This is a genomic window from Mesorhizobium sp. M0808 (genome assembly GCF_040320025.1).
In the GTDB taxonomy this organism is placed as follows: Bacteria; Pseudomonadota; Alphaproteobacteria; order Rhizobiales; family Rhizobiaceae; genus Mesorhizobium.
The window spans coordinates 1-55,945 of the sequence record NZ_JAMYOX010000023.1 but is presented as its reverse complement, the minus strand read 5'-3'; the positions used below and the strand labels follow the sequence as shown (position 1 = coordinate 55,945).

General features: G+C 62.6%; 55 protein-coding genes, 1 tRNA gene, 1 other RNA gene and 2 pseudogenes. 18 read left to right on the top strand and 41 right to left on the bottom strand.

Features of this window, described 5'->3' with window-relative positions; translation table 11 throughout:
- Window positions 1-106 precede the first annotated feature (106 nt).
- A non-coding RNA gene (gene ssrS / locus NKI25_RS23345) (6S RNA) lies at window positions 107-262 on the bottom strand.
- A gap of 176 nt (window positions 263-438) precedes the next feature.
- On the opposite strand from ssrS, the gene NKI25_RS23340 reads away from it, so the two are divergent.
- From NKI25_RS23340 to msrB, 5 genes are all read left to right on the top strand, one after another.
- A complete protein-coding gene (locus NKI25_RS23340) occupies window positions 439-1,278 on the top strand; it encodes an AAA family ATPase (RefSeq protein ID WP_352999537.1) in 840 nt (279 codons plus the stop codon).
- A gap of 116 nt (window positions 1,279-1,394) precedes the next feature.
- Window positions 1,395-1,841: a GNAT family N-acetyltransferase gene (locus NKI25_RS23335; protein WP_352590018.1), complete on the top strand. Its 447-nt coding sequence runs from the start codon at window positions 1,395-1,397 to the stop codon at window positions 1,839-1,841.
- Between the two features lie 8 nt (window positions 1,842-1,849).
- Window positions 1,850-3,040: a vWA domain-containing protein gene (locus NKI25_RS23330; protein ID WP_352783077.1), complete on the top strand. Its 1,191-nt coding sequence runs from the start codon at window positions 1,850-1,852 to the stop codon at window positions 3,038-3,040.
- Entirely contained in the window at window positions 3,041-3,862 is an 822-nt protein-coding gene (locus NKI25_RS23325; RefSeq protein ID WP_352999535.1) for an MBL fold metallo-hydrolase, read from the top strand.
- Window positions 3,863-3,971: 109 nt separating this feature from the next.
- A complete protein-coding gene (msrB, locus tag NKI25_RS23320) occupies window positions 3,972-4,376 on the top strand; it encodes a peptide-methionine (R)-S-oxide reductase MsrB (protein ID WP_352569565.1) in 405 nt (134 codons plus the stop codon).
- Window positions 4,377-4,379: 3 nt separating this feature from the next.
- Here the strand turns inward: msrB and NKI25_RS23315 are convergent, their stop codons facing one another.
- From NKI25_RS23315 to NKI25_RS23255, 13 genes and pseudogenes are all read right to left on the bottom strand, one after another.
- Complete coding sequence (locus NKI25_RS23315; RefSeq protein WP_023678043.1) at window positions 4,380-4,694, bottom strand: hypothetical protein; 315 nt, start codon at window positions 4,692-4,694, stop codon at window positions 4,380-4,382.
- A 66-nt stretch (window positions 4,695-4,760) separates the two neighbouring features.
- Window positions 4,761-5,201 (bottom strand): hypothetical protein, encoded by a 441-nt coding sequence (locus tag NKI25_RS23310; RefSeq protein WP_352569564.1) that lies wholly within the window; start codon window positions 5,199-5,201, stop codon window positions 4,761-4,763.
- 61 nt (window positions 5,202-5,262) lie between these two features.
- Window positions 5,263-5,523 carry a DUF2312 domain-containing protein gene (locus NKI25_RS23305; RefSeq protein ID WP_023678045.1) on the bottom strand — a complete coding sequence of 87 codons (261 nt, stop codon included), beginning with the start codon at window positions 5,521-5,523 and terminating at the stop codon, window positions 5,263-5,265.
- 161 nt (window positions 5,524-5,684) lie between these two features.
- Complete coding sequence (gene pyc, locus NKI25_RS23300) at window positions 5,685-9,143, bottom strand: pyruvate carboxylase (protein WP_352590034.1); 3,459 nt, start codon at window positions 9,141-9,143, stop codon at window positions 5,685-5,687.
- A 231-nt stretch (window positions 9,144-9,374) separates the two neighbouring features.
- Entirely contained in the window at window positions 9,375-10,505 is a 1,131-nt protein-coding gene (locus NKI25_RS23295; protein ID WP_023678047.1) for a branched-chain amino acid ABC transporter substrate-binding protein, read from the bottom strand.
- 138 nt (window positions 10,506-10,643) lie between these two features.
- Entirely contained in the window at window positions 10,644-10,991 is a 348-nt protein-coding gene (locus NKI25_RS23290) for a DUF6867 family protein (RefSeq protein ID WP_352999533.1), read from the bottom strand.
- A 19-nt stretch (window positions 10,992-11,010) separates the two neighbouring features.
- Entirely contained in the window at window positions 11,011-11,739 is a 729-nt protein-coding gene (locus NKI25_RS23285; RefSeq protein WP_023678049.1) for an ABC transporter ATP-binding protein, read from the bottom strand.
- An 8-nt stretch (window positions 11,740-11,747) separates the two neighbouring features.
- Window positions 11,748-12,908: pseudogene (locus tag NKI25_RS23280) on the bottom strand (ABC transporter ATP-binding protein); the annotation flags it as partial.
- Entirely contained in the window at window positions 12,908-14,536 is a 1,629-nt protein-coding gene (livM, locus tag NKI25_RS23275; RefSeq protein WP_023678051.1) for a high-affinity branched-chain amino acid ABC transporter permease LivM, read from the bottom strand. The pseudogene NKI25_RS23280 and the gene livM, both read right to left, overlap by 1 nt.
- A gap of 4 nt (window positions 14,537-14,540) precedes the next feature.
- Window positions 14,541-15,443 (bottom strand): branched-chain amino acid ABC transporter permease, encoded by a 903-nt coding sequence (locus NKI25_RS23270; protein ID WP_023678052.1) that lies wholly within the window; start codon window positions 15,441-15,443, stop codon window positions 14,541-14,543.
- A gap of 333 nt (window positions 15,444-15,776) precedes the next feature.
- Window positions 15,777-16,778, bottom strand: a complete 1,002-nt coding sequence (locus NKI25_RS23265) for a 4-hydroxyproline epimerase (protein ID WP_352999531.1) — start codon at window positions 16,776-16,778, stop codon at window positions 15,777-15,779.
- Window positions 16,779-16,806: 28 nt separating this feature from the next.
- On the bottom strand, window positions 16,807-18,057 hold the full coding sequence (locus NKI25_RS23260; RefSeq protein ID WP_352999529.1) for an NAD(P)/FAD-dependent oxidoreductase: 1,251 nt from the start codon (window positions 18,055-18,057) through the stop codon (window positions 16,807-16,809).
- Between the two features lie 48 nt (window positions 18,058-18,105).
- Complete coding sequence (locus NKI25_RS23255) at window positions 18,106-18,999, bottom strand: dihydrodipicolinate synthase family protein (RefSeq protein WP_352590039.1); 894 nt, start codon at window positions 18,997-18,999, stop codon at window positions 18,106-18,108.
- Window positions 19,000-19,165: 166 nt separating this feature from the next.
- Between NKI25_RS23255 and NKI25_RS23250 the strand changes: the two genes are divergently transcribed.
- Complete coding sequence (locus NKI25_RS23250; RefSeq protein WP_502895519.1) at window positions 19,166-19,756, top strand: GntR family transcriptional regulator; 591 nt, start codon at window positions 19,166-19,168, stop codon at window positions 19,754-19,756.
- 13 nt (window positions 19,757-19,769) lie between these two features.
- Here NKI25_RS23250 and NKI25_RS23245 read toward each other — a convergent pair whose 3' ends face one another.
- The 3 genes from NKI25_RS23245 to NKI25_RS23235 form a co-directional block, all read right to left on the bottom strand.
- Window positions 19,770-20,084: a hypothetical protein gene (locus NKI25_RS23245; protein WP_352569558.1), complete on the bottom strand. Its 315-nt coding sequence runs from the start codon at window positions 20,082-20,084 to the stop codon at window positions 19,770-19,772.
- A 303-nt stretch (window positions 20,085-20,387) separates the two neighbouring features.
- Window positions 20,388-20,684 (bottom strand): hypothetical protein, encoded by a 297-nt coding sequence (locus NKI25_RS23240; RefSeq protein ID WP_352574655.1) that lies wholly within the window; start codon window positions 20,682-20,684, stop codon window positions 20,388-20,390.
- Between the two features lie 208 nt (window positions 20,685-20,892).
- A complete protein-coding gene (locus NKI25_RS23235; protein ID WP_023678059.1) occupies window positions 20,893-22,389 on the bottom strand; it encodes a CoA-acylating methylmalonate-semialdehyde dehydrogenase in 1,497 nt (498 codons plus the stop codon).
- 378 nt (window positions 22,390-22,767) lie between these two features.
- Between NKI25_RS23235 and NKI25_RS23230 the strand changes: the two genes are divergently transcribed.
- Window positions 22,768-23,649 carry a LysR family transcriptional regulator gene (locus tag NKI25_RS23230; protein WP_023678060.1) on the top strand — a complete coding sequence of 294 codons (882 nt, stop codon included), beginning with the start codon at window positions 22,768-22,770 and terminating at the stop codon, window positions 23,647-23,649.
- Window positions 23,650-23,687: 38 nt separating this feature from the next.
- Here NKI25_RS23230 and NKI25_RS23225 read toward each other — a convergent pair whose 3' ends face one another.
- From NKI25_RS23225 to rsfS, 8 genes are all read right to left on the bottom strand, one after another.
- Window positions 23,688-24,944 (bottom strand): D-amino acid dehydrogenase, encoded by a 1,257-nt coding sequence (locus NKI25_RS23225; protein ID WP_502897415.1) that lies wholly within the window; start codon window positions 24,942-24,944, stop codon window positions 23,688-23,690.
- 138 nt (window positions 24,945-25,082) lie between these two features.
- Window positions 25,083-26,234 (bottom strand): alanine racemase, encoded by a 1,152-nt coding sequence (gene alr, locus NKI25_RS23220; protein ID WP_352999527.1) that lies wholly within the window; start codon window positions 26,232-26,234, stop codon window positions 25,083-25,085.
- 29 nt (window positions 26,235-26,263) lie between these two features.
- Window positions 26,264-26,785: an RNA pyrophosphohydrolase gene (locus NKI25_RS23215; RefSeq protein WP_352574652.1), complete on the bottom strand. Its 522-nt coding sequence runs from the start codon at window positions 26,783-26,785 to the stop codon at window positions 26,264-26,266.
- A 1-nt stretch (window position 26,786) separates the two neighbouring features.
- Entirely contained in the window at window positions 26,787-27,983 is a 1,197-nt protein-coding gene (locus NKI25_RS23210) for a divergent polysaccharide deacetylase family protein (RefSeq protein WP_023678064.1), read from the bottom strand.
- A gap of 203 nt (window positions 27,984-28,186) precedes the next feature.
- Window positions 28,187-29,512, bottom strand: a complete 1,326-nt coding sequence (locus NKI25_RS23205) for a S41 family peptidase (RefSeq protein ID WP_023678065.1) — start codon at window positions 29,510-29,512, stop codon at window positions 28,187-28,189.
- Window positions 29,513-30,856: a murein hydrolase activator EnvC family protein gene (locus NKI25_RS23200; protein ID WP_352644596.1), complete on the bottom strand. Its 1,344-nt coding sequence runs from the start codon at window positions 30,854-30,856 to the stop codon at window positions 29,513-29,515.
- A gap of 151 nt (window positions 30,857-31,007) precedes the next feature.
- Window positions 31,008-31,490 carry a 23S rRNA (pseudouridine(1915)-N(3))-methyltransferase RlmH gene (gene rlmH, locus NKI25_RS23195; protein ID WP_023678067.1) on the bottom strand — a complete coding sequence of 161 codons (483 nt, stop codon included), beginning with the start codon at window positions 31,488-31,490 and terminating at the stop codon, window positions 31,008-31,010.
- 61 nt (window positions 31,491-31,551) lie between these two features.
- The gene (gene rsfS / locus NKI25_RS23190) at window positions 31,552-31,929 is read right to left on the bottom strand and encodes a ribosome silencing factor (RefSeq protein ID WP_023678068.1); all 378 of its coding nucleotides are present in this window, start codon (window positions 31,927-31,929) and stop codon (window positions 31,552-31,554) included.
- Between the two features lie 239 nt (window positions 31,930-32,168).
- On the opposite strand from rsfS, the gene NKI25_RS23185 reads away from it, so the two are divergent.
- Window positions 32,169-33,026, top strand: coding sequence for a mechanosensitive ion channel family protein (locus NKI25_RS23185; RefSeq protein ID WP_023678069.1), 858 nt, complete (start codon window positions 32,169-32,171; stop codon window positions 33,024-33,026).
- 29 nt (window positions 33,027-33,055) lie between these two features.
- Here NKI25_RS23185 and NKI25_RS23180 read toward each other — a convergent pair whose 3' ends face one another.
- From NKI25_RS23180 to obgE, 5 genes are all read right to left on the bottom strand, one after another.
- Complete coding sequence (locus NKI25_RS23180; protein ID WP_023678070.1) at window positions 33,056-34,345, bottom strand: MFS transporter; 1,290 nt, start codon at window positions 34,343-34,345, stop codon at window positions 33,056-33,058.
- Window positions 34,346-34,419: 74 nt separating this feature from the next.
- Window positions 34,420-35,007, bottom strand: a complete 588-nt coding sequence (locus NKI25_RS23175) for a nicotinate-nucleotide adenylyltransferase (protein ID WP_031212055.1) — start codon at window positions 35,005-35,007, stop codon at window positions 34,420-34,422.
- 250 nt (window positions 35,008-35,257) lie between these two features.
- The gene (locus tag NKI25_RS23170) at window positions 35,258-36,544 is read right to left on the bottom strand and encodes a glutamate-5-semialdehyde dehydrogenase (RefSeq protein WP_023678072.1); all 1,287 of its coding nucleotides are present in this window, start codon (window positions 36,542-36,544) and stop codon (window positions 35,258-35,260) included.
- Between the two features lie 13 nt (window positions 36,545-36,557).
- On the bottom strand, window positions 36,558-37,712 hold the full coding sequence (proB, locus tag NKI25_RS23165) for a glutamate 5-kinase (protein WP_023678073.1): 1,155 nt from the start codon (window positions 37,710-37,712) through the stop codon (window positions 36,558-36,560).
- A gap of 2 nt (window positions 37,713-37,714) precedes the next feature.
- Entirely contained in the window at window positions 37,715-38,746 is a 1,032-nt protein-coding gene (obgE, locus tag NKI25_RS23160; RefSeq protein WP_352450880.1) for a GTPase ObgE, read from the bottom strand.
- A 172-nt stretch (window positions 38,747-38,918) separates the two neighbouring features.
- Here obgE and NKI25_RS23155 point away from each other — a divergent pair, with 172 nt between their 5' ends.
- The gene (locus NKI25_RS23155) at window positions 38,919-39,788 is read left to right on the top strand and encodes an endonuclease/exonuclease/phosphatase family protein (RefSeq protein WP_023678075.1); all 870 of its coding nucleotides are present in this window, start codon (window positions 38,919-38,921) and stop codon (window positions 39,786-39,788) included.
- Between the two features lie 10 nt (window positions 39,789-39,798).
- Here NKI25_RS23155 and NKI25_RS23150 read toward each other — a convergent pair whose 3' ends face one another.
- From NKI25_RS23150 to NKI25_RS23140, 3 genes are all read right to left on the bottom strand, one after another.
- On the bottom strand, window positions 39,799-40,386 hold the full coding sequence (locus NKI25_RS23150; RefSeq protein ID WP_023678076.1) for a GNAT family N-acetyltransferase: 588 nt from the start codon (window positions 40,384-40,386) through the stop codon (window positions 39,799-39,801).
- A gap of 120 nt (window positions 40,387-40,506) precedes the next feature.
- The gene (gene rpmA, locus NKI25_RS23145; protein ID WP_023678077.1) at window positions 40,507-40,776 is read right to left on the bottom strand and encodes a 50S ribosomal protein L27; all 270 of its coding nucleotides are present in this window, start codon (window positions 40,774-40,776) and stop codon (window positions 40,507-40,509) included.
- Between the two features lie 98 nt (window positions 40,777-40,874).
- Window positions 40,875-41,582, bottom strand: coding sequence for a 50S ribosomal protein L21 (locus NKI25_RS23140; RefSeq protein ID WP_023678078.1), 708 nt, complete (start codon window positions 41,580-41,582; stop codon window positions 40,875-40,877).
- Between the two features lie 338 nt (window positions 41,583-41,920).
- On the opposite strand from NKI25_RS23140, the gene NKI25_RS23135 reads away from it, so the two are divergent.
- A tRNA-Ser gene (locus NKI25_RS23135) sits at window positions 41,921-42,010 on the top strand.
- Between the two features lie 212 nt (window positions 42,011-42,222).
- Here the strand turns inward: NKI25_RS23135 and NKI25_RS23130 are convergent.
- The 4 genes from NKI25_RS23130 to NKI25_RS23115 all read right to left on the bottom strand — a co-directional run bounded on the left by NKI25_RS23130 (window position 42,223) and on the right by NKI25_RS23115 (window position 45,629).
- Window positions 42,223-42,555: a hypothetical protein gene (locus NKI25_RS23130; RefSeq protein WP_352634284.1), complete on the bottom strand. Its 333-nt coding sequence runs from the start codon at window positions 42,553-42,555 to the stop codon at window positions 42,223-42,225.
- Between the two features lie 284 nt (window positions 42,556-42,839).
- Window positions 42,840-43,700 carry a hypothetical protein gene (locus NKI25_RS23125; RefSeq protein ID WP_502897414.1) on the bottom strand — a complete coding sequence of 287 codons (861 nt, stop codon included), beginning with the start codon at window positions 43,698-43,700 and terminating at the stop codon, window positions 42,840-42,842.
- Between the two features lie 53 nt (window positions 43,701-43,753).
- Window positions 43,754-45,040 carry a DEAD/DEAH box helicase family protein gene (locus tag NKI25_RS23120; protein WP_352999523.1) on the bottom strand — a complete coding sequence of 429 codons (1,287 nt, stop codon included), beginning with the start codon at window positions 45,038-45,040 and terminating at the stop codon, window positions 43,754-43,756.
- 436 nt (window positions 45,041-45,476) lie between these two features.
- Complete coding sequence (locus tag NKI25_RS23115) at window positions 45,477-45,629, bottom strand: hypothetical protein (protein WP_352590059.1); 153 nt, start codon at window positions 45,627-45,629, stop codon at window positions 45,477-45,479.
- A 515-nt stretch (window positions 45,630-46,144) separates the two neighbouring features.
- Here NKI25_RS23115 and NKI25_RS23110 point away from each other — a divergent pair.
- From NKI25_RS23110 to NKI25_RS23090, 5 genes are read left to right on the top strand one after another with little or no spacing between them, the layout of a single operon-like run.
- Window positions 46,145-47,158: an ABC transporter substrate-binding protein gene (locus NKI25_RS23110; RefSeq protein ID WP_352595960.1), complete on the top strand. Its 1,014-nt coding sequence runs from the start codon at window positions 46,145-46,147 to the stop codon at window positions 47,156-47,158.
- Between the two features lie 29 nt (window positions 47,159-47,187).
- Window positions 47,188-48,237, top strand: a complete 1,050-nt coding sequence (locus NKI25_RS23105; protein WP_352595957.1) for an ABC transporter substrate-binding protein — start codon at window positions 47,188-47,190, stop codon at window positions 48,235-48,237.
- Between the two features lie 46 nt (window positions 48,238-48,283).
- The gene (locus NKI25_RS23100; protein ID WP_352595954.1) at window positions 48,284-49,294 is read left to right on the top strand and encodes an ABC transporter substrate-binding protein; all 1,011 of its coding nucleotides are present in this window, start codon (window positions 48,284-48,286) and stop codon (window positions 49,292-49,294) included.
- 42 nt (window positions 49,295-49,336) lie between these two features.
- On the top strand, window positions 49,337-50,344 hold the full coding sequence (locus NKI25_RS23095) for an ABC transporter substrate-binding protein (protein ID WP_352595952.1): 1,008 nt from the start codon (window positions 49,337-49,339) through the stop codon (window positions 50,342-50,344).
- Window positions 50,341-50,925: an SCO family protein gene (locus NKI25_RS23090; protein ID WP_352595949.1), complete on the top strand. Its 585-nt coding sequence runs from the start codon at window positions 50,341-50,343 to the stop codon at window positions 50,923-50,925. Before NKI25_RS23095 ends, NKI25_RS23090 begins: the two co-directional genes overlap by 4 nt.
- Here the strand turns inward: NKI25_RS23090 and NKI25_RS23085 are convergent.
- Window positions 50,900-51,289, bottom strand: coding sequence for a hypothetical protein (locus NKI25_RS23085; RefSeq protein WP_352644604.1), 390 nt, complete (start codon window positions 51,287-51,289; stop codon window positions 50,900-50,902). The two genes, NKI25_RS23090 and NKI25_RS23085, sit on opposite strands and share 26 nt — an antisense overlap.
- Before the next feature lie 144 nt (window positions 51,290-51,433).
- Between NKI25_RS23085 and NKI25_RS23080 the strand changes: the two genes are divergently transcribed.
- Genes NKI25_RS23080 through NKI25_RS23070 form a run of 3 tightly spaced genes read left to right on the top strand, consistent with a single transcriptional unit; the run spans window position 51,434 to window position 55,069 of the window.
- A complete protein-coding gene (locus NKI25_RS23080; RefSeq protein WP_352644606.1) occupies window positions 51,434-53,545 on the top strand; it encodes a GAF domain-containing protein in 2,112 nt (703 codons plus the stop codon).
- Window positions 53,546-53,559: 14 nt separating this feature from the next.
- A complete protein-coding gene (locus NKI25_RS23075; protein WP_246501742.1) occupies window positions 53,560-53,907 on the top strand; it encodes a response regulator in 348 nt (115 codons plus the stop codon).
- The gene (locus NKI25_RS23070) at window positions 53,825-55,069 is read left to right on the top strand and encodes an adenylate/guanylate cyclase domain-containing protein (protein ID WP_352691721.1); all 1,245 of its coding nucleotides are present in this window, start codon (window positions 53,825-53,827) and stop codon (window positions 55,067-55,069) included. The genes NKI25_RS23075 and NKI25_RS23070 overlap by 83 nt, the downstream gene beginning before the upstream one ends.
- Here the strand turns inward: NKI25_RS23070 and NKI25_RS23065 are convergent.
- The 3 genes and pseudogenes from NKI25_RS23065 to NKI25_RS23055 all read right to left on the bottom strand — a co-directional run.
- Window positions 55,066-55,515, bottom strand: coding sequence for a DUF4062 domain-containing protein (locus NKI25_RS23065; protein WP_352595940.1), 450 nt, complete (start codon window positions 55,513-55,515; stop codon window positions 55,066-55,068). The genes NKI25_RS23070 and NKI25_RS23065 overlap by 4 nt on opposite strands.
- Window positions 55,481-55,552, bottom strand: a pseudogene (locus NKI25_RS23060) (hypothetical protein); the annotation flags it as partial. The gene NKI25_RS23065 and the pseudogene NKI25_RS23060, both read right to left, overlap by 35 nt.
- Before the next feature lie 223 nt (window positions 55,553-55,775).
- The coding region (locus NKI25_RS23055; RefSeq protein ID WP_352999566.1) for a helix-turn-helix domain-containing protein at window positions 55,776-55,945 on the bottom strand (170 nt) is incomplete at its 5' end.

The window sequence follows — 55,945 nt, the reverse complement described above, 5'->3', positions numbered from 1 at the left end:
TTTTACGAGCGACGTTTTGGAGGAGCGGGGCGAACTTTTCGTTCGTGAGAGCACCGCACAAAGCGGCGCGACCACAAGATCCGCCAGACATGGCCTTTTCGATAGGTGACGATCCACACAACCGGTGGAGAGAGCGATCCCGGGAACCTACAAAGTAGGTGGGCGCCGTATGAGAAAACCCACGGGTCTTCCCAGGGACAGCTCCCTAGGGATCATTAAGGCCCCGGGGAAAATGTTCTCCTGCCGGGAAGCGCAGACCGTCTCCGCCAATATAGGCAGACGGCAGACCAAGCGCCAGAGAGACGACATGTTTCGAGTCTTAAATCGACGCAGAACCGCTCGACGAGGGTCGCGCCGGCAAGATCCCCGCTTTGCCAGCAGCGCCTTGCACAGCGAAGGCCGCGTCCTTAGGGTCGCACGATGAACCCGGGAGCAAAAATGCGTTTCGAAGGCACGGCAGCCTATGTTGCCGACAAGGATCTGATGGTGGCGGTCAACGCGGCGATCGCGCTGGAGCGGCCGTTGCTGATCAAGGGCGAGCCCGGTACCGGCAAGACCGAACTTGCCCGCCAGGTGGCAGCGGCGCTCGGCCTGGATCTGATCGAATGGCACGTCAAATCGACCACGCGGGCGCAGCAGGGCCTCTATGAATATGATGCCGTCTCGCGGCTGCGCGACAGCCAGCTCGGCGACGAGCGCTTCAACGACATCCGCAATTACATCAAGCGCGGCAAGCTGTGGGACGCCTTTGCTGCCGGCAAGAAAGTCGTGCTTCTGATCGACGAGATCGACAAGGCCGATATCGAGTTCCCCAACGATCTGTTGCAGGAACTGGATCGGATGGAGTTCTTCGTCTACGAGACCGGCGAGACCATCCGTGCCACCGTCCGGCCGATCGTCATCATCACCTCCAACAACGAAAAAGAGCTGCCGGACGCCTTCCTGCGCCGCTGCTTCTTCCACTACATCCGTTTTCCCGACGTCGAGACGCTGCACAAAATCGTCGACGTGCACTATCCCGGCATCAAGCAGAACCTGGTGCGCGCCGCACTCACGCAATTCTATGAAATCCGTGACGTGCCGGGCCTCAAGAAGAAGCCGTCGACCTCCGAGGCACTCGACTGGATCCGCCTGCTGGTCGCCGACGACATCGCGCCCGAGGACCTGCGCGCCGAGCCGAAGAACGCGCTGCCCAAGCTGCACGGCGCCTTGCTGAAGAACGAACAGGACGTGCATCTGTTCGAGCGCCTGGCCTTCATGGCGAGACGGCAGGGGTGAGGGGCGGTCGGCCGGAAGCCCACGAAGTCACCGGACAGCGCTTTCCCGGTGCTGGACCGTTGCCTCTAGCCGGGCACGGAGGCAGCTTCGGGTTGCCGACTTCAGAGGGAAACGAAATGACCGAGATCACCGTCCGCCCATTGGCGCAATCCGACCATGCCGATTGGCGGCGTCTGTGGACCGCCTATCTCACCTTTTACGAAACCAAGCTGCCGGAAGCGGTTTATGCCGTCACCTGGAAGCGGCTGTTCACGGCGGGCGAGTTCGAGCCGAAAGGTTTCATCGCCACCCTCGACGGCAAGGCCGTCGGCCTGACGCACTATCTCTACCATCGCTCCTGCTGGTCAGAGATAAACAACTGTTATCTGCAGGACCTGTTCGCCGACCCCGATGTGCGCGGCAAGGGCGTCGGCGCCGCCCTGATCGAAGCGGTCAAACAGGAAGCCGGCAAGATCGGTGTCAAGAACGTCTACTGGATGACCCACGAGACCAACACCACCGCACGCAAGCTCTACGACCACGTGGCGCGCAGGACCGGCTTCATCGAGTACGATCTGCTGTAGACGGTGAGATGTTCATCCCCTTCTTCCTCGAACTGAAGGCAGCGCGGGTTCCGGTCTCGCTCCGCGAATATCTGTCGCTGCTGGAGGGGCTGGAAGCCGGGCTGGTCGACTATGATGTCGAGGGCTTTTACTATCTCGCCCGCGCCGCTCTGGTGAAGGACGAGCGCCACATCGACCGCTTCGACCAGGTCTTTTCGCACATCTTCAAAGGTGTCGAGGCGCAGGCTGGCAAAAACCCGGTCGATGTCGCAAACATCCCGGAGGAATGGCTGCGGAGGCTCGCCGAAAAGCACCTGACCGATGAGGAGAAGAAGCTGATCGAGGCGCTGGGCGGCTTCGAAAAGCTGATGGAGACGCTGAAGAAGCGGCTGGAGGAGCAGAAGGGCCGACATCAGGGTGGTTCGAAATGGATCGGCACCGGCGGCACCTCGCCCTTCGGCGCCTATGGCTACAATCCCGAAGGCGTGCGCATCGGCCAGCACGAGAGCCGCAACCGCCGCGCGGTAAAAATCTGGGACAGGCGCGAGTTCAGGAATTTCGACGATGCCGTCGAACTCGGCACCCGCAACATCAAGGTCGCGCTGAAGCGCTTGCGCCGCTGGATGCGCGAAGGCGCCGAAGAGGAGTTCGACCTGCCCGGCACCATCCACGCCACCGCCGAGCACGGTTATCTTGACGTTAAGACACAACCCGAACGTCGCAATGCCGTGAAGCTGCTGATGTTCTTCGATGTCGGCGGCTCGATGGACGACCATGTCAGGAGCGTCGAGGAGCTGTTTTCGGCCGCCCGCGCCGAGTTCCGCCAGCTCGAATATTTCTATTTCCACAACTGCCTCTACGAAGGCGTGTGGAAGGACAATCGCCGCCGCCATGCCGAGGTGATTCCGACCTTCGATCTCCTCCATAAATATGGCCCCGACTACAAGGTGATCGTCGTCGGCGACGCCTCGATGAGCCCCTATGAGATCGCCCAACCCGGCGGCTCGGTCGAGCATTGGAACAAGGAGGCCGGTGCCGTCTGGCTCGACAGGCTGCTGCAGCAATGGCCGAACGCCATTTGGCTCAATCCGGAAGACGCGAAGAACTGGGGCTATACCCATTCGATTGCCATGATCCGCGATATCTTTGGCGGCCGCATGTTTCCGCTGACGCTCGCCGGCCTCGAAGCCGCGACGAAGCAACTTTCAAGGAAGCACTGAATGGATCCACGCAAAACAGGACGGTCGACCTGTTTCCTTTGCCTGCAATGCGGTGTCCAGTTCGCGGCGACAGCGACGCCGCCGCGACATTGCCCGATCTGCGAGGACGAGCGGCAATATGTGCGCTGGGAGGGCCAGGCCTGGACCACGCCGGAAGAGCTCGCCGCCGGGCATCGGCTCGTGATCAAGGATGATGCCGGCGTGCTCGCCTTCGGCATCGAGCCGCGCTTCGCCATCGGCCAGCGCGCATTGCTGGCGCAAACGCCGCACGGCAATGTGTTGTGGGACTGCATCTCGATGGTCAGCGACGAGGCGGTGGCGGAGATCAACCGCCGGGGCGGCCTGGCCGCCATCGCCATTTCGCACTGCCATTATTATTCGGCAATGGTCGAATGGAGCGCGGCGTTTGGCGGCGTGCCGATTTATCTGCACGCCGATGATCGTCAGTGGATCATGCGGCCGCATCCGGCAATCATCAGTTGGGAGGGCGAGATGCGCGCCATAAACCCGTCGCTGACGCTCATCCGCTGCGGCGGCCACTTTGCCGGTGGCCAGGTGCTGCACTGGAAGCGCGATGCCGGCAATGCCATCCTGGCCGGCGACACCCTGCAGGTGACGCCGACCCGCCGTCATGTCAGCTTCATGTACAGCTATCCGAACTATATCCCGCTCAACGCGACGAAGGTGCACGGCATCAAGGCCGCGCTGGAGCCTTTCGCGTTCGACCATATCTACGGCGCATGGTGGAACCAGAACGTCATCGGAGATGCAAAGGCGGCATTTTCAGCATCGGTTGCGCGCTATCTCGCGGCCATCGCCTGAGGAATTCTTTGCAACGGGATAGGAAATACGGGCAAACGCCGTAACAAATGCCTATTTCAGGCGAAGTTGGGAAGGCAACCCAAATAGCGAGATAAGCTAAGAGGAAAAAATGGACAGCCACACCTACCCCGTTACCCGCACCGATGCCGAATGGCGCGCCCGGCTGACGCCCGAGCAATATGCGGTGATGCGCAACCACGGCACCGAGCGGCCGGGAAGCTGCGCCCTGCTGCACGAGAAGCGCGCCGGCACCTTCTCCTGCGTCGGCTGCGACCAGCCCTTGTTTGAATCCAAGCTGAAATTCGAGAGCGGCACCGGTTGGCCGAGCTTCAACGACCCAGTGCCGGGTTCGCTCGAGACCACCGTCGACCGCAGCTATGGCATGGTCCGCACCGAGTGCCATTGCGCCCGCTGCGGCAGCCATCTCGGCCATGTCTTCGACGACGGCCCGCCGCCGACCGGTCTGCGCTATTGCATCAACGGCGTGGCGCTCAAATTCGATCCGGCCGCCTGATCGTCAGGCCACAACCACCAGGATCAGCCACAACGTGGCGCCAAGCGTCATCAGCGAGGCCATGACGCCACTCGATTTTCCGGCAGTTCGCCAAACGGCAAAGGTCAGGAAGATATTGTAGGGCACCGGCGCGAAATGCACCGCCAGGACTAGCGCAAGCGGCAGCTTCAGCCCGAGCAGAATGAGTGCCGCCACCGACGACGCGACGTTGATCGCTGTGCCGACAACGACCAGGTCGCGCCAGAACAGCCGATCGAGCGGCACGCCGCCGAACCAGCGTGAGCGGAAGAAGGCGGCAACGCGCGACATGATCGTCATCGATCGACCGGCTCCCTCGCTCTGCTCACCAGAGCGATTCTAAGGATTGCGTCTGGAAACCCTGCTTTATTCCTGACCCAGAACTTCGGCAATCGCGCGCTCGAAACGCGAGGCTTCCGTCACCAGCCAGTCGGTCATCGCCGGCCAATTGTCTTCGGCAAGACAATTCACCCGCCACATCGAATTGATGCCGAGGCCGTCGCAACTTTGTTCTGGCCTGAGCTTCAGCCTGTCTTCGATGGCCGGCTGGAACGGCTTCAACCGCGACCAGGCTTGCGTGGCACCGAACTTCTCGTTGCGGCCGAAGAAGACGCCGACATGATTCTGCGCAGGCGCGACGTACATGGAAAGGACCAATGCGAAATCGGGCAGCCCACGCTGCCAGAACCACGGTCCGCGCCTCGCCAGCAGAGCCCTTTCATCCGGATGCCGTTCCGCGAACAGCGTCCAGAAGCTGCGTTGGCGGAATTCAGAGGCGCGGCGGGCGCCAAAATCGAATTCGCTCATGGCTGGAATCCATGGTCAGAACCGCTTCTCCCGCGATCGTCTCCGGCGCCGAGGCCGGCCTTTACACCATGCCGAGCGCAGCCTTGTACAGATCGAGGATGGATTCCTCTTCCTGCCGCTCGGCCTGGTCCTTCTTGCGCAGCCGGATAATCGACCGCATCGCCTTGGTGTCGAAGCCGGTGCCCTTGGCCTCTGCGAACACTTCCTTGATGTCGTCGGCAATCGTCTTTTTCTCTTCCTCGAGCCGCTCGATGCGTTCGATGAAGGCGCGCAGCTGGCCGGCGGCAACAGTCTGGCTGGTCTCGATGATGTCGTCGGCCATAGTCTTCTCTCCGCGTCGTTTTCTCACCGCGACTCGGGGTGACCCGAGCGGCGAATTGCAGCGGTTCGATGCCCGACCGGGCGCGGCGGGTCAAGGTGCTATCGATGCGGCATGAAGGGTTGCTGCCAGGCGCCGACAAGGCTGTCTGATGCCGGCCTATTTCACCCGAACGCGATCAGCAGATCCTTGGCATCGATCTGGTCGCCGGCCTTGACCAGCACCTCGGCTATGGTGCCGTCGCGTTCGGCATGCAGCGCCGTTTCCATCTTCATCGCTTCGATCGACAGCAGCACGTCACCCGCCTTCACCGGCTGGCCGGCAGCCACCGAAAGCGCCGAGACGACGCCAGGCATCGGCGCGCCGACATGCGCCTCATTGCCCGGCTCCGCCTTGCGCCGTGCCTTGGCGGCGGAGGCGCCATGCGCCCGGTCCGGCACCTTCACCCGGCGCGGCTGCCCGTTGAGCTCGAAGAACACGGTGACCATGCCCTTTTCGTCGACATCGCCCATGGCAAGGCAGCGCACCACCAGCGTCTTGCCTTTTTCGATGTCGACGAAAATCTCGTCTTCCGGCTTCATGCCGTAGAAATAGGTCGGCGTCGGCAGCACGCTGACCGGCCCGTAGGTCTCCTGCGCGGCGGCAAAATCGGAAAACACCTTCGGATACATCAGCCACGACGCGAACTCGAACTCACTGAGCTTGCGCTCGAGCTTTTCCTCGACCTCCGTGCGACTGGCCTTGAGGTCCGCCGGTTTGAGCAGCGAACCCGGCCGCACCGTGATCGGCTTTTCGCCCTTCAGCACCTTCTTCTGCAATGGCTTTGGCCAGCCGCCCGGCGACTGGCCGAGATCGCCGCGCAACATCGACACCACCGAATCCGGGAAGGCGATGTCCCTCGCCGGATTCTCGACGTCGGCGACGGTCAGGTCCTGGCTCACCATCATCAGCGCCATGTCGCCGACGACCTTGGACGACGGCGTCACCTTGACGATGTCGCCGAACATCAGATTGACGTCGTGATAGGTCTGCGCCACTTCGTGCCAGCGTGTCTCCAGCCCGAGCGAGCGCGCCTGTTCCTTGAGGTTGGTGAACTGACCGCCCGGCATTTCGTGCAAATAGACCTCCGATGCCGGCCCCTTCAGGTCGCTTTCGAAGGCTGAATACTGGTTGCGCACCGCCTCCCAGTAGAACGAGATGTTCCTGATCCACTGCGGGTCGAGGCCTGGATCGCGCTCGGTGCCCTTCAGCGCCTCCACGATCGAACCGAGGCACGGCTGCGAGGTGTTGCCGGACAGCGAATCCATCGCCGCGTCGATGGCGTCGACGCCGCTCTCCACCGCCGCCAGCACGGTTGCCGCCGACAGGCCGGATGTGTCGTGGGTGTGGAAGTGGATCGGCAGGTCCGTCGCCTCGCGCAGTGCCTTGAACAGCACGCGGGCAGCGCTCGGCTTTAGAAGCCCAGCCATGTCCTTGACAGCGATGATATGGGCGCCTGCCGCCTGCAATTCCCTGGCCAGGCCGACATAGTATTTCAGATCGTATTTGGCCCGCGCCGGATCGAGTATGTCGCCGGTATAACAGATCGCCGCTTCGATCAGTCTGCCCTCGGCGCCGACCGCATCCATGGCCACGCGCATGTTCTCGACCCAGTTCAGGCAGTCGAAGACCCGGAACAGGTCGATGCCGCCGGCAGCGGCCTGGCGGACGAAATGCTGGACGACATTGTCGGGATAGTTGGTATAGCCAACGCCGTTGGCACCGCGCAGGAGCATCTGCAGCACAAGGTTGGGTGCTGCCTCGCGCACCAGCGACAGCCGCTCCCATGGGTCTTCGGTGAGAAAGCGCATGGCGACGTCGAATGTGGCGCCGCCCCAGCATTCGAGCGACAAAAGCTGTGGCAGCGCGCGCGCATAAGTGCCGGCAATGCCGGCGATGTCATAGGTGCGTACCCTTGTGGCGAGCAGCGACTGATGCCCGTCGCGCATTGTCGTGTCGGTGACCAGCACCTCTCTTTGCTCGCGCATCCACGCGGCGAATTTCTCCGGCCCGAGCACGTCGAGCTTCTGCTTGCTGCCTTGAGGCACATTGCCGTTGAGATATGGCACCACCGGTGGCGCCGCATCGGCCTTTGGCTGCGGCCGGCCGCGCGTCTCGGGATGACCATTGACCGAAACGTCGGCAAGGTAGTTGAGCAGCTTGGTCGCGCGGTCCTGCCGCTTCACACTGGCGAACAGTTCCGGCGTCGTGTCGATGAACTTGGTGGTGTAGGAATTGTCGGCGAAGCTCGAGTGATTGATGATCGCCTCGAGGAACGTGAGGTTGGTCGCCACGCCGCGGATGCGGAACTCGCGCAGCGCCCGGTTCATGCGGGCAATGGTCTCGGCCGGCGTCGGCGCCCATGCCGTCACCTTCTCCAGCAGCGGGTCGTAGAAGCGGGTGATGACCGCGCCCGAATAAGCGGTGCCGCCGTCGAGGCGGATGCCGAAGCCGGTGGCGCCGCGATAGGCGGTGATGCGGCCATAGTCCGGGATGAAATTATGCTCGGGATCTTCGGTAGTGATGCGGCACTGCAGCGCGTGGCCGTTCAGCCTGATGTCCTTTTGCGCCGGCACGCCCGATTCCGCCGTGCCGATGGCAAAGCCGTCGAGGATGTGGATCTGCGCCTTGACGATGTCGATGCCGGTCACCTGTTCGGTGACGGTGTGCTCGACCTGGATGCGCGGATTGACCTCGATGAAATAGAATTTTTCGGTATCGGCATCCTGCAGGAACTCGACTGTGCCGGCGCCGATATAGCTGGTCTCGCGCGCGATCCTCAGCGCGTAGCCGCAAAGCTCCTCGCGCTGTGACATTTCGAGGTAGGGCGCCGGCGCCCGCTCGACCACTTTCTGGTTGCGGCGCTGGATCGAACAATCGCGCTCGAACAGGTGCACGGCGTTGCCATGTGTGTCGCCCAGCACCTGCACCTCGACATGGCGCGCGCGCTCGATCAGCTTTTCGAGATAGACTTCGTCCTTGCCGAAAGCCGCCTTCGCCTCACGCTTGCCTTCCATCACCTCGCGCGCGAGATCGGCCTCGGAGCGGATGGCGCGCATGCCGCGGCCGCCGCCGCCCCAGGACGCCTTGAGCATCACGGGGTAGCCGATCGTCTTGGCGAGTTCCTTTACCGCCGCCATGTCGTCCGGCAAGGGATCGGTAGCGGGAATTACCGGCACACCGACTTCGATTGCGAGATTGCGGGCGGCGACCTTGTTGCCCAGCCTGCGCATCGTATCCGGCTTTGGCCCGATGAAGATGATGCCGGCCTTGGCGCAGGCTTCGGCGAATTCCGGGCTTTCCGACAGCAGGCCGTACCCTGGATGGATGGCATCGGCGCCCGATAGCCTGGCGACGCGGATAACCTCCTCGATCGACAGATAGCTTTCGATCGGCCCCATATCCCTGGCCAAATGCGGCCCGCGCCCGACCTGGTAGCTTTCGTCGGCCTTGAAGCGATGCAGGGAGTATTTGTCCTCCTCTGCCCAGATCGCCACGGTTTTGAGGCCGAGCTCGTTTGCCGCGCGGAAAACGCGGATGGCTATTTCGGAGCGGTTGGCGACAAGGATCTTCGAGATTGCCAAGGACAGGGCTCCGGACGCGGGGAAGGGGACTGCCGGACATGATTAGCGCGAAAATGCTGCAGTGCAAACAAAATCGAAAAGAGGATTAAACCGATTTAATTTGATCTATCGCGCTGACACATTGCGTGTCGATCCGAAGAACGCCTGGGCAGTTCCGATCCAGGCTTTCGGGAACTCTCATAAAAAATGCCCGGCGCGAGGCGCCGGGCATTCTCATGTAGCAACGTCCGGTTATTTGCCGGGTGCGTTCTCGACATAGGTGTACTTGCCGTCGTCACCCTTCTTCCAGGTGTACATGACGTAGTCAGGACGGGTGATATCGCCCTTCGCGTCGTAGCCGATCTCGCCGATCGCGGTCTTCCAGGGGCCGGCCGACTTGATGGTCTCGGCTACCTTCTGAGCGTCATCGGCTGAACCGGTCTTGGTGATGGCGGCCGCGATGATTTCCATCGCTGCGTAGGAATAGAGGGTATAGGCCTCGGGCTCGAAGCCGGCCGCACGGAACTTCTCGACGAGTTCCTTGGCGTTCGGATTCTTGCGCGGATCCGGAGCGAACGTCATCAGCGTGCCCTCGACGGCGTCGCCGGCGATGGAGGCCAATTCGTTCGACACGATGCCGTCGCCGGACATGAAGGTTGCCTTGAGGCCCTGGTCAGCGAGCTGGCGTATGATCAGGCCGGCTTCGGTGTGCAGGCCGCCATAGTAGACGACCGAGACGCCCGCGTCCTTCATCTTGGCGATGAGGGCCGAGAAATCTTTGTCGCCGACATTGATGCCTTCATACATGGCCTCAGTCACGCCGTTGGCTGCGAGCGCCTTCTTGGTTTCGTCGGCGAGGCCCTGGCCATAAGGCGTCTTGTCATGGATGACAGCGATCTTGGCATCCTTAAAGTTCGCGGCGAGATAGTCGCCAGCGACCTTGCCCTGCTGATCGTCGCGTCCGCAGGTGCGGAAGGTGTTCCACATGCCACGTTCCGTCAACTTCGGATTGGTCGCGGCCGGCGTGATCTCAAGGATGCCGTTCTCGGCGTAGACTTCCGACGCCGGGATCGAGACGCCGGAGTTGAAGTGGCCATCGACGTACTTGACGCCGTCGGCGACGAACTTGTTGGCGACCGAGATGCCTTGCTTGGGATCGGAGACGTCGTCGCCGACTTCAAGCTTGAGCTGCTGGCCAAGAACGCCGCCCGCCGCATTGATATCGGCGACTGCCTGTTCGGCACCCTTCTGAAGCTGGGCGCCGAACGCTGCGTTCGGACCGGTGATCGGACCGGCGACGCCGATCAGGATGTCAGCCCACGCGTTGCCGCTGAACGCGACAAGCGCGGTCAGGGCGACGGCAGACAAAAGTGACTTTTTCATTGAAACGCTCCCATTTACCGAGTGGGCGTGGATGTTGCTTTCATGCGATGCCCACTCTTGCTCGCAGAAAGAGTACTTTGCCGATTTTCAGGCACTTGTCACGCCGATTCATCCCTGAAACGCCGTTAATGATAAATGTCAACCTTTTGGTTTCCAGCTCAAAAGAGAGGCTCTTTCGTAAAGCCAATTATACTGCGTTACCATCTGGTTGGTGCGCGTGTATTGGTAGCCGATGAAGCCCAAGATCATCAGCACAATGGTATCGACGATGTAGTAATGCAGCGAGAACATCGTTCCGCCGAACAGCGCGTGATGAATGAACCTCATGCCGATGCCGAGCCCCAGCATGAAGGCGAACAACTGGGCGAAGCTGCGCCACGTCTGCGCACACGCCTTCCCCGTCATCCACGCCGCCCAGCCGCCGAGCAGGCAGGTGACGAAGAAGAACTGCCAGATCGAGGGTTCCTCATAGAGAATGCCCTGCATGATTGATGTCTCCTGAAACTCAGTGATGGCCGCCTTCGAGATAGGCGGCGCGCACTTCCGGATTGGCGAGCAACTCCTTGCCGGTGCCGCTCATCGTCACATTGCCGTTGACCATGACATAGCCGCGCGTGGCGAGCTTCAGCGCGCCGAAGGCGTTCTGCTCGACCAGGAACACGGTCAGGCCTTGAGTCCGGTTCAACTCGCGGATTGCGTCGAATATCTGCTTGACGATCAGCGGCGCCAGGCCGAGCGACGGCTCGTCGAGCAAAAGCAGCTTCGGCCGCGCCATCAGCGCGCGCCCGATCGACAGCATCTGCTGCTCGCCGCCGGACAGCGTGCCGCCACGCTGGGCAATGCGTTCCTTCAGGCGTGGAAACAGCGTGAACACCTTCTCGACGTCCTCGTCATAATGCTCGAGGTTGTCGAGGCTGGCGCCCATTTGCAGGTTTTCCATCACCGTCATGCGCGGGAAAATGCGGCGCCCTTCCGGCGACTGGGCGATGCGCATGCGCGCGATCTCGTGGGTCGGCAGTTGGGTGATGTCGGTACCGGCGAATGTGATGGTACCCGCGCGGGCGCGGGGAGCACCGAAGATGGTCATCATCAGCGTCGACTTGCCGGCGCCGTTGGCACCGATCAGCGCTACGATCTCACCTTGCTTGACCGTGACATCGACGCCGTTCAGCGCCCTGATGTTGCCGTAGTAGGTCTGGACGCCCTTGATATCGAGCAGCGTTGTACCGGCCATCATTTACGCCCTCCGCGCCGATTGGAGACGCGCGGCGTCTTCGGCTTCACCGGAGCCTTGGTGGCCGGCTTTGCTGCAGAGGATTTCGCGGCAGAAGATTTCGCCGTCGGTTTGGCTTTGGCCTGCGCTGCCGCCTTGCTTGCTGCTGCACTCGACCTCGCATCGAACTGCCCGGCTTTCGAGGCACCTTTCGACACGGTGACGCGCTCGCCCTCGCTGTGGCCGACCGTGTCGGCAACCGGTCCGGCGAGATACGAAGCCGATGTGCCTGGGCCGTGGGCGGCATCCGGGCCCGTATCCAATTGCTCGATGACATCTTCGTCGCCGACTTCGGTGAGCACCGTCTCGACCTCCTCGTCGTCGACGCCAAGATAAGCGGCGATGACGCGCGGGTCGGTCCGCACCGATTGCGGGTTGCCGTCCGAGATTTTGCGCCCGTATTCGAGCACCACGACGTGATCGGAAATCTGCATCACCACCGCCATGTCGTGCTCGATCAAAAGGATCGACGTGCCGGTGTTGTCCTTGATGTCCATCAGCAGCGCATTGAGCCCCGCCGATTCTTTCGGATTGAGACCAGCGGCCGGCTCGTCGAGGCACAGAAGCTCAGGCCCGGTGCACATGGCGCGAGCGATTTCGAGCCGCCGCTGCGCGCCATAGGGCAGATCGCCGGCCGGATCGTCGGCGCGGTCGACAAGGTCGGCCTTCTCCAGCCAGTGCTCGGCCAGTTCAACCGATTCCGCCGAAGCCTGTCTGTAGCCGCTGTAGCCGAACAGGCCGAGAATGGTGTAACCGGAGGCCTTCATCAGCTTGTTGTGCTGAGCGACCAGAAGGTTCTCCAGTAGCGTCATGCCCGAGAACAGGCGGATGTTCTGGAAGGTGCGCGCCACCTTGGCGCGCGCCGGGATCTCATGGTTCGGCAAGCGTTCAAGCAGGAACGTGGAGCCGTCGCGCCGGTTGAGCGTGATCATGCCTTCCGACGGCTTGTAGAAACCGGTGATGCAATTGAACACGGTGGTCTTGCCGGCGCCGTTGGGACCGATCAGGGCGGTGATCTCGCCGCGCTTGGCCTGGAAGGAAAGGTCGCCGATGGCGACGAGACCGCCGAACTTCATCGACAAATGCTCGACCTGCAGGATGGCATTGTTCACGGAGGGGCTCGCGTTCATCAGCCGTGTCCCTCCTTGGTGAAGGACCCAGACACCGCCCTGCGCACCTTGAGGAAAGCTGTCGGCTCGCGGCTGCCGACGAAGCCGCGCGGCTTCCACAGCATGACGATGACCATCGCCATGCCGAACAGCAGCATGCGGTACAGTTCCGGCGTGAAGCCGGACCCGAAACCGGGTATGACCGTAGTGTTGCCCCACCTGAGGCCGGTCTTGAGGAAATCCAGTTCGCGCAGGACTTCGGTGCCGCCGATCATCACCATGGCGGCGACGGCAATGCCGACCAGCGAGCCCATGCCGCCAAGCACGACGATGGCGAGGATGATCGCCGATTCCAGGAAGACGAAGGATTCCGGGCTGACGAAGCCTTGCCGCGCGGCAAAGAACGAGCCAGCGAAGCCGCCGAACATCGCGCCCGTGGCAAAGGCGGTGAGCTTGGTGGTGGTGGTGTTGATGCCGAGCGAACGGCAGGCGATCTCGTCCTCGCGCAGCGCTTCCCAGGCACGGCCGACCGGCATCCGCCTGAGCCTCACGGTGACGAAGGCCGTCAGCAGGCAGAGCCCGAGGATCAAATAGTAGAGGAATATCTTGTAGTAGGCACCCGATTGGGCGATGCCGAGCACCTTCGAGATGTAGTTCGGATCGGAGACGTTGAACGACATCAGGCCGAAGAAAGACACCTTCGGGATGCCGGAAATGCCGGCCGAGCCGTTGGTCACCTCGCGCCAGTTGATGATCACCAGCCTTATGATTTCGCCGAAGGCGAGCGTCACGATCGCCAGATAGTCACCGCGCAAGCGCAGCACCGGGAAGCCTAGCATCACCCCCCAAAACGCAGCCATCAGGCCGGCGGCGGGCAGCAGGATCCAGAAGGAGAGGCCGAAATGCGTGCCGAGCAGCGCATAGGCGTAGGCACCGACGGCGTAGAAGGCGACATAGCCGAGATCGAGCAGGCCGGCCAAGCCGATAACGATATTCAGCCCCCAGGCCAGCATCACGTAGATCAGGATCTGGATGCCGTAATTGTCGACATATTTCAGCGAGCCCTGGAAACCGGCGGCCATCGACCCGGCATATAGCGCCAGCACCAACACCACCACGATCGGGTAGAGCGCCAGTGCAGTTATGCCCAATGCCGAGAAATGAGCATGAATGAAGGCCCGGAAATGATAAATCAGCCAGGCCAGCGCATAGATGATTGCAAGCGCCCGCACGAACCGCACGAAATCGGAAAGTTCCGGCCCTAAGGCGTCGGTCAGAAAGCCGCTGAGCGCGAGCAGAATAACGGCGACGGCGAGCGCCACGATGAACGCGGGAAAGCGGAAGAATCGCGAAGCCAGGCTGACCGGCAGCAGGCCGGTGGCGACGTCGACGATCTTCTGGTTCGCCAGGAAGGGTTGGCCATAGGCGACGTAAAGGAAGCGTCCGGCCATGGTGGCGATCACGACGCCGGCGAGCAAGCCCCAGCGCTGCACCAGGATCAGTTCGTTGGAGATGTTCTGGTCGGTCTTCAGGCCGATGAACAGCACGAACAGGCCAAGCGAGATGGCGCCGGCATAGAGCGCTTCGCGAAAAGCGCGCTGGACCGGGGTGGCGACGACGGTGCTTTCCGGAGACACGGTAACCGCCATGATCTCAGACCTTTTCGACTTCTGGCCGGCCGAGAATGCCGGAAGGCAGGAAGATCAGCACGATCGCCAGGATGGAAAAGGCGGCGACGTCCTTGTAATCGATCGAGAAATAAGCCGACCACATGCTTTCGATGAAGCCAATCATCAGCCCGCCGAGCACGGCGCCGGGCAGTGAGCCGATGCCGCCGAGCACCGCGGCAGTAAATGCCTTCACACCGGGCGTAAAGCCGTCGGAAAACACCACCACACCGTAGTACATCAGGAACAACGTGCCGGCGACGGCGGCAAGGGCGGCGCCCATGATGAAGGTGATCGAGATGGTGCGGTCGACGTCGATGCCAAGCAGTGCGGCCATCTTGCGGTCCTGCTCGCAGGCGCGCTGCGCCCGACCGAGCGAGGTCTTGTTGACCAGGTACCAGAACAGCGCCAGCAGGACTATGGTGACCAGGACGATGATGATCTGCTTCAGCGAGACGCTGATGCCTTCGATGTTGTAGACCTTGGACACCATTGGCGGGACCGGCTTGTTGCGCGGCCCTTGGGTCACCTGGACGAAATTGGACAGCGCAATCGACATGCCAATCGCGGTGATCAGCGGCGCCAGCCGGAATGAACCGCGCAAAGGCCGGTAGGCCACCTTCTCGATCGTCCAATTATACAGGCTGGTCAGCAGCATCGCGACGATCATCATGATCAGCAGCGCAACGACGATCGGCAGCGAATAGAACAACGCACCGAGGATAAGGAAAACGATGAGCGCGGTGAAAGCGCCGATCATGAAAATGTCGCCATGGGCGAAATTGATCATGCCGATGATGCCGTAGACCATCGTATAGCCGATCGCGATCAGCCCATAGATCGATCCCAGCGTCAGCCCATTGATAAGCTGCTGGACAAAATACTGCATGCTGTCGTGGCTCCCCTGGAATGTCGCCCATGCAGACGCATTCCTTTTCGTATTTCCCCTAGTCGTAAAGTTTCGAGCCCGGATTGCAACGTGATTTTTCGATCATTATGCGTGTTTTCGCCGCACGCCGTTCGATTGCCCGTTTTGTTCCCGTCCGCCCCCTGGACCATCGCGGACCCTACCATTGGCCTAACGCAATGTCTTTGACGATTCAATCGCAGCATGCGCTCCATTTCGAAGAAATCGCCGTCAAAATAAGTTGATGAGCGGGATCGTTGCGCCGTTGACGTCAATCCGCTTGCGCTCTCTCTTTCCCTTGCGTCAGTGTTTTTTCTATTTGACGACGAAGCCGTGCGCGAACGGGTCGCGGTCGTCGATGAAGATCGTGTTCAATCCGGTCATTCGTGCCCAGCCGCCGATCGAGGGAATGATTGCCGGCTTGCCGGCGACGGTGACCTCTTCCTCGACCCTGCCCTTGAACAGCGAACCAATGATCGATTCGTGGACGAAGTCGTCGCCAACCCCAAGCTTGCCCTTGGCGTGAAGCTGCGCCATACGCGCCGAGGTGCCGGTGCCGCAGGGCGACCGGTCGATTGCCTTGTCGCCGTAGAAGACGGCGTTGCGGGCATCGGCTTGCGGGTTGGTCGGCGCGCCGGTCCACAATATGTGCGACAGCGTATTGATGCCGGGATTCTCCGGATGCACGAAGGTATATTTTTCGTTGAGCCGCTGCCGCACCACCGGGCTCCAGGCGATCAGTTCGCCGGCCGAATGGTCGGCCATGTCGCGATAGGTCTTTTGCGGTTCGACGATGGCGTAGAAATTGCCGCCATAGGCGACATCGACGCTGATCTCGCCGAGCCCGGGGCATTCGACCGTCAGTGCCTCGGCATAGAGGAAGGAAGGCACATTGGTGATGCGCACCTCCTCGACATAGTCGCCGACTTGGCTGTACTCCGCTACGACCACGCCCGCCGGCGTATCCAGCCTGAGCACGCCCGGTGTCTTCGGCTTGATCAGCCCATGCTCGACGGCAAGAGTTACCGTGCCGATGGTGCCGTGGCCGCACATCGGCAAGCAGCCCGAGGTTTCGATGAACAGGATGGCGATGTCGCAATCTTCACGCGTCGGCGGATAGAGGATCGAGCCGGACATCACGTCATGGCCGCGCGGCTCGAACATCAGCCCAGTGCGGATCCAGTCATATTCGGCCAGGAAATGCGCTCGCCGCTCCATCATCGTTGAGCCCTTGAGCAAAGGCCCACCGCCGGCGACCAGCCGCACCGGATTGCCGCAGGTGTGGCCGTCTATGCAGAAGAAGGAATTCTTGGCCATGCCGGCTCCCAACTGAATGTCTTCGAACTCAAAACCGTTGCGGGCTGAACGGGCCGAGATCGAGCGATGGATTCTGCTCGAGAACGAGCTCGCGGATCAAGCGCCCGGTCGCCGCGGCCTGGGTCAGGCCGAGGTGACCGTGGCCGAAACCATACACCACCGACGGCGTTTGTTGCGATCGCCCGATCACCGGCAGCGAATCCGGCAGCGACGGCCGGAACCCCATCCATTCGCGTCCATTGGCCGGATCCAGTCCCGGCAGGAATTTCTGCGCCTTTTCGAGCAGCGCTTTCGAGCGCGCATAATTGGGCGGCCTCTCAAGGCCGCCGAGTTCGACCGCGCCGCCGACTCGCAGGCCCGTCTCGAGCGGCGTGATGACGAAGCCATGCCCGGAGAAGATCAATTGCCGCTTTACGTCGAAGGCAGTCTTCGGCAACGTCGTGTTGTAGCCACGCTCGGTCTCCAGCGGGATTCCGTCGCCGAGATGTCTCGCCAGCAGATGCGACCAGGCCCCGGCAGCGATGACGACGTGCTTCGCCCGTCGCCGCGTGCCGTCGGCCGTGGTCAAGATCGCGCCGTCCTGTCCCGCCTTGACACGCTCGATCCGGGCCCTTTCGAACCCGGCGCCCAACCTCTCGGCATAGGCCCACAAGGCCTTTCCAAGCAGCTTGGGATCGGCAACGGTTTTCCACCCCGGCACGAACGTTCCCTTGACGAAGCGCGGCGACAGACCGGGCTGCAGGGCTGTGAGAGCGCTCCCCTCGACATGGCTGAAGCCGATGCCGAAGCGCTGCCTTGCCGCCCAGCCGGTCAGCGAGGCCTTGAACTCGGCCTCGCTGTCGTAGAGTTCGAGCGAGCCGTCCTCATGCAGCATCGGCCGTGTGCCGGAGCGGTCGAGCAAGCCCATCCATTCCGCCTCGGCGAGCTTCATCATCCCGGCCTGCGCGGCAAGGCCGGCTTCATAGCGGTCGCTTCGGCCGGCGCGCCAGAAGCGGACCAGCCAGGGCAGCAGCTTCGGCAGATACGCGGGTGGGATGCTGAGCGGGCCGAGCGGGTCGGCGAGCCATTTCGGCAACTGCTTGATCATGCCCTTGTGGGCGAGCGGCAGCACATCGGAGAAGGCAAAGGCAGCGGCATTGCTGGAGCTGGTTTCCTCACAGATCCCCGTCCGATCGATGATCGTGACATTTTGGCCCGCCTCGGCCAGAAAGGCGGCGGCGCAGATGCCGATGATGCCGCCACCAATGATGGCGACATCGAGCGTAGCATTATCATTCATTGCCATGCGCCGCGCTGCACATCTGCAAATGCCTTCAAAGCGACCGGATCAGAATGTCGGCAGCTCTGGCCGCACCGCCAGCGCATCCCTGACGATCTTTTCGACTGCCTTGCGCTGCTCGCCCGACAATGGCTGGCGCGGCATGCGCACGCGGTCGTTGGTGTTGATCGCCAACACTTCGGCGAGCTTGATGTTCTGCACCAGATAGGTCGAGACGTCGAGGTCGAGCAGCGGCCGGAACCAGCGGTAGATCTTCAACGCCTCCTCGCGACGGCCCTGTCTCATCAGCTGGTAAATGGCGACCGTCTCGCGCGGGAACGCGGTGACCAGGCCCGCCACCCAGCCGATAGCGCCGACCGACAGCGCCTCGAAGGCGAGATTGTCAACGCCGGTGAACAAATCGTAGCGGTCGCCGAGGCGGTTGATGATCTCGGTCGAGCGGCGGATATCGTCGGAGGACTCCTTGATGGCGACGAAGCGCTGGTCCTTCGCCAGTTCCTCCATCTGGTCGACGGTGACGTCGACGCGATAGGCAAGCCGGTTGGAGTAGATCATCACCGGCAGGTCGCCGGCCGCGGCGACGGCGCTGAGTGCCGCGACCGTCTCCTCGGCATTGGTATGGTAGATCGGGCTCGGCACCACCATCAAACCGTTGGCGCCTTCCTTGGCGGCGCGGCGCGCGATCGCCGCCGCCTCGCGTGTACCGGCCTCGTTGACCGTCAACAGCACCGGTTTCTTGCCGGCGATCTTCTGCGCGGTCTTCAGCACCGCGATCTTCTCGTCGTGCGACAGCATCGGGCCCTCGCCGAGCGACCCGCAGACGATGATGCCGTCACAGCCGGCCTCCATCTGCAGCGCAAAGCAGCGCTCCATCTCGGCATGGTCGAGGCCGTCGTCCTCGGTGAATTTGGTCGTAACGGCGGGGAAGACTCCGGCCCACATGTCGATCACTCCATCTGATATATCAGCCGTATATTTCTTAAGAAGCCGGCTGTCAACATTGAATCTGATATGATATATCAACAATATATCAGGAGAAGTCGCATTGGTATATGACAGACCGGGCTCCGAGCCGGCGACCGCGAAGGCCTACCGCAGGCTCGAGCACATGATCGTAACTCTCGAACTGGCGCCGGCGAGCTTCATCACCGAGGGGGCGCTGATCGACAGGCTCGGCCTCGGCCGCACCCCGGTTCGCGAAGCAATCCAGCGGCTGGCCTGGGAGGGGCTGCTCGAGGTCCGGCCGCGCGCCGGCATCGCCATCGCGCCGCTCCACCCCGGCGACTGGCTGCGTGTCCTCGACGCCCGCCGTGGCGTCGAGGTGGTGCTTGCCCGCTCGGCCGCCCGCTTCGTTACCCGCGAGGCCGCCGACCTGTTCCATGACGCTGCCCTTGCCATGCAAAAGGCGGTGATTTCGGAAAATGTGTTCTACTTCATCCAGGCCGACAAGGCGCTCGACGAGGCGCTGGCGCTGGCTGCCGACAACCCGTTCGCCGCGCGCCTGGCGGCACCCTTGCAAACCCACAGCCGCCGCTTCTGGTTTCGCTACAAGGCCGATACCGGCTTGGCCGAATCCGCCGAGCACCATGTCGCGCTGATCCGCTCGATCCTCGCCGGCGACGAAGAGGCCGCGGCCAAGGACGCCAAGCGGCTGATGGCGCTTTTGCGCGGCCATGCCGAGGCGGCTGCTACGCGCTGAGCCTGCCATTTCGTCATGCGCCCTGGCCGGGCAGGGCCATCACGTTTTCCCAATTGTCGCCGGCCGCGACGATGCAGCTTCTGCCAGCGATATCGGTGACGACGATGGTCCAGGTTCCGGTCTCGGCGACAAAGACTTCCATGACCGCCTCATGACCGATCAGCCCCAAAGCAAACTGCCTTTCCTGGAACTTCTCGCTCAAATGGGCGACGATCTCGCCATGTTCAACGCAGTATTGATATTGCGCGCCTGCGGTGTTCGTACCCACCGCCAATGCGCCAGCAAAAACCAGGGTTTTCACCCATCTCAACAGCGATTTGCGTGCCATAGGGCACCTCCTTTGCCATCACGTTCCGGCAAAGGAGGGGTTTGACGGCCTCATTTTGCCGGAGCGATCCAGGCCGGTTCCGACGTCATCATCATCGCGTCGTTCCTTTCTGTGTTCCGGTCTGCCATTGGTGGGAACGATTCCAGATGTTCCCATTATGTTCTCGATATATGGTATCGGCAATGGAAAAGCGCAAGCAGGCGCCCAAGCGGGCGCCTGCAGATCCGTTTTACGGTTGTCGCCGAAAGAATGAGCCACAGGCCGCGCGGCCATGCCGAGGCGCGCAGACCCGTGATAAATCGTTCAGATGCCTGGCAGCGCCGCTGTCGTCATCGCGCTTTCCCAGCCTTCGCCGACTGAAATCACGCAGCTTTGACCTTTTGTGTCGCTGGCGAGGATGGTCCATGTGCCCTTGTCGGAAACGAAGACTTCAAGCACCACATTCGGATTGACGACGCCGACTGCGCTCGGGTTTTCATGAAACTTCTCGCCGAGCGCCTTGACCATATCGGCGCGAGCCGCGCATTGCTCGGCAGCCATTGCCGGTATCGCGGAAACTGCCACTGCAGCGCAAGCTATTGTCGCCATGAGACGTGCCATCTGACACCTCCTTTGCGCCGGACATATCCCCCGGAGCCGTCACCAGCGCCGTTGGTTGATCTGCCAGCGTCTCCTTCGCGGCAGGACTGCAACCTAAGAAGATTGCTGCCTTCTTGGTTCCATCACATTAGTGTTCATGCCGATGAAGACCGCGACAAAAAGGCCCGAGCTTGGTGCCCGGGCCTTTTCTTGCTTTCTGCGATTTGGATCAGTTCATCGTCGGGATGACGAACTCGGCACCATCCTTCACGCCGGACGGCCAGCGCGACGTTACCGTCTTGGTCTTGGTGTAGAAGCGGAACGCGTCCGGCCCGTGCTGGTTGAGGTCGCCGAAGGAGGACGCCTTCCAGCCGCCAAAGGTGTAGTAGGCGATCGGCACCGGGATCGGCACGTTGATGCCGACCATGCCGACCTGAACCCGCGAGGCGAAGTCGCGCGCCGCGTCGCCGTCGCGGGTGAAGATGGCGACGCCATTGCCCATCTCGTGCTCGTTGGCGAGCTTGATGGCGTTCTCGTAGGTCGGTGCGCGAACGACCGAGAGCACCGGCCCGAAGATCTCTTCCTTGTAGATGCGCATGTCGGCGGTCACATTGTCGAACAGGCAGCCGCCCATATAGTAGCCGTTCTCGTAGCCCTGCATGGAAAAGCCGCGGCCGTCGACGACCAGCTTGGCGCCTTCCTTGACGCCGGTGTCGACATAGGACTTGACCCGCTCCAGCGCCTGCGCCGTGACCAGCGGGCCGAAATCGGCGGAAGAATCCGTCGACGGACCGACCTTCAGGCTCTCGACGCGCGGCACCAGTCTTTCCATCAGCCGGTTGGCGGTGTCGTTGCCGACCGGGACGGCCACCGAGATCGCCATGCAGCGCTCGCCGGCCGAGCCGTAGCCGGCGCCGATCAGCGCGTCGACGGTCTGGTCCATGTCGGCATCCGGCATGATGATCATGTGATTCTTGGCGCCGCCGAAGCACTGCACGCGCTTGCCGGCCGCGCAGCCGCGCGAATAGATGTACTGGGCGATCGGTGTCGAACCTACGAAACCGATGGCCTTGATGTCGGGATCGTCGAGGATGGCGTCGACCACTTCCTTGTCGCCGTTGACGACATTGAGGATGCCCGCCGGCAGACCGGCCTCGATGAACAGTTCGGCAATCCGCATCGGCACGCCCGGATCGCGCTCCGACGGCTTGAGGATGTAGGCATTGCCGCAGGCGATGGCCGGCGCGATCTTCCACAACGGGATCATCGCCGGAAAATTGAACGGCGTGATGCCGGCGACCACGCCGAGCGGCTGGCGCATCGAATAGACGTCGATGCCGGGGCCGGCGCCATCGGTGAACTCGCCCTTCATCATATGCGGCGCACCGATGCAGACCTCGACCACTTCGAGGCCGCGCTGGATGTCGCCCTTGGCGTCGGCGATGGTCTTGCCGTGTTCGCGCGCCAATATCTCGGCCAGCGCGTCATACTCCTTGGCGACCAGCTCGAGGAACCGCATCAGGACGCGTACGCGTCGCTGCGGATTGGTCGCCGCCCAGCCGGGCTGTGCGGCCTTGGCGTTTTCGACCGCCGCGCGCAATTCCGCCTGCGAAGCCAGCGCCACCGTGCCGCGCACCGTGCCGTCCATCGGCTGCATGACGTCCTGCTTGCGGCCGCTGGTTCCGGCGACGCGCTTGCCGCCGATGAAATGACCGTATTCGATCATGGTCTCTCTCCCTGGTTCGTGATGAGGCATTGTCCGCCTTTGCGGGAGCGATGGCAACGCGAGCGAAAACGCAACCGTTGTGCGGAGAATAGATAGCGGTTGACGGCAGAGCATCAATTCTCGCAAATAGGAAGAATGCAGGTCCCCAGCAGCAAGGATTGAGATTGAGTTCCTTCACCGCCCCCCTCTGTCCTGCCGGACATCTCCCCCTCAAGGGGGGAGATTGGCTGTCACGCCCGCCTTCGGAAATCTTCACCGCGGCAAGAAAGACGCCTGCGGCGAAACTGCCAATCTCCCCCCTTGAGGGGGAGATGTCCGGCAGGACAGAGGGGGGCGCGAAGGAACGCGGTTTTGATCGTTATCGCCAGGACCACCCTCATGAACTGGGATGATGCCCGTATCTTCCTTGCCGTAGCGCGGGCCGGCCAGATCCTCGGCGCCGCCAGGCGGCTGGAGCTTAATCACGCGACCGTCTCGCGCCGCATTGCCGCCCTCGAGGATGCGCTCAGGACAAAACTGTTTCGCCGGCTTACCACCGGCAGCGAGCTGACGCCGGCGGGCGAGCGTTTCCTCGAGATTGCCGAACGCATGGAGGGCGACATGATCGCCGCGCGCTCGACCGTTTCAGGCGAAGGCGACGACGTCTCGGGCACCGTGCGCATCGGCGCGCCGGATGGCTTTGGCGTCGCCTTCCTGGCCAGGCGCCTCGGCGCGCTGACCGCTCTGCACCGTGAGCTCACCATCCAGCTGGTGCCGGTGCCACGCTCCTTCTCTTTGTCCCGGCGCGAGGCCGACATTGCCATCACCGTCGAACGGCCGACGGAAGGCCGCCTGGTGGCGGGAAAGCTGGTCGACTACACGCTCGGCCTGTTCGCGTCGCGGGCCTACGCCGACACCCATGGCCTGCCCGGAACCGCCGCCGAGCTAGGCCAGCATACGCTGATCGGCTACGTGCCGGACCTGATCGTCAGTCGCTCGCTCGACTACGCGGCCGAATTCAGCCCCGACTGGCGCACCAGCTTCGCCATTTCCTCGGCGCTCGGCCAAGCCGAAGCGGTGCGTTCCGGCGCCGGCATCGGCATCCTGCACACCTTCGTTGCCCGCTCGATGCCGGAGCTGGTGCCTCTCGATATCGTTGCGCCCATCCGCCGCGCCTACTGGCTGGTCTACCACGAATCGGTCAGGCCGCTGCGCCGCGTCCAGGTCGTCGCGAGCTTCATTACCAAGGCCGTCGAACGGGACAGGGGTTTGTTCGCGTGAGCCCTGCCGGCCGCTGGCTGTCTTAGCTGGTGGGCGTCTTACTTGGCGTACCGTCCGGGCCCGAGATCGCCGACGTCGATCTCGGGCACCCGGCTGGAGATGATGTCGGCCAGAACTTTGGCCGAGCCGCAGGCCATGGTCCAGCCGAGTGTGCCATGGCCGGTGTTGAGATAGAGATTGGAGAAATCGGTGCGGCCGATCAGCGGCGGCCCGTCCGGTGTCATCGGCCGCAGCCCGCACCAGAAGGTCGCCGATCGCATGTCGCCGCTGCCCGGAAACAGGTCGCCGACCGAATGTTCGAGCGTGCGCCGCCGCGATTCGTGCAGCCGCAGGTCGAAGCCGGAAATCTCCGCCGTGCCGCCGACCCGGATACGGTCGCCGAGCCGGGTGATCGCTACTTTGTAGCTCTCGTCCATCACGGTCGAGACCGGTGCGGCGGCGGCGTCCTTGATCGGCAGGGTGATCGAATAGCCCTTGACCGGGTAGACCGGGATGGGCCGCTTCAGCATGCGCATGAACCGTGCCGAATAGCTGCCCATCGCCATCACATAGGCATCAGCGACCATCCAGCCCTTGCTGGTGCTGACGTTGGTGATGCGATCGCGCTTCTTGACGACGCGCCGTATCTCCGTGTCGTATTCGAAGGTGACGCCGCGTGCCGCGCAAAGCTCGGCAAGCCTGTCGGTGAACATCTTGCAGTCGCCGGTTTCGTCGCCGGGCAACCGCAGGCCACCGACGAATTTTTCGCGCACGCCGGCCAGCCCAGGCTCGGCCGCAATGCAGCCGTCGGGGTCGAGGACCTCGTAGGGGACGCCATAGGCCTTCAGCACCTCGACATCGCCGCCGACGCCGTCGAGCTGCTTTTGCGTTCGGAAGAGCTGCAGCGTGCCCTTGGCGCGCTCGTCATAGGCGATGCCGGTCGCCTCGCGCAGCGCCTTCAGCGTGTCGCGGCTGTACTCGGCCAGCGGCACCATGCGCGCCTTGTTCAGCGCGTAGCGTTCAGCCGTGCAATTGCGCAGCATCTTGACCAGCCACATCCACATATGCGGATCGAGGGCCGGTCGCACCACCAGTGGACCGTGCTTCATCAAAAGCCATTTGATGGCCTTCAGCGGAACGCCGGGCCCGGCCCAGGGCGAGGCATAGCCGGGCGAGATCTCGCCGGCATTGGCAAAGCTGGTTTCCAGCGCCGGGCCTTTCTGGCGATCGATCACCGTCACCTGATGACCGGCCTCGGCAAGAAAATAGGCGGTGGTGACCCCGATCACGCCGCCGCCCAGCACGAAGATCTTCATCGTTTGGTTCTCCGCGGCGGCATCTCGTCGGGATTCGAGACCGGGATCATCGCCGCCTCATGTCTGCCGGATTCTGTGGCGTCAGCCAAGTGCCGATGCTTAGGGAAAAGACATGCGTGAGGACAACAACCTTGCGTCCTAGCCATTCACATAGCGCCGGTGGAAACGGTGGCCGAGGCTGGTCAAGACCTCATAGCCGATGGTGCCGGCTTGGCCGGCTACCTGGTCCACCGTCTGCGACGACGGTCCAATGAGTTCGACGAGGTCGCCGGCCTTCAGCCTGCCGGGCGGCAATGCGGAAATGTCGAGGATGATCGAATCCATCGAAACCCGGCCGACGAAGGGCAGCCGCACATTTTCGAGCCAGGCGGAGGAAGCGGCGCGTCGATGCCAGCCATCGCCATAGCCGAGCGAAATCGTAGCCGCGGCAAGCGGAGCCTTGGTGTGGAAAGTGTGACCGTAGCCGACACCGGCGCCGGCCTCCAATATCCGCGTCTGGATGACCTTGGCTTGCAATCGCACCACCGGCAGCATCGGATTGTCCTTCGCCGGCGTCGGATTGACGCCATAGAGAGCGGCACCCGGACGAACGAGGTCGTAGTGATAGCGCTGCCCGAGAAAAATGCCTGATGAATTGGCAAAGGAAGCCGGCGCTTCCGGCAGCATCCGGCGCAGCCGTTCGAATTCCAGCCGCTGCCGCTCGTTGGCCGGCTGCTCGGGTTCATCGGCGCAGGCGAGATGGCTCATCACGAACGTCAGTTCGACACCGTCGAAAGCCTGCGGATCCTGCGCGACTGCCTTCACCTCGGATGGCGTCATGCCGAGCCGCGACATGCCGCTGTCGACCTGGAGGGCGGCTGGCAATTTGCGGCCCACCCGCCCCGCCGCTTCACGCCATGCCGAGAGCTGGCTGGCGCTGTTGAGTACGGTGCAAAGCCCTGCCGCAACCGCTTCCCTTTCCGCACCCGGCGGAATGCCGTTCAGCACATAAATGGCCGGGTCTGAGCCGAGCGCCTTGCGCAGCAAGATGCCGCCGGCCAAATGCGCAACAAAGAAAGTATTACAGCCCTCACCCATCAGCGCCGCCGCCACCGGCGCCGCGCCAATCCCATAGCCGTCGGCCTTGACCACTCCAGCACAGCCGACGCCGCCCAGCCGCGCCTTCAGCCGCCGGTAGTTCTCACGGACGGCGCCGAGATCGATGGTCAGGATCGCCCCTGCCGCGGCTTCGCTGATCGGTTCGCCCAGGGTGACGGTCGGCGGAAGAGATTTGCTGGAGATGTCGTTCATGCCGACCTGTTTTAACGGAAGGCCGGCGGCTACGCCACCAGGTGCCGGAACGCCGCCACCACGTCTTCGTAGACCTTGCGCTTGAACGGCACGATTAGGCCCGGCAATTCCAGCATCGGCCGCCACGCCCACCGGTCGAACTCGGCCTTGTGGCCACCCGGCGGCGGATTGATCGCGATCTCGGTTTCGTCGCCGTGGAAACGGAAGGCAAACCATTTCTGCGTCTGGCCGCGATATCGTCCCTTGAAGGCGACGCCGACCAGATGCGCCGGCAGGTCGTATTTGATCCAGTGCGGCGCCTCGGCCAGCAGCGACACCGAACGCATGCCGGTCTCTTCGTAAAGTTCACGCGCCGCCGCGGGCAGCGGCTCCTCGCCATCATCGATGCCGCCCTGCGGCATCTGCCAGAGCTGCGTCGTTCCAGCGAATTCGCTGTCCGGCTCGGCAATGCGACGGCCGACCCAGACCAGGCCGGCCTCATTGAGGACCATCACCCCTACGCAGGGCCGGTAGGGCAGCGTCTCGGGGTCAACGAGCTTGTTCTTTGCCATCTCAGCCTTTTTCCGGATCTATGGCCACCGCCGAAACCGGCACGATCTCGATGCCACGCTTCTTGGCCTCGGTCACCCAGGAAGACACGGTATCCACCGTCAGGTCGAAAGCCGAGCCGATGCCGACGGCAAACCCTTTCGCCCGTGCCGTCGCTTCCAGCCCATCCAGTTTCTTCAATATGGCGCCGCGGTCCTGCACCGCATCGATCGCCGTATCGCCGCCGACGAACGGCACGCCGTCCTTCAGCGCCAGTTCGGGTGCCAGGCTGCGCGCCGACGAACCGTCGTCGACATAGGCCAGACCACGCTTGCCAAGCTCGGCCATCAACGGCCCCATCGCCGTCGCGTCGGCCGAAAAGCGGGCGCCCATATAGTTCATGACGCCGGTGTAGTTGGTCGTTCGCGACAGCGCCCAGCGTAAATTCTTCAAATTCTCGTCCGGCGTTGCAGCCACGGTCAGCGTGTTACGGCCGGGATTGACGTTCGGATAGTCGAACGGCTCAAGCGGTACCTGCATGATGACCTCATGGCCGCTCTGCCGCGCCACCTGCATCCAGCGGCCGATGCTGTTGCCTTGCGGCGCGAAGGCCAGCGTCACTTCCGCCGGCAGCTTGGCGATGGCTGCCTGCGTGCCGGTCTGCGACACGGCAAGCCCGCCGATGACGAGCGCGACGCGTGCACCGCGAGCCCCGGACCACGGCCGCGCATAGACATCGAACGGGCGCCTGCCGTCGGCGGCGCGGATCGGCAACGGACCGGTTTCGCTGGCCTCGACCAGCGCCTTGTCGGGAATGTGCGCGATCCTGAGGTTCTGGCCGATCGTCGAAGGGTCGCGGATGACGATGGCCGCATTGGGTGGACCGTCGCCCTCTTCGGTCTGGACATGGATGATCTGCGGACCGCCCGTCTTCGGCCCGCTTATGTTGGCCCCCCTTGCGTTGCTTGGCGCAGCCATTTCGGGCGTCGCCTTGGCGGGCGCGGCGACGGTATCCGCCGCCGGCGTCTTCGGCGTCGAAACGGCTACTTCTTGCAGCTTCCGGAACGGCTTGTCTCGCAAGGCGATCGCGCTGGAGACGCCGACCACGGACAGCACGACAAGCGCGGCCGCGACCGCACCGGCGCTGATCCCGCTGCCTGAGCGCGGCAGCCGGATCGCCTGTCCGAGAGGTCGTTCTATGTCCTTGCCGATATCAGCCAAGCCCGCACCCCCCGGCGTGCATCCCCGAAGTAAACCTTCTCCGGAGGCGCAAAATCCAAAATGTCGGCGCGTCCCCTTGCTCCACTGGACGCGCAGCATGCCGGCCGCGGCCCCCGAATCAAACTGCCGGAGCCTCGCGGCCCCGGCAGCATCGCATCGCTTCGCTCAGGCAGCCAGACCTGTTTGGCCCGGCTTGCCCGCCCTTACTGGTTCAACACGGCCTTTTGCGGATTCGGCGGGAACGCCGGATCGGTCTTCTGGCCGCGCAGCAGTTGCTCGGCATAGATGAGCTGCAAATCGTCCTTGGGTTCCGGCGGCACATAGGCGGCCGAGCCCGAACCGGTCGTGCTTTCGTCGGCGCCCTTGATATGGCCCTTGAGGTCCGATTCGCCGCGCGTCAGGTCCCTGCCCTGCAGTTCCGCCGGCAGCGGCTGGTCGACCTTGATGTCGGGCGTGATGCCCTTGCCCTGGATCGACTTGCCGGACGGCGTGTAATAGAGCGCCGTCGTCAACCGCAGTGCCCCGTTCTCGCCGAGCGGAATGATGGTCTGCACCGAACCCTTGCCGAAGGACTGCGTGCCGACCACGGTGGCGCGGCGCAGATCCTGCAGCGCGCCGGCAACGATTTCCGATGCGCTGGCCGAGCCGCCATTGACGAGCACGATCAGCGGCTTGCCGCCGATGTCGTCGCCGGCCCGCGCGTCGAAGCGGGTGACGTCCTTCGGATCGCGGCCGCGCGTCGAGACGATCTCGCCACGGTCGAGGAAGGCATCCGACACGCTCACCGCCTGGTCGAGCAAACCGCCCGGATTGAGGCGCAGGTCGAGCACGTAGCCCTTGAGCTTGTCGTTCGGCACCTGCTTCTTGATGGTGTCGATGGCATTCTCGAGGTCGTCATAGGTCTTTTCGGTAAAGGAGGTGATCTTCATGTAGCCGATGTCGTTTTCGACCCGGAACTTGACCGCCTTGACCTTGATGATATCGCGCACGACGGTCAGTTCGATCGGCTTGTCGGCGCCCTGGCGCAGGATGGTGAGCTTGATCGGCGTATTGACCAGCCCGCGCATCTTCTCGACGGCGTCGTTGAGGGTCAGGCCGCGGACCTCCTCGCCGTCGATCTTGGCGATATAGTCGCCGGCGAGCACGCCTGCCTTGGCGGCCGGCGTATCGTCGATCGGCGTGATCACCTTGACCAGGTCGTTCTCCATGGTGACCTCGATGCCGAGGCCGCCGAATTCGCCCTTGGTCTGCACGCGCATGTCCTGCGCTTCTTCGGCATTCATGTAGGAGGAGTGTGGGTCGAGCGACGACAGCATGCCGTTGATGGCATTTTCAACCAGCGACTTGTCGTCGGGCGGCGTCACATAATTCGCCCTTACCCGTTCGAAGATATCGCCGAAGATCGCCAGTTGCTTATAGGTCTCGGAGCCCGCAGCCTTCGCTGTCGAGCCGGGCGCGCCATAGACCAGGCTCATCGCCGATGCACCCATCAGCGCACCGGCAAACAGAAGCGACAGTTTCCGCATTATTCACGTCCTTCCAGAAAAACGGTCCGCCCACCATGGGGCCGGATCGACGGGTTTTCCATCCTTGCGGAACTCGACATAGAGCTCCGGTGTGGCATTTCCATTCTTCGATGCCGAGGTGCTCGCCACCCGGGCCTCTCCCATCGCGCCGACCGGCTCACCTGCGAGCACCGACTGGCCAGACGCGACGCTGATTCTGCTCATCCCCGCCAGGACGACATGATAGCCGTCACCCGCATTCAGGATCAAGAGTTGACCGTAAGAGCGGAAAGGCCCCGCATAAAGCACATTTCCATCCGCCGGCGCTGTGACGATGGCTCCCGATTGTGTCGCAACCATGTCACCGAGCATCACCGCGCCGTTACCGTCGTCGGCCCCGAAGCGCCGCTTGATCCTGCCGGTGACCGGCAGCGCGATCTGCCCTTGAAGCGCGGAAAACGGCGCGGCAGCGGTGAGCCTGTTGCTCTCCGGCACCGGCAGCGAGGCCAATTCCGTCGGCGCCGCAGCCGATGCCGGGCCCTTGTCGGCGTCGGCCGTCTTTTGCTCGGCTGCCTTGGCCGCATCCGCCGCCTTGCGGGCTCTGTCGGCCTCGAGCGAGGCGATCAGTTCTTTCAGGCTGCCGGCCTTGGCCGCCAGCGTCGCGGACCGCTGCTTTTCGGCGGCCAGCGCGGTTTGCGTATCGGCGGCGAGCTTCTGCTTGGCTTCGAGCAGCATGCCGAGCCGCTTTTTTTCCGCCGCCTGCTCGCCGACAGCTGCCGTCAGCCGCGCCCGCTCGGCCTCGATCGAGGCCGTCACCCGCGACTGCTCCTTGAGGTCGGCCAGCAACATGTCGGTCTGGTGGCGCAGTTCCGGCACCACGGCACCGAGCAGGATGGCGCTGCGCACCGACGACAATGCGTCCTCCGGCTTGACCAGGATCGCCGGCGGCGGATTGAGCCCCATGCGCTGCAGCGCGCCGAGCACTTCGGCCAGAACGTCGCGTCTGGCGGCCAGTGAGGCGCGGATCTTCTGCCCCTGCGCCTTCAGCCCTTCCAGCTTGCCGCCAATGTCCTCGATGTCCTGGCCGAGCTTCTGCTCGGTCATCGCCGACTGGATCAGCGCCGCGGTGATCGAGGCGTGGTCCTTCTTGACAGCCGCTATGTCAGCGGCGAGCTTGGCCAGCCGCTCGGACGACTGCGTGATCTCTTTCGATACTTTTTCGTATTCGGCGCGGCTCTGGTCCGGGTCGGGCGCCAGGTCGAGCGTGTTCTCGGCCCGCGCGACGCCGAGCGAAAGCGCGATCGTCGCCACGGCGATGCCGTAGCGCACGCGCCAGGAGCCCGTTCGTGATTTCCAGTCTTCAGACATTGAAGCCCAACTCTATGCGCGGCTTCGTTAACGAACCATCAACCATGTTCGAGCCCCGGCCGTCATCGACAAACCCCATGAGCCCAAACTGTCGATGAGCATTGGGGCAAAAATCCGGGCGGCTGGCATCAATTCGCCGACGGAGCCGACTTCATGAACGATGGTAGGGGTGACCGGAAAGGATCGTGGCCGCCCGGTAAAGCTGCTCGCCCAGCATCACGCGGACGAGCTGATGCGGCCAGGTCAGCGCGCCGAGCGACACCGTCAGATCAGCCAGGTCGCGCAGTGACTGGTCATGGCCGTCGGCGCCGCCAATGGCGATCACCAGCGCCTTGCGCCCGCCATCGCGCAGCGAACCTATGCGACCGGCGAAATCCTCGGAGGAAAGGTTCTTGCCGCGCTCATCCAGCAGCATCAGCGCCGTGCCCGGTTGCAAGTGCGTCTGCAGTTTCTGGCCTTCCTCGCGCCGGCGCTCATTGGCCGTCTGCGCGCGACCTTCGGCAATCTCGACGATCCCGGCGAATTCGAGGCCCACGGCAGGACCGCTCCTGGCAAAACGCTCGAAATAGCGGTCGGCCAACTGCTTCTCGGGGCCGGCTTTCATTCGGCCCACGGCATGAACCGTAATCTTCATCCCTGCCTCGAAGAGCCGCTGATGCATGTCGGACGACGACATGCATCAAGACGAATACGGCTCAGTGGAGGGTCTCCTCCTCGAGATCGGGCGCCTGCCACATCTTTTCGAGATTGTAGAAATCGCGGACCTCGGGACGGAAGACATGGACGATGATGTCGCCCGAATCGATCAGGACCCAGTCGGCGCCAGCCAGCCCCTCGACGCGTGCAGTGCCGAGCCCGGCATCCTTCAGCGCCTTGAGGAGATGATCGGCAACAGCCGAGACATGACGGTGCGATCGGCCCGACGCGACGACCATGTAGTCGCCGAGGCTCGATTTCCCCTGAATGTCGATTGAGACGATGTTTTCGGCCTTGGAGTCTTCCAGACTGGCAAGGACTGTCTTGATGGCGCGGGACACGGCGTCGTTTACGCTGATCCCGGCCGGCGAAGGCACGATGTCGGCCTTCTTCCGCAGTGCTGTTCTCAGTGTATTTCCTTTCGCAGCAAGAACAACCAAATCACCTCTGAAATCAGGTGACACTGCTTAGATAGGCAGAGTTAGGTTGCAGTTTCAAGACACCGCTCGCAAGCAGGCACCCGGCAGCGGCCGAATATCCGGCTTTTCGGGCCAGAAAATCGGAACCGCCTCGCCCCGCAGCGGTTATCGGCTCATCCACGAACCGGAATCCCGACATGCCGATCGATCCCCAGAACGCTCTCCTCACCGTGCAATCCGGCCTGGCGCAACTCAGCACGCTGATCGTCTCCTACTCGCTTTCGGCGGTCGGCGCCGTCATCCTGCTGGTCATCGGCTACATCGTCGCCGGCCTCGCCGAGCGTTCGATCTATGCCGGCCTCGGCCATATCAGCGGCTTCGACGAAACGCTCCGCCATTTCTTCTCGCAGGTCGTCCGCTACGCCATCCTGGGACTGGTCGTAATCATGGTTCTCGGCCAGTTCGGCGTGCAGACGGCTTCGATCATTGCCGCTATCGGTGCCGCCGGCCTGGCCATCGGCCTGGCGCTGCAAGGCACGCTGCAGAACATTGCCGCCGGCATCATGCTCCTGGCGCTGCGGCCGTTCCGCATCGGCGAATATGTCGAAGTCGGCGCGATATCCGGCACCGTCGAGGAGATCGGGCTGTTTGCCACAACGCTGAGGACGGTCGAAGGCGTCTACGTGCTTGCACCCAACTCGACCCTGTGGAACCAGCCGGTCCGCAATTTCACCCGCAACGGTGTGCGCCGCGGCGACATCACGCTCAGCATCGGCTCCTGGAACGACATCGATTTTGCGCAGAAGACCATGCTCGGTGTCGCCGCCGCCGACCGACGCGTCAGGCGGCAGCCGGCGCCGATCGCCTTTGTCGCGACTGTCGGCGACAGCACCGTCGCCATCACCCTGCGCTACTGGACGGCGGCTGCCGATTTCTTCGCCGCCCAGATCGACCTCACCAAGAGCGTCAAGCAGGCGTTCGATGCCGAAGGCCTTTCAATCCCGGCGCCGGCGCCGCAAGTGCCGCAGCCGGAGGCCTCAGCCACGCAGCAATAGAGCATTTGAACCCGGCCGGCAGATGGCCCTCAAAGCTCTCCGCGCCCGCGCTGATCTTCGGGCGCGAAGGCGAGATCGACAGGCAACGGCGCCTGCGCCGTCATTGGCGCGAAACTGCCGGTCTCGGTGGCGGGCACCGGCCGAACCATGACGACGCGCCAGAGAACGAACAGGCAGTAGGCTGTGGCAATGACGATTGCCACATAGATGAAGGCCTGCGTGCCGTAGACGGCGGAAAGTCCGGTCACAATGCCGGGTACGACGAAGCCGGACAGCGACCAGGCAAACAAAAGCGAGCTCGACAACGCCACCATGTCGTCCTTGCCGGCGCGGTCGCCGGCATGGGCGCTGGCAAGCGAATAGATCGATTCCGAGGCGCCGTCCCAGACCACATAGATGACGAGCAGCACCGCCAGCGCGCCGCCGTCGAAACCGAGGGCAAACAGGCCCGCCGCGGCGGCAAGCGCCGACGCCGCGATCAGCACAAAGCGCCGGTCGGTGCGGTCGGAAATCCAGCCGAGCGGAATCTGCAGGATCAGCGTGCCGACCGGCATTGCCGAAAGCAGCAAGGCGACGTCGGCCTGGCTGTAGCCCTTGGCCGTGGCATGGATCGGCGCAAAACCCGAGATCGTCATCGACAGGCCGCCGACGGCAAGCATACCGGCAACGCCGACCGGGGAGATCCGCCAGGCGCGGCCGAGCGCCACGGACGCCGCTTGCGGCGCCGGCGGCTGCGCAAGCCGCGTCAGCCCGACGGGAAGGATCGACAGCGCGGTGAAGGCAATGCCGATCAGCGGCGCGTCGGCCGCGCGGATATCGATCAACGCCAGCGTCGAGTAGCCGACGCCGAGCCCGGCGACGTAGGCAACGTAGAAGATAGCCATGACCCGGCCGCGGATGGCGTTGGCGACGACATCGTTCAGCCAGCTCTGCGCGACAATGAACAGGCCGCATATGGCAAAGCCGTAGAGTGCCCGTGCAGCGATCCATGGCAATGGGTGCGGCCCCGCGCCGACCGCGGCGTTGGACAGCACGATCAGCGCCGACAGCACCATGAACACGCGGGCATGGCCGACACGCCGCACCAGCGGCCCGGTCAGGATGCAGCCGGCGAGGCCGCCAGCCGAAAGGCCGGTGACGATCAGCCCCGCCCATGTCGGATCGAAGCCCTCGGCGCCGAGCCGGACTGGGATATAGGCGAACATCAGCCCATTGCCGACGGCGATCAGCGCCATCGACAAAAGGATGCTGGCAATGGCGATCGACGGCGCCGGCTGCCCTAGACCGTTCTTGTCCTGGTCGCGCTCGAGAATCGTCATGACCGAGGATCGCCCATCAAGCAGGTCAAGGCAGCGGCAAAAGCGACATCACCGGACTTGCCTTCCGCGCCGGTTCAGCCCTTTGCCACCTTGCGGATCGCGCTCGACGACAGCGACGAACGCGGGCCGTGGATGAAGGTCCAGGCCGGCGCCGTCATGCGGGCGAGCCGCGGTGCGTCGCCCTCGTCGACGCGGGCATAGTCGAAGGTCTTGGCGACCACCGACGACAGGAACGACAGCGTCGCGCCTGGCCGGTCGACCACCGCGATCGGGAACGTCATGACGATGCGGCGCCAGCGCTGCCAGCGGTGGAAGTCGCGAAGCGAGTCGGCGCCCATGATCCAGACAAAATCGACGCCCGGGTTACGCGCCTTGACCAGCGCCAGCGTGTCGGCGGTGAAGCGGACGCGGTGGGCCGCCTCGAATGCGGTGACCTTGATCTTCGGGTTCTTCGCGATCTTTTCGGATAGCTGCAGCCGCTCGGCCAGCGGCGCCAGGTCTCCGGCATTCTTGAGCGGATTGCCGGGCGTCACCATCCACCACAGCTGATCGAGCGCAAGGCGTCTGAGTGCGATCTCGGCGACCAGCGCATGGCCGGCATGCGGCGGGTTGAACGAACCGCCGAACAGCCCGACCGCCACGCCTTTCCCGGCATGCGGCATCTTGAGATAGCGGGAGGATATGGCATGTTCGGACAAGGCAAGCATGCGTCAGGCACCCCCCTCTGCCGCGCCGGGCATCTCCCCCTCAAGGGGGGAGATTGTCAGCTTCATCGCAGGCGCAAATCTTGCAACGCCGCCGATTGGCGAAATCAGAAATGACAGCCAATCTCCCCCCTTGAGGGGGAGATGTCCGGCAGGACAGAGGGGGGTGGCTGGGCGCACGCCTCTCAGGCTCGGACTGTGGACGGATTCAAGGCCTCACCTGTCCCGACCCGCGCACGCGATATTTGAACGAGGTCAGTTGCTCGACGCCGACCGGCCCGCGTGCATGCATCTTGCCGGTGGCGATGCCGATCTCGGCGCCCATGCCGAACTCGCCGCCATCGGCAAACTGGGTCGAGGCGTTGTGCAGAAGAATCGCCGAATCGACCTCGTTGAAGAACCGGTCGACCGCTGTGGCGTCCTCGGCGATGATCGCCTCGGTGTGATGCGAGGAAAACGTCTCGATATGCTCGATGGCGCCGCCAATGCCGTCGACCAGCTTCACCGCAATGATGGCATCGAGATACTCGGTCACCCAGTCTGCATCGGTCGCGGGCTGGGCATCGGCATAAAGCCTCAGCGCCTCGGCATCGGCATGGATCTCGCAGCCTGCCGCCCGCAAGGCCTCGAGGATCGGCACCAGGTGCGTGCCGGCGGCGGCACGGTCGACCAGCAGCGTCTCGGCAGCACCGCACACCCCGGTGCGCCGCATCTTGGCATTGACCGCGATCTTGACCGCCATGTCGAGATCAGCCGATCGGTCGATATAGAGATGGCAGATGCCCTCGAGATGCGCGAAGACCGGCACCCGCGCCTCGTTCTGCACACGCTCGACCAGGCTGCGGCCGCCGCGCGGAATGATGACCTCGAGATTGCCGGAAAGTCCTTTCAGCATTTCGCCGACGGCGGCGCGATCGGTAGTCGGCACCAATTGTATGGCATCCTCCGGCAGCCCGGCTGCCTTCAGCCCCTCGACCAGGCAGGCATGGATAGCGGCGGAAGAATTCGCCGAATCCGAGCCGCCGCGCAGGATCACCGGATTGCCCGCCTTGAGGCAGAGCGCGCCGGCATCGGCGGTCACGTTAGGCCGGCTCTCATAGATGACGCCGACGACACCGAGCGGCGTGCGCACCCGTTCGATATGCAACCCGTTCGGCCGGTCCCATGCGGCAATGACATCGCCGACCGGATCGCGTAACCCGGCGATCTCGCTGATACCGTCTGCCATGGCGCGGATGCGGGCGGGATCGAGCTTCAGCCGATCCATCGACGCTGCCGATAGGCCAGCCTCCCTGCCATTTCTGATGTCGATGGCATTGGCGTCGAGGATGTCCTGCTCATGCCGAAGGATCGCCTGAGCCATGCCGAACAGCGCCGCGTGCTTGCGCTCGGCCGCAGCGATGGCCAGCGGGCGGGCCGCGGCACGCGCGCGGCGGCCGATATCGGCCATCAGCGCCACGGTATCATCCCGGGATTTTTCATGCAGCGTCAGCATGGCTCATCCTCCGCTATGTAACCTGGTCACCGACTACTTGCTCGCCACCGGCATGGCTCACCACAAGATCGTCGCGGTGGATCATCGCCGAACGCGCCTCGTAGCCGAGCACGGTTTCGATCTCTGTCGTCCTCAGCCCAGCGATCCTTACGGCATCGGCGGCATCATAGGCAACCAGCCCGCGCGCGATCTCGCGGCCCTCGGGCGACAGGATCGCCACCGTGTCGCCACGCGCAAAATTGCCGCTGACCAGTTTGACCCCGGCCGGCAGCAGCGACTTGCCGGAGAGCAGCGCGCCGATGGCGCCGGCATCGACGGTCAGCCGGCCGGCCGGTTCGAGCTGCCCGGCGATCCAGGTCTTGTAGCCCTTGACCGGATTGGCGCTCGGCCGGAAGAAGGTGGCACGCTCGCCGCGCTCGATTGCCAGCAGCGGCGACAGCCGCGTGCCCGATGTGATGATCATGGCGGTGCCGGCGGCGGTCGCGATCTTGCCGGCGTCGAGCTTGGTGCGCATGCCGCCGCGCGACAATTCCGAAGCAGCGGCACCCGCCATCGCTTCGATGTCGGGGGTGATGCGGTCGACGACCTGAATGAATCGAGCTTGCGGGTCACGCGCCGGCGGTGCCGTGTAGAGCCCGTCAACGTCGGAGAGCAGCACCAAAAGGTCGGCGCCCATCATAGTGGCGACGCGCGCCGCCAGCCGGTCGTTGTCGCCATAGCGGATTTCGGAGGTGGCCACCGTATCGTTCTCGTTGATGACCGGCACCGCCTTCATCTTGAGCAGTGTCGAGATCGTCGCCCGCGCGTTGAGATAGCGGCGGCGCTCTTCGGTGTCGCCGAGCGTCAGCAGGATCTGGCCCGATTTCAAGCCATTCTTGCCGAGCGCATCCGACCAGGCGCCGGCCAGCGCGATTTGCCCGACGGCGGCCGCCGCCTGACTCTCCTCGAGCTTCAGCGCCCGCTTGCCGAGGCCGAGAATGGTGCGGCCAAGTGCAATCGCGCCCGAAGACACGACGAGAATTTCGGCGCCGCCATTGGCCAGCACGGCGATGTCGTCCGCAAGCGAGGCCAGCCAGTCGCGCTTCAGGCCCGTCGTGCGGTCGACAAGCAGCGCCGAGCCGATCTTGACGGCAATGCGCCGATAATTTTTCAGCGATTGCGCGGCCATGGCTATGTGTTCCAGCGCGTCTCGACCGGCGCAGCGACAGCCTCGCGTGCATCGGCCACCACAGCGATCAGCGCGCGCAGCACCGCCTCGACGCCTTCGCCGGTGACTGCCGAAAGCAGCATCGGCGCGCGGCCGGCGGCACGTTTCAGCGAGGCGGTCTTTTTCTTGCGTGCGTCGGCATCGAGTATGTCGACCTGGGAAAGCGCGACGATCTCGACCTTGTCGGTCAGGCCGTTGCCGTAGGCTTCGAGTTCGGCACGCACGGTCTTGTAGGCATTGGCCGGATTTTCTTCCTGCGCCGAGACAAGATGCAGAAGGACACGCGTGCGCTCGACATGGCCAAGGAAGCGGTCGCCGATGCCGACACCTTCATGCGCGCCTTCGATCAGGCCCGGAATATCGGCAATGACGAATTCGCGACCGTCGATGCGGGCCACGCCAAGGCCCGGATGCAGCGTGGTGAAGGGATAGTCGGCGATCTTCGGCTTGGCCGCGGTGACCGCCGCCAGGAAGGTCGACTTGCCGGCGTTGGGCAGCCCGACAAGGCCGGCATCGGCGATCAGCTTAAGCCTGAGCCAGATGTTGAGCTCTTCGCCCGGCAGTCCGGGATTGGCGCGGCGCGGCGCCTGGTTGGTCGAGGTCTTGAAGTGCTGGTTGCCGAAACCGCCATTGCCGCCCTTGGCCAACAGAAAGCGCTGGCCGACGACCGTCAGATCGCAGATCAGCGTCTCATTGTCCTCGGCAAAGACCTGTGTTCCGGCCGGCACTTTCAGCGTTACGTCGGCACCCTTGGCGCCGGTCATGTTGCGGCCCATGCCGTGCGTCCCGGTCTTGGCCTTGAAATGCTGCTGGTAGCGATAGTCGATCAGCGTGTTCAGCCCATCGACCGCCTCGACCCAGACATCGCCGCCGCGACCGCCGTCGCCGCCGTCCGGGCCGCCGAACTCGATGAACTTTTCGCGCCGGAACGACACCGAACCGGCGCCGCCGTCGCCGGAGCGGATGTAGACCTTGGCTTGATCGAGAAATTTCATCGGATTGTATGGTTTCTGCTATTGGCTTTGCGGGATTGCTCTAAACCAAGGCGGGTCGAAGGGCGAGGGCCGTTTTTGCTACTGTAACGTCGCGCGTAGCTCTGGACGCGTACCATTTGGTTGACCCTTGCCGAAAAATCGATCCTCGGCTTTCCAAGCGCGAGATGTCGGAATGAAGCTGGTAACTTACAATATCCACTACGGCGTCGGCCTCGACGCCCGCTATGATGTCGGCCGTATCGCCGATGCCGTGCGCGGCGCCGACGTGATCGCGCTGCAGGAGGTCACCCGCGCCAACCCGAAGAATGGCGGCCGCGACATGGTGGCCGACCTCGGCGAGGCGCTGCCCGACTATTTTGCCGTCTACGGCAGCAATTTCGAAGCCGACGCCGGCTCGCGCCTGGAGAACGGCCGCGCCATCACGACCACCTTCCAGCTCGGCAACATGGTGCTGTCGAGGACGCCGATCCATCTGTCGCGCAATCTCCTTTTGCCGCGCAGCCGCAGTGTCGAGGCGATGAACTTCCAGCGCGGCGCGCTGGAGGCGCTGATCGAAACGCCGCTTGGTCCGATCCGCTTCTATTCCACCCATCTCGACCACCGTAGCCCGGTTGAACGGCTGAGCCAGATCCGCTTTCTGCGCCAGCGTCTGTTGAAATACCCGCTCGAGGGCGGCGGGCTCTCCGGCGTCGCCGAGATCGGCTTGCCGGACCTGCCTTGTCCCGAAGCCTTCGTCGTCATGGGCGACTTCAACATGCTGGCCGGATCGCCGGAACATGTCGAACTCGCCGGCCAGCCTGACCATGAATTCGGCATGCCGGTGACCGCCGACCTCGCCATCGATGCTGCCACCCGCCTCGGCGCTGCCGGCGCCGATCTCGTCACCTGGGTCGACCCCAAGCGGCCGGGCGATACCAGCCGCTACAAGCGCATCGACTACATCTTCACCAGCGCCTCGCTTGCCAAATCGCTGAGGCGCCTGTGGGTCGACCGGCAAGCGGCCGGTTCGGATCACTTGCCGATCTGGCTCGAGATGACGTGAGCCGCATCCATCAAAAATGCACCCAGTTCCGCAGGCTGGTCCAGGTCTTGCGATCGAGGCGGTAGCGCTCGACCGGCACCTGACCGGCAACGATCGAATTCAGCATGCCCTGGCCGGCATACTGGAAGCCGCATTTGTGGATGACCCGGCGCGAGGCCGGATTGATAACCCGCGTCGAGGCGTGCAGCACCTGGATCGTGGTTCTCTGGAAGGCAAGGTCGACCAGTGCGTGCGCTGCCTCCGTCGCGTAGCCGCGTTTCCAGTACGGCTCGCCGATCCAGTAGCCGAGCTCCAGCCCACGATCCGTGGTGTTGAGCCCGGCACAGCCGACGAAGGTCTCGGTGCCGGCCAGCGTCAGCGCATAGGCGATTCCGGCCCGGCGCGATGCCGTCATGGCCAGGAAAGCGCGTGCCTCCGCCTCGCCATAGGGATGCGGCATGCGGGCCAGCATTTCCGCGACATGGCGGTTGTCGGCGAGCGCCACCAATTGCTCGATGTCGCTCTCACGCGGGGCACGCATAACCAGCCGCTCGGTGACCAGGACCGGGCAATCTATCGTGTAACTTTCGTCGTCTGTCGCTTCCGCTTCGGCAACCATATCAAAGTCCTCCAGGCACAAGAAAAAGGGGAGATGGAAACCCATCTCCCCTGATCCATTTCCTGGCTTGGCCAGACACCGGTTCCCGAGATGGGTGCCGGTGTTCTCGTGCGGAACCGGCTACTCCGCTGCTTTCGTCATCGGGTTCACCGATACGTAGGTTCGGCCATTGGCTTTTTTGTTGAAGGTGACTGCGCCAGCTTCGAGCGCAAACAGCGTGTGGTCCGTGCCAATGCCGACATTGGTGCCGGGATGCCACGTCGTGCCACGCTGACGAATGATGATGTTGCCCGGAATCACGGCTTCGCCGCCGAACTTCTTCACGCCGAGCCGCTTGGAATGGGAGTCGCGACCATTGCGCGACGATCCGCCAGCTTTCTTGTGTGCCATCTAACTACTCCGATGCGCCGCGAGGCGCCTAAACGATCTTATGAACGCGTTCGCGTTCCGTTTCAAGTCCGATCCGGCGACGATTGCGCCGGTTCGTTCTACTTCTTCGCCAATTCCTTGGCCTGCTCGCGCCAGTCCTTGATCTGGTCGGCGCTGAACGGCATGTGCTCGTCGATCTTGGCGACGTCCTTGTCGGACAGCTTGGCGATCTGGGCAAAGGTGGTGATGCCCTGTTCGTTGAGCTGGCCGGCGGCGACCGGGCCGATGCCCTTGATCACGGTCAGGTCGTCCGGCTCGCCCTTCGGCGCCTTGAACAACGGCGCGGCGGCTTCGGCAGCCTTGTCCACGGTCGTCTCGGCCTTGGCTTCCTTCTTCGGCGCAGCCTCTGCCTTCGCTGCTGCCTTCGGCGCGGCTTCAGCCTTCGCCTCGGTCTTGGCTGCAACTTCGGCCTTCGCTTCGGTCTTGGCGGCGGCCTTCTTCGCCGGCTTGGCGCCACCCAGCAGGATTTCGGCAATCCTGACGGTGGTCAAAAGCTGGCGATGGCCGATCTTGCGGCGCGAATTCTGCCGGCGGCGCTTCTTGAAGGCGATGACCGTGCGGTTCTTGCCTTGCTCGACGACTTCGGCGGTGACCATCGCACCATCCACGAACGGCGCGCCGAACGTGACGTTTTCGCCTTCGCCATGCGCGAGCACATTACCGATCTCGACGATGTCGCCGACATTGGCTTCGAGTTTTTCGATCTTCAGGAGATCGTTGGCGGCAACGCGATACTGCTTGCCGCCCGTTTTGATGACTGCGAACATTTTTTGCCTTTCGCTGTTCGGTCGGCCTTGATGAACCGCTTCAGGCGGTTCGGCCGTCTTTTTGTCAGTCTGCGGGTTCAAAAAACAAGCGGCGCGGAAGATCCCTCCACGCCGATTGCGCGCTGTCCCTAACCGAAGGTTCGGCTTGAGTCAAGGCAAGCGCCGCGGGCAAGCTGCGAATGGGTTGAGCCCAGTCCTAGCAAATATCGAGCAGCGGCTGCCGGAGGCTCGAAGGAAGCACGGACAGAAGCTGCGGCGCCGGGGCAGATTGGCCCTTGTAACCTGCCTGTCCAGCCGTTATCTAGTGCGCCGCGCCGGCAACGGCGGACCATGACCGCGGAGAGGTGGCAGAGTGGTCGAATGCACCGCACTCGAAATGCGGCATGGGTGCAAGCCCATCGGGGGTTCGAATCCCTCCCTCTCCGCCACATTTCACCTCTCAAATTTTCACCTAACTGATTGAATTTACTCGCTAATTCGCCGTTTTGGTTTGCGCCACCGGGCGACTATTTGCACTTTTAGCTCTGGTTTTAGCTCTAGAATCTGCTCTGGTTTCTGGCGGAGAAAGGTCCGCCGGTGGCTCTTGTAGGAGTATGGGCAAACAAATCAAACTCAGGCGGCGCGGTAGGGGCGGCACGCTCTATGTCGTCCGCGATGTCACGGCGCGCAGGTTGGGTGCAAAGCCACCGGCTTCATGTGCTGGCGTGAGGCAGACGGCATGCCCTTGTGGTCGGTCGATATCAGGTTGAGTTGATGCCTGCTGAGGTGGAAAGTTGACGACCAATTCACTAGCTTCCGGCATAACCAAAGGATCGAGCACAGATGTGGGGTGGCCTTCGAATTTTATTCGATATTGCACCGTGGTTTGTGCTGGCTCTGATTTTTGCAGTTGTGGTCGTAACGATTGTTCGCCGCATGCGCCATTGAAGGGCGGGCGGTAGCGGGCGCGGTCGATTACCGGGGCGATAGGCATTCGCGGACGCCGGAGGCTCCAGCCAGCAGCGTTTCAAGGTTAAGTGCAGATTTCGGGACAATTTCTCAGCCCGAAGGTGAGGTCGGTGAGGTCTGGTTCCCTTACGCAAGTGACGCGAAAAAAACTCGTTGTCCGGAGAGACGGTGAGAACCAGCTACCCAACACATGATGATTTTTTTGGGTGACTATGCCCGACAGAAGCAGACCTCACCGACCTCACTCACCAGCCTCGATGGGCACCTCGTAGAAGCACCACCGGGCACCGTCCTTCTGCCGTTTACCCTTCACAAGTTCGACCCAAATCGTTTCATCCGTTCCCGATTTCGTGAGGGTGTAGGTGTCGAGAATTGCCAATGTAGCGAGCAACGGCCCTCTCGTCTCACGTCTCCGAACACGTCATCGATCTTGAGACATCCATACTGGAGGGCTCCGTTGTCGTAGGCGATGTTATCTGCTGCCGCCTTCACGTCCTTCAGCAGCTTGCGCAGAGCCGGGTCGTCAAAGATTTCCACTGCCTTATCCTTGGCCGCCTCTCGCGCCTTGCGCTGCTCCAGCTCCGGCGCGTCCTGGCCCACGCGGGCTGCAAGCGCATCCGGGTCGACGGCATCGAGTAGGCGCCCTGCCAAACCCGCGAGATCGACGCCGCCCGTCACTTTTGTGATTGCCGCGCGATCCTTGTCGCTGATCCTTTGGTCAAGAGCGGCCAGACGGGCCGCAAGGGTTGCGAAGGCGTCATCGTCCCGCCGTCCGGCGGCGATCTCGTCGATCAGCCGATCGAATCCTATGACCCGGTCACGATCGAGAGGTTGCGATACCGTCTTGAGGCTTTCGGAAACGCCAACCGCGTCGACCAGTACGAAACGCGTCTTTGCTTCGGCGTCCGGAGTGACCTCGCGCAGTTTCTCCGGCGATATCGTGCGGGCGCCACGTCCTTTCATCTGCTCGAAATAAAGCTCCGAACGGACATCTCGAAGGAAGATCAGCGCCTCGATCGGCTTGACGTCCGTTCCTGTCGCGATCATGTCGACGGTGACGGCGATGCGCGGGTTGTAGTCGTTGCGGAAGGCGCGGATCAGCTGTTCGGGATCGGCGCCGTCAGTCTTGTAGGTGATCTTCCTCGCGAAGTCGTTTCCCTTGCCGAACACCTCCCGGACCAGCCCAACAATCTCCTCGGCGTGGTGGTCGTCCTTGGCAAATATCAGAGTTTTCGGAACCTCGTGACGGCCGGGGAATAGTTCGGTGAAGAGTGTGTCACGAAAGGATTCGAGAACCGTGCGGATCTGGTTCGGGACCAGGACAGTCCGGTCGATCTGGTCCGGCGTGTATGCGAAATCTTCCGACAGGGTCTCGTAGCGTTCGGCTCGCGTTCGCTTATCGCGTAGCCTGCCTTCACGGTCGACCCGCGTTCACCGATTTCCGTCCGGATGCGGAAGATTTCGAAGCCGACATTGACGCCGTCGACCACCGACCGCTCATAGGGATACTGAGCCACGAGGTTCTTGTTGAAGAAGCCGAGCGTGTGAAGCGAGGGAGTGGCGGTGAGACCGACCGTGAAGGCATCGAAGTATTCGAGCACTTGCCGCCACGTGCCATAGATTGACCGGTGGCATTCGTCGGTGATGACCAGATCGAAGCTCTCGATCGGTATCAAGGGATTGTAGCTGATCAGGCGCTCGGTCGCCGGGCCAGACTGCTCGAAGGACGAAATCTCTTCGGCCTCTTCCGCAAGCTCCTTGCCGGTCAGCACTGAGTAGATGCGCTGAATAGTCGCGACCACTACCTGTGAATCCTTGTCCAGCCCCGCCGCGCCGAGCTTCTGGACGTTGTAGATCTCCGAGAATGATCTGCCTGTTCCCGGCGGGCGGTAAGCGAGAAACTCGTCCCGGGTCTGGCGGACCAGGTTCGCGCGGTCCGCCAGGAATAGGATGCGCCGGAAGCCGGCACGCGCCAGCAGCCGATAGCTCAGCGTGCAGGCAGTGAATGTCTTCCCGGCCCCCGTCGCCATCTGAACGAGCGCTCGCCGTTTGTTCGCCGCCAGCGACTGCTCAAGTGCAGTTACGGCGTCTACTTGACAGGTGCGCAAGCCAGTTGGATCGACCGGTGGCATTGACTGCAGCCGGGCACGAAGCGTCGCGGAATCCTTGATCCAGCGGTCAAGGGTCTCCGGACGGTGAAACGAAAAGACGATACGTGATGTGGAATCCGGATCGGCGTGGTCCCGGAAAAGCGTTTCCGAGGAGGAGGCAACATACTCGCAACGTACGTGTCCATCCGACCGCACCAGATGGCTTGGCGCGCCCGCCATGTACCGTGCCGCCTGCTCGGCGAAACCTGAAAGCGTCGATCCTTCCGGCTTGGCTTCCACGACGCCGCACAGGATTCGTCCGACAAACAGGGCATAGTCGACGGGACCGGTAGCGGTCTGGAATTCCCGGACAGCGACGCCAACGCCCGCTCCCAGGTTCATCTCGTCGCGAGTCTGCACCACCCATCCGCACAGCAACAGGCGCCGATCAATCTGGGATCGCGCCCTGTCTTCCGGATGAAATGCCCCCTCGTTCATTCGCGCACACTATGATGTGCAACCCTTCGGCGAAAGCCCGTTAGACGTTCGAAATGTTTCAACTGACTGTCTCACGGCGACTCTTCTACCGTGCGGGACTTAACAATCAGCTTTGCCGGCCAGCGGCTTTCCCTTCAGTCAAGCGTCCTGTTCTCGACGCAAAGGCAGGTTTAGCGGTTAGCTCAGGCCTCGAAGATTTCACCCCTACACAGACTTTGTTGGCGGACGGCTCAATTGCGCCGATAGTGTTGAAAAGTCCGCCACCGAGGCCGTAGGGCTGCGCGGATAGAATTTCGTTCCGCAAATGAATTGCCTGTGAATCTTGATTCCAGCAGTACGCCCAGCGAGAAATGCCTTTCTACTTCAGAGGTATGCCCTCCGGAGCACCAGACTTTTTCAACAAAATCCGCCAGGAGCGGTCATTGCCGAGCAGATACTCTAAGGTCGCGTTCTGGTCGAAATGGGCCGAGAGCAGACCGGCAGCTTCGCCGCGATATTCAACAGCGGACATTCAGGTTGGTGTGGGCATCGTCGTGACCTGACCCAAAGCCGCCCTTCATGAGCCCATTTCGCTGCCCGATAGCTGACATTCACCGCGACCAGCATTCCTGACCCTTTCGGGACCTTCCGAGGCCGATTTTCCTTCCCGGAACCAGACGTTAAGCGCAACCAGTACTGATGACCCTGTGCAGACCTTTGCGTCGATGACTCGGCCCGGCCGCAGTAAACTCGAAGTGGCCATTCTGAACCGCGCAAACAGTCTCCCTGACAGCGAGGTGCTGGCGGGACGTTTGGCGGAGTAAGTTTTGCGCTCGCAACCAACGCAAATTGGGCGTACCGTGGCATATCGTCGGTTGCTAATACTGGGCCGGCGACTGAGAGCGCAAGACTCCCGCATCAAGACTCTGGGCGCGCTCGTAATTCGCTGTGTTCGGCGCGCTCACAAGACTGTCTGTCACTGCCGGAACCTCTTTTGCTCGGTTCCGGCCAGAATTGCCATTTGCGATTCGGAAGAGGAGCGTTCGGATGCAGATCATGCAAACCCGCCGCCGATTCCTGGCCGGCGCTGCAGCGGTAAGCGCTGCCGGTATTGTCGGTCTTCCGGAGTCGCTTCACGCGGAACCGCCGCTGGAAACGACCACGGTTCGGCTGCCGCGGTGGGTTGGTGGTTCCTACTGCTGGGCCGGCGCGTACATCGCCGGAGAACTGATGCGCGCAGATGGCTTCACCGACGTTCGCTACGTAGAAGCCGACAGAAGCGTCGACCAATCGGAGTGGATCGCACGCGGTGAGACGGATTTCTCGGTCAACTTTCCGCCGAACCAAATCGCGTCGATCGATGCCGGCGTGCCGATCAAGGTGCTAACCGGGTTGCACTCGGGATGCCTCGAACTGATCGCCAAGGAGAGCATCCGCAGCGTCACGGATCTGCGGGGCAAGAGGGTGGGCGTTGATGGTTTCAACAACTCGCGACACGTGTGGCTGTCCCTCATGTCCGGCTATGTCGGGCTCGATCCCGTCAACGATATCCAGTGGGTCTTGACTGAGGGCGTCAAGCCCACGGAACTCTTCGTCCAAGGGAAGATCGACGCATTCCTCGGCACGCCGCCCCAGCCGCAGGAGCTGCGCGCCAAGAAGATCGGCCACACCATCCTCAACAATGCCGTCGACCGCCCATGGTCACAGTATTTCTGCTGCATGATCTCCGCGACGTCGGACTACGTGAATAGGTACCCGGTGGCGACCAAGCGGGTCTTGCGATCCATCCTCAAGGCCGCTGACCTCTGCGTGTCGAATCCGCAGCGGGTGGCTCGGCAGATGGTCGATCGCGATTTCGTCCCATCGTATGACTACGCGCTCCAAACGCTGAAGGATATCCGGTACGACCGGTGGCGGGAATTCGATCCTGAAGACTCCCTGCGGTTCTACACACTCCGCATGCAGGAGACGGGCATGATCAAATCGAGCCCGCAACAGATCATCGCCGACGGAACGGACTGGCGCTTCCTCGACGAGTTGAAGCGTGAGCTGAAAACCTGATCCCATTTGTCTCAAGGGGAGACGTGGACATGGAAATCATCCAGAGCCGCCGGCGCTTCCTGGCCGGCCTTTCGGCAGCCGGCGCCGCGAGCCTAGTCGGGGTCCAGCAATCGCTCCCCTCAGAGCCACCGCCGGAAACGACTAGCGTCCGCAGGCGAGCCGCTGCGGAGCCACCGCCTGAGACGACGCGGATCCGGCTCGTCCGGATTCCCAGCATCTGTCAGGCCCCCCAGTATGTAGCCGAAGAACTGCTGCGCAGCGAAGGGTTCACTGAGGTGCACTACCTCCAAAAAGAGGGGACCGCAGACATCGCGCCGGCCCTCGCCTCTGGTGAAGCCGACCTCAGTGCGCATTTCGCCGCCCCGCTCCTTCTCAGCCTGGAAGCGGGGGATCCCATCGTCATCCTGGCAGGACTCCACGTCGGCTGCTTTGAGCTGTTCGGCACCGATCGCATCCAGTCGATCCGCGACCTCAAGGGGAAGACCGTGGCCGTGCCAGCGCTAGATTCCAGCCGATACGTCTTTCTCGCCGCTATGACGGCTTATGTAGGCCTGGACCTCCATAAGGACATACACTTCGTCACGCATCCGGGACCCGAGTCCATCCGGCTCCTAAGTGAGGGGAAGATCGATGCCTACCTAGGCTTTCCCCCCGAACCGCAGGAGATGCGGGAGCGGCAGATCGGCCATGTGGTGATTAGCAGCACCGTGGACCGGCCCTGGTCGCAATACTTCTGCTGCATGCTGGCTGGGAACCGGGAGTTCGTCCGCACGTATCCGGTGGCCACCAAACGCGCCCTCCGCGCCATCTTGAAAGCGGCGGATTTCTGCGCCAGCGAGCCGGAGCAGTCCGCGCAGTACTTGGTGGAGCAGGGCTATACTAGGCGCTATGACCATGCCCTCCAGGTCATAAAGGGGCTCCCCTACGGTTGGCGTGGGTATAGCGCTGAGGACACCCTGCGCTTCTACGCCTTGCGCCTCCACGAGGTCGGGATGCTCAAGAGCACCCCCCAGAAGCTCTTGGCCCAAGGCACCGACTGGCGCTTCTTCAGCGAACTGAAGGAGGAGTTGAAGACGTAGGCAATCGCCATCATGCCGTGCGCCCTATCGAGGGAAGGAGTGGCTTATGCAGATCATCCAGAACCGCCGCCGTTTCCTAGCCGGCGCTGCGTCAGCCGGCGCCGCGGGCCTTATCGGCACCTCTACGCAAGCCTGGGCTGAGCCGCTGCCGGAGACCACCTCGGTCCGCCTGCCGCGGTACATCGGCGGCGCCTATTGCTGGGCGGGCCTGTACCTCGCCGGAGAGATGCTGCGCGCCGAGGGATTCACCGATGTCCGCTATGTGCAAGGTGACAAGAAGGTTGATCATTCCGCGTGGATCGCAAACGGCGAGACGGATTTCAGTGTGAACTATGTGCCGATTCATCTGGCGTCGATCGATGCAGGAGTGCCGATCAGGGTACTAAGCGGACTGCACTCCGGGTGCCTCGAACTGATCGCCAACGACAGCGTCAAAGGCGTCTCGGACCTGCGTGGAAAGCGGGTTGGGGTCTTTACGCTTGATTCGCCGCAACACGTGTTGGTTTCTCTGATGGCCGCCTATGTTGGGCTCGATCCCGTCAACGACATCGAATGGGTCATCGAAGAGCACAATTTTGCGGAAGGCTTCGTCGAAGGAAAGTACGATGCAGTGCTCGGCCAACCGCCCCGCACGCAGGAACTTCGCTCCAGGAAAGTAGGCCACACAATCCTCAACTCGACCACCGACCCGCCGTGGTCGCAGCACTTCTGCTGCATGATTTCCGCGACTGCGGATTATGTAGACAGATACCCGGCGGCGACAAAGCGCGTCCTGCGGTCCATCCTCAAGGGCGCCGACCTCTGTGTCTCAGATCCGTCATGGACTGCAGGGCAGCTGGTCGATCGAGGTTTCGTCCCCAGCTACGAACTCGCGCTGCAAACGCTTGGCGACCTCCGGTACGACAGATGGCGGGATTTCGATGCCGAAGCCTCGATGCGCTTCTACGCGCTGCGCATGTACGAAACGGGCATGATCAAGTCGAGCCCGCAAGAGATAATCGCCACCGGAACGGATTGGCGCTTTCTCTATCAACTAAAGCAGGAGTTGAAGACGTAGGCAATCGCCGAACGTCGTGTCCCATCAGGGAAGGAAAGGCTTATGCAGATCATCCAGAACCGCCGCCGTTTCCTCACAGGCCTGTCCGCGCTCGCAGGTGTGGGTCTTGCAAAGGGCCGCAACGCGGCCGCCGCCGAAGCGGCACCTGAAACCACAATCGCCCGCTTTGCGGCGGCGCCCGGTATCTGCATTGCTCCGCAGTACGTCGCCGAGGATCTGATCCGCGCAGAGGGGTTCTCAGATTTCGGCTTCGTGGCCGCCGAAGCTGGTATCGCCCAGACCGAGATGCTGGCGCGCGGCGACATCGACTTCGGCATTGACTTTGCCACGGCCCTAATCATTCCAGTCGACACTGGCGCCCCGATCAAGGTGATCTCCGGAGTGCATGTCGGCTGCTACGAGTTGTTCGGACGCGAGGACATCAAGAGCATCGCGGATCTCAAGGGCCGCAAAGTCGGCGTCGGCGGCAATCTATCGTCGGATCCGCATATCTTCGTCAGTGCCATGGCGACCTATGTCGGCCTCGATCCGCAACGCGACATCGAATGGATCGTCGGCGAGGCAAAGCCGGCGGAGCTCTTCGCCGAGGGCAAGGTCGACGCCTTCCTGGCTTTTCCGCCTGAGGCTCAAGACCTCCGCGCCCGCAAAGTCGGCCACGTCATCCTCGACAGTTCCAAGGACCGGCCGTGGTCGCAATATTACTGCTGCATGCTGGCGGTCAACGCTGCGTATGCCGAGAAAAATCCAGCTGCCACCAAGCGCGTCATCCGGGCCATCATCAAATCGGCCGACATCTGCGCGGCCGAACCGGAACGGGTGGCACGCCTCCTGGTGGATGGCGGACACACCGAACAATACGACTACGCCGTGCAGTCGCTCCGCGAGCTCCCATACTCTGATTGGCGCGACTTCGATCCCGAGGACACGATGAGGTTCTTCTCGCTGCGGCTGCATGAAGCCGGGATTGTCAAGTCGAACCCAAACGAGATCATCGCGAACGGCACGGATTGGCGCTTTTTCAACGAGGTCAAGCGCGAGATGAAAACGTGAGCGAGTGGGCGGCGCGCATCTTGCTGCTGGCGCTGATGGCCGGGCCGGCACACGCGCACGACGCGCCGCACGACGAGCGCCTGCCGACGATCGGACAGGCGCCGGACTTTACCTTGGTATCGCAGGACGGTGTGCGTGTGTCGCTGCACGACTTTCGCGGCAAGGTGGTCGCCGTTTCATTCATCTATACGTACTGTACCGACGTCTGCCCCATGCTGACCGCCCATATGGCCAGCGTGCAGGAAAAGTTGGGTAGTGCATTCGGACCGAAAATCGCCTTCGTTTCGATCACCGTCGACCCGGAGCGCGACACGCCCGATGTTTTGAAGGAATATGCGCAGAATTTTGGCGCCGATCTGAAGGGCTGGTCGTTTCTTACCGGTGATCCGGCGATTGTCCATGAGGTTGGACGGAAATACGGGGTCATCGCGAAGAAGGCGGCGAACGGAGATGTCGACCATACCTTGTTGACGTCGCTCGTGGACCCCGGTGGCATCTTGCGAGTACAGTATCTTGGTGTCCGGTTCGACCTGGAGGAGTTCCGGGATGACCTTCTCAGCCTCTTGGACGAATCCAAATAGCATAACGAACCGGCTCGTTGGCTGGGTTGCCCGGCTGCCGGCGCGCGTCCAGACCAAGCTCTTGATCGCGTTCCTGTCGATTGTCGGCCTGCTGATCGTGCTCGGGGCCGTCGGGTTGCAGGTGCTGAGTGGGGTCAATGATCAAACAAACGAGCTGATCAAGTTGCAGCGCCGGATAGCAGCCTATCGCCAGGTCCAGCACGATACGACCACCCAGCTCTACGGCATCTCCACCGCCCTTTTGCTTCAGGACGACCGGATGCTGGATGCGGCGCTGCGCCAGCTCAACCAGTTCGGCTACGACCTCGACCGCATGGAGTTCGTCGCCAAAGCCGAGGTGGAAGTGCTTGGCCAGGTCAGGCAAGAGTACGAACGGCTGACGGCCGGGGTGACGCACGTGGCAGAGCTCGTCCGCGCCGGCCGCACTGAGGAGGCGCGCAAGGTTCAGCTTGATGAAATCATACCGTCGGCTGATAGCCTCGAGCGGCTGACAAACCAGCTGGTCAACATGGCCGAGGCCGACATGGTAGTGGCCATCGAAACGACCGAGGGTGCGTACGGCACGTCCAGACTGATCGTGGTCTCGTTTGCTGTGGGCAGTATCCTGCTGGCGTTGGGGCTCGGCTACATCATCTCCTGGTCGTTGATCGAACCGGTCAAGAAGATCGAGACGCGCCTCAGCCAGATAGCGGCCGGCGACTTCGCCCAACAGGTTGCCGTCGCCAATCGCGACGAACTTGGAGTGCTCGCCGCTAACGTCAACCAGACCTCCGACCAGCTGGGGCGCCTGTATCAGGAGATTGAGACACGCACCCAGCAGCTCGACGAAGCCCTTCAGCAGCAGACAGCCACTGCAGACGTTCTGAAGGTCATCAGCCGCTCTACCTTCGATCTGCAGGTCGTGCTCGATACGTTGGTGGAATCGGCTGTCAGGCTCTGCCGTGCCGACAAGGGTGGTATCGTGCAGTTGCTGGATGGCGTATTCCGCTATGTGTCGACGCATGGCTACCCGCCCAGTTTCCGTGCTTATGTCGACGCCAATCCACTTCCCGCGCTCGCCGCAGGCCGAGGCTCCGCCGTAGGGCGCGTAATCGAAGAACGGCGGATCGTGCAAATCGAAGACGTGACCGCTGATCCGGACTACCGCGTTGCCTTGATCGCTGAGGCAGGCGGATTCCGCACCGTCCTCGCTGCCCCGCTGTCGCGGGAAGGTGATCTCGTTGGCGTATTCGTCATGACGAGGGTTGAGCCGCAACCTTTCAATCTCAAGGAGATCGCGCTCGTCGAGACATTTGCCGACCAGGCGGTGATCGCCATCGAGAATGCGCGGCTCTTCGAGGCGGTGCAGTCACGGACGCGCGAGCTTGCCGCGTCTGTTGGTGAGCTCGAGGCGCTTGGTGAAGTGAGCAAGGCGGTCAATTCGACGCTGGATCTCGACACGGTGCTGAAAACGATCGTCGCCAAAGCGGTCCAGTTGTCGGAGACGGATGCTGGCACCATCTACGTGTTCAGCAGCACGCGGCAGCAATTCCGTCCGCGCGCAAACTTCGGTATGAGCGATGAGCTTATAGCCGCAGTCTCACACCAGACGATCGGGCTGGCCGACATGGGGATCGGCGACGCACCCGAGCGCTGCATGCCGGTGCAGTTTCCCGACCTCAGCGAGGAGGCCTCATCCTTCCTTGTAAGAAAGACGATCGTCGAAGCCGGATATCGCGGTATCCTGATCGTTCCGCTGCTGAGGCCCAACAAGATCGTCGGTGCACTGGTCGTCAGGCGCTACAAGCCAGGTGCCTTCCATGAGCAAGTTGTCCACCTGCTGGAGACCTTCGCAGCCCAATCGGTGCTCGCGATCCAGAATGCCAAGCTGTTCCGTGAGATCGAGGAGAAAAGCCGGGAGCTGGAGGCAGCTAGCCGCCACAAGTCCCAGTTCCTCGCGAATATGAGCCACGAACTCAGGACACCGCTCAATTCGGTCTTGGGTTTCACAGAGCTGCTGGTCGACGGCATCTACGGCGAACTCCCGGACAAGGCAAAGACGACCGTCGCGCGCGTGCAGGCAAACGGTCGTCACCTCCTCGGGCTCATCAACGACGTACTCGACCTTTCCAAGATCGAAGCCGGCCAGCTCACACTGGCGATCGAGGACTACTCCGTCGCGCAGATTGTTCGATCGACAGTTACGGCTGTAGAGCCGCTGGCACGAGCGAAGGGTCTTGAGCTTTCAACGACTGTTGCCGAGAACCTTCCAATCGGCCGCGGGGACGAACGCCGTTTGACGCAGGTCCTGCTCAATCTTGCAGGCAACGCCGTCAAGTTCACCGAAACGGGTGCGGTCGACATTCTTGCCGATGCGGTCGACGGGCACTTCGAGATGACCGTCCGAGACACCGGTCCCGGCATCGCGTCCAAGGACCAGGCTCTCATCTTCGAAGAATTCCAGCAGGTCGACAACAGCAGTACCAGGCAGAAGGGCGGTACGGGTCTTGGCCTGGCGATCTCGAAGCGCATCGTCGAAATGCATGGCGGAACCATAGACGTCGAGTCCGTGATCGGGTCAGGGTCGACATTCCGTCTCAAGGTACCAATCCGGGTGAATGAGGACGTGAGGGCCGCATGAGCAAACGAATCCTGATGGTGGAAGACACCGAGGACAACCGCCAGATCATCCGCGATCTCATTGCTACCACCGAATACGAACTGATCGAGGCGGCGGACGGCGCCGCCGGCATCGCTGCAGCCGGAGCGCACAGGCCAGACCTGATCCTTATGGACATTCAGCTCCCGGTGATCGACGGGTATGAAGCGGCCCGCCGCATCAAGGCCGACCCGGCGCTCCGGCACATTCCGATTATCGCCGTCACCTCCTACGCGTTGTCGGGCGACGAGGCGAAAGCCCTTGCTGCTGGGTGCGATGGTTACATTGCCAAGCCCTTCAGTCCGCGCCAGCTGCTTTCCGAGATTCGCGGGTTCCTTTCTTGAGGGAGGCAGCGCTTTGCACGATCCGCCTCGCATTCTCGCGGTCGACGATACTCCGGAAAACCTCGAGATCCTGCGCATGCGCCTCGAGGCGAATGGCTACGAAGTTGCAACCGCCGCCGATGGGGAAGAGGGGCTTGCGAAAGCCCGCGAACTCACGCCGGATCTGATCCTGCTCGACATCATGATGCCGAAGCTCGACGGCATCAGTGTGGTACGCATGCTCAAGCACGATCAATCGCTGCGGTCGATCCCCGTTATTCTGGTCACCGCGAAAGCCGACACGCGCGACGTGGTCGATGGGCTGGACGCCGGTGGCGACGACTATCTGACAAAGCCCTTCGAGCACAGGGCGCTGTTAGCGCGGGTGCGCTCGATGCTGCGTCAGAAGGCGCTTCACGACACTGTCGCGAGCCAAGCCAAACGCCTTGAGGACCAAGCCGCGCAACTTTCCGACTGGAACCGCTCGCTCGAGCAAACCGTGGCCGACCAGGTGACGGAGCTCGAGCGAATGGCGCGGCTTAGGCGGTTCCTGCCCGAACAGGTCGCCGACCTCATCGTTGCGGCGGGCAATGGAGATGCGCTCTTGCAGAGCCACCGTCGCGAGGTGACCGTTGTCTTTTGCGATTTGCGCGGCTTTACTGCCTTCGCAGAGACCGCCGAACCCGAAGAAGTCATGACCGTTCTTGCCGAGTATCATTCCTGTCTTGGTGAACAAATTGTCCGCCACGAGGGGACTCTCGAGCGGTTCGTGGGCGACGGTATCGTCGTGGTTTTCAACGATCCACTGGCATGCGCCGACCACAGCGAGAGAGCTGTCTCAATGGCTGCTGCAATGCGCGACGCGATTGACGAGCATTCAGAGCGATGGCGCAAGCGCGACTATTTGCTTGGCTTTGGGATCGGCATTGCCAGGGGCCACGCAACCATCGGGCGCATCGGTTTTGATCAGCGCTCGGACTATGCCGTCATCGGCACTGTGTCGAACCATGCCGCCCGATTGTGCGAGGAGGCCAAATCGCGCCAGATTCTTGTTAGCCAACGGGTCCTCGGCGCTGTCGAGTCGCTGGTCGAATCCGTTCTTGTTGGCGAACTGACGCTGAAGGGTTTTCGCCGCCCGATGCCTGCCTATGAAATCGTGCGGTGGATCGGTCGGCCAAGCTAGAAGGGCGGGCCGCCGCTCAGACCACGGTCATAACGTCTAATAGCCATCGCAACCTTACCCGCCAAATCGTCCTTGTTGCGCCAATATTTAACGAGCTTCTTTTCATACAGCTTTCGGAATCTCTCGAGTTTGGCCTTTTTCTCGAACTCGACCTTTTCCGCGGCCCACGTCTTGCGAGCACCGCCTTCGAGCAAAAACGCCACGGTAGGCACGCCTTGGGCGACGGTGTACTCGTACTCCATCTGGGTGTAGCTCTTACCCTTCAACTCTGAGCCGTACCGCTCCGCTACGATGAGTACGTAGTAGTCGCTGTCATCGATGCGCCGCTTAATGTAATCCCATTGAGTGTCGTCGCTGGCTTGGAATGCCTCCATCCCCACAGGAATATGCCCGAGGGTTAAGAACGGCCTCGATGACCGACCGTCTTTCGTCCACCAAATCGGCATAGGTCGAGCTGACGAAGATTTGGTATTTAACGTCCATGCGGCTTCACCCTTCGATCCGCCCTTGTAAGTCTGCAAGCAGGCTGGGGATAACGTTCCGTGCCCGCATCAAGAAGCCGAGTCATGATTCTTGCAAGGGGTGAAGCGATCAAAGCCCGACCCGCGCGCTGGCACGCTAGGTTGCCCGGTTTGCCGGAAGGAATAATCACTTGCGGCGAGGAGTATGAAACGTGCGGTGCCCCCCGCCGCAGCGACAGCCTTCGCTATTCCTTCTTGTCGACCAGCGCCCGTAGTGCCGAGACGTCATGCAGCAATAACCTGCTGCCGCGCTTTTCGATCAGGCCTCTCTTGGCGAGGTCGCTCATTTCGCGCGAGACCGCTTCCCTGTGCGTGCTCATCGTTGCCGCCAGCTCGGAATGCGTCGGTGCCGGGC

Coding starts and splice junctions, on each gene's coding strand:
- NKI25_RS23170 (WP_023678072.1), bottom strand. CDS start 36,544: ATGCTGACGCTGCATGAAAAATCCCGGGATGATACCGTGGCGCTGATG.
- NKI25_RS23115 (WP_352590059.1), bottom strand. CDS start 45,629: ATGTCCGCTGTTGAATATCGCGGCGAAGCTGCCGGTCTGCTCTCGGCC.
- NKI25_RS23155 (WP_023678075.1), top strand. CDS start 38,919: ATGAAGCTGGTAACTTACAATATCCACTACGGCGTCGGCCTCGACGCC.
- msrB (WP_352569565.1), top strand. CDS start 3,972: ATGGACAGCCACACCTACCCCGTTACCCGCACCGATGCCGAATGGCGC.
- NKI25_RS23150 (WP_023678076.1), bottom strand. CDS start 40,386: ATGGTTGCCGAAGCGGAAGCGACAGACGACGAAAGTTACACGATAGAT.
- NKI25_RS23230 (WP_023678060.1), top strand. CDS start 22,768: ATGAACTGGGATGATGCCCGTATCTTCCTTGCCGTAGCGCGGGCCGGC.
- NKI25_RS23340 (WP_352999537.1), top strand. CDS start 439: ATGCGTTTCGAAGGCACGGCAGCCTATGTTGCCGACAAGGATCTGATG.
- NKI25_RS23065 (WP_352595940.1), bottom strand. CDS start 55,515: ATGCCGATTTGGTGGACGAAAGACGGTCGGTCATCGAGGCCGTTCTTA.
- NKI25_RS23140 (WP_023678078.1), bottom strand. CDS start 41,582: ATGTTCGCAGTCATCAAAACGGGCGGCAAGCAGTATCGCGTTGCCGCC.
- NKI25_RS23260 (WP_352999529.1), bottom strand. CDS start 18,057: ATGAATGATAATGCTACGCTCGATGTCGCCATCATTGGTGGCGGCATC.
- NKI25_RS23080 (WP_352644606.1), top strand. CDS start 51,434: ATGGCCGAGGCCGACATGGTAGTGGCCATCGAAACGACCGAGGGTGCG.
- NKI25_RS23310 (WP_352569564.1), bottom strand. CDS start 5,201: ATGAGCGAATTCGATTTTGGCGCCCGCCGCGCCTCTGAATTCCGCCAA.
- NKI25_RS23290 (WP_352999533.1), bottom strand. CDS start 10,991: ATGCAGGGCATTCTCTATGAGGAACCCTCGATCTGGCAGTTCTTCTTC.
- NKI25_RS23225 (WP_502897415.1), bottom strand. CDS start 24,944: ATGAAGATCTTCGTGCTGGGCGGCGGCGTGATCGGGGTCACCACCGCC.
- NKI25_RS23330 (WP_352783077.1), top strand. CDS start 1,850: ATGTTCATCCCCTTCTTCCTCGAACTGAAGGCAGCGCGGGTTCCGGTC.
- NKI25_RS23250 (WP_502895519.1), top strand. CDS start 19,166: ATGATCGTAACTCTCGAACTGGCGCCGGCGAGCTTCATCACCGAGGGG.
- NKI25_RS23095 (WP_352595952.1), top strand. CDS start 49,337: ATGCAGATCATCCAGAACCGCCGCCGTTTCCTCACAGGCCTGTCCGCG.
- NKI25_RS23285 (WP_023678049.1), bottom strand. CDS start 11,739: ATGGCCGGTACAACGCTGCTCGATATCAAGGGCGTCCAGACCTACTAC.
- NKI25_RS23325 (WP_352999535.1), top strand. CDS start 3,041: ATGGATCCACGCAAAACAGGACGGTCGACCTGTTTCCTTTGCCTGCAA.
- NKI25_RS23270 (WP_023678052.1), bottom strand. CDS start 15,443: ATGCAGTATTTTGTCCAGCAGCTTATCAATGGGCTGACGCTGGGATCG.
- NKI25_RS23235 (WP_023678059.1), bottom strand. CDS start 22,389: ATGATCGAATACGGTCATTTCATCGGCGGCAAGCGCGTCGCCGGAACC.
- livM (WP_023678051.1), bottom strand. CDS start 14,536: ATGGCGGTTACCGTGTCTCCGGAAAGCACCGTCGTCGCCACCCCGGTC.
- NKI25_RS23245 (WP_352569558.1), bottom strand. CDS start 20,084: ATGGCACGCAAATCGCTGTTGAGATGGGTGAAAACCCTGGTTTTTGCT.
- rpmA (WP_023678077.1), bottom strand. CDS start 40,776: ATGGCACACAAGAAAGCTGGCGGATCGTCGCGCAATGGTCGCGACTCC.
- NKI25_RS23295 (WP_023678047.1), bottom strand. CDS start 10,505: ATGAAAAAGTCACTTTTGTCTGCCGTCGCCCTGACCGCGCTTGTCGCG.
- NKI25_RS23110 (WP_352595960.1), top strand. CDS start 46,145: ATGCAGATCATGCAAACCCGCCGCCGATTCCTGGCCGGCGCTGCAGCG.
- proB (WP_023678073.1), bottom strand. CDS start 37,712: ATGGCCGCGCAATCGCTGAAAAATTATCGGCGCATTGCCGTCAAGATC.
- NKI25_RS23200 (WP_352644596.1), bottom strand. CDS start 30,856: ATGTCTGAAGACTGGAAATCACGAACGGGCTCCTGGCGCGTGCGCTAC.
- NKI25_RS23105 (WP_352595957.1), top strand. CDS start 47,188: ATGGAAATCATCCAGAGCCGCCGGCGCTTCCTGGCCGGCCTTTCGGCA.
- NKI25_RS23100 (WP_352595954.1), top strand. CDS start 48,284: ATGCAGATCATCCAGAACCGCCGCCGTTTCCTAGCCGGCGCTGCGTCA.
- obgE (WP_352450880.1), bottom strand. CDS start 38,746: ATGAAATTTCTCGATCAAGCCAAGGTCTACATCCGCTCCGGCGACGGC.
- NKI25_RS23215 (WP_352574652.1), bottom strand. CDS start 26,785: ATGGCAAAGAACAAGCTCGTTGACCCCGAGACGCTGCCCTACCGGCCC.
- NKI25_RS23175 (WP_031212055.1), bottom strand. CDS start 35,007: ATGCCGCATGCCGGGAAAGGCGTGGCGGTCGGGCTGTTCGGCGGTTCG.
- NKI25_RS23130 (WP_352634284.1), bottom strand. CDS start 42,555: ATGCCTATCGCCCCGGTAATCGACCGCGCCCGCTACCGCCCGCCCTTC.
- NKI25_RS23265 (WP_352999531.1), bottom strand. CDS start 16,778: ATGGCCAAGAATTCCTTCTTCTGCATAGACGGCCACACCTGCGGCAAT.
- NKI25_RS23305 (WP_023678045.1), bottom strand. CDS start 5,523: ATGGCCGACGACATCATCGAGACCAGCCAGACTGTTGCCGCCGGCCAG.
- NKI25_RS23255 (WP_352590039.1), bottom strand. CDS start 18,999: ATGTGGGCCGGAGTCTTCCCCGCCGTTACGACCAAATTCACCGAGGAC.
- alr (WP_352999527.1), bottom strand. CDS start 26,234: ATGAACGACATCTCCAGCAAATCTCTTCCGCCGACCGTCACCCTGGGC.
- NKI25_RS23335 (WP_352590018.1), top strand. CDS start 1,395: ATGACCGAGATCACCGTCCGCCCATTGGCGCAATCCGACCATGCCGAT.
- rlmH (WP_023678067.1), bottom strand. CDS start 31,490: ATGAAGATTACGGTTCATGCCGTGGGCCGAATGAAAGCCGGCCCCGAG.
- NKI25_RS23075 (WP_246501742.1), top strand. CDS start 53,560: ATGGTGGAAGACACCGAGGACAACCGCCAGATCATCCGCGATCTCATT.
- NKI25_RS23180 (WP_023678070.1), bottom strand. CDS start 34,345: ATGACGATTCTCGAGCGCGACCAGGACAAGAACGGTCTAGGGCAGCCG.
- NKI25_RS23315 (WP_023678043.1), bottom strand. CDS start 4,694: ATGACGATCATGTCGCGCGTTGCCGCCTTCTTCCGCTCACGCTGGTTC.
- NKI25_RS23240 (WP_352574655.1), bottom strand. CDS start 20,684: ATGGCACGTCTCATGGCGACAATAGCTTGCGCTGCAGTGGCAGTTTCC.
- NKI25_RS23185 (WP_023678069.1), top strand. CDS start 32,169: ATGCCGATCGATCCCCAGAACGCTCTCCTCACCGTGCAATCCGGCCTG.